This window comes from Bacillus sp. 17RED48 (assembly GCF_019837545.1).
Classification (GTDB): domain Bacteria; phylum Bacillota; class Bacilli; order Bacillales; family Bacillaceae_G; genus Bacillus_A; species Bacillus_A wiedmannii.
Genome location: NZ_JADAXG010000006.1, coordinates 1 through 57,671 on the forward strand (window position 1 = coordinate 1; position 57,671 = coordinate 57,671).

The following is a 57,671-nucleotide window of genomic DNA, read 5'->3' on the forward strand; positions in this document are numbered from 1 at the left end:
CATAATATATCACAGTATATTATTTTCGTCAACAAGTTTTTTAAGATAATTTGTATCTCTCATTTGCTGACTCTGCCTATTATATAGACTTTCCCATTGCTATGCAAGTATTATTATAAAAAAATAAGAGGAGGAAAAAATCCCCCCTCTTATTCTTCAGAAGAAACCTCTTCATTAGATTCCTCTTCTTCATCTTTCTGTGCTTTTGCTACCGTCGCTACCTCTTGCTCATCCTCTAATCGAATTAGACGAACACCTTGTGTATTACGTCCCATTTGAGAGATTTGATCAACTGGCATACGAATAATAACACCTGCTGCCGTAATTAACATGATATCTTCTTCACCTGTTACAGATTTAACAGCTACTAATTTACCGTTTTTATCTGTAATATTACAAGTCTTCAGACCTTTACCACCACGGCTTTGTAAACGGTATTCATCAATAGGTGTACGTTTTCCATAACCATTTTTCGTTACGATTAGAACATTTACATCCTCTTCGACAATTTCCATGCCTACAACTTGATCTTCATCACCTAATGTAATTGCTTTTACACCAGCCGCATTACGTCCCATAGAACGCACATCTTGCTCGTTAAAGCGAATTAACATACCATTGCTTGTTCCTACAATAATATCCTTATCACCAGATGTTAAACGTACAGATATTACTTCATCCTCTTCACGAAGAGAGATGGCGATTAAACCATTCGTACGTATATTTGCAAATGATGAAAGTGGCGTTCTCTTAGAAATACCTTGTTTTGTTGTGAAGAATAAGAATTCATCATCACCAAATTCACGAATTGGAATAATGGCGTTAATCCATTCACCCTTATCTACACCTAATAAGTTAATAATAGGTATACCTTTTGCTGTACGACTATACTCTGGGATTTCATATCCTTTCGTACGGTATACTTTCCCTTTATTAGTAAAGAATAAAATGTGATCATGCGTAGAAGTAGTTAATAAATGTTCTACGAAATCATCATCATTTGTTCCCATTCCTTGCACACCACGTCCACCACGGTTCTGTGTTTTGTACGTAGAAGCCGGTAACCTCTTAATATAACCATTATGAGTTAACGTAATAGCGATGTTTTGCTCTGGAATCAAATCTTCATCTTCAATAAATTCCATGCCACCAATTGTGATTTCCGTTCGTCTCTTATCATTGAAGCGTTCTTTTACTTCCGTTAATTCTTCACGAATAATTTCAAGAACTTTCTCTTCATCTGCTAAGATTGCTTGTAATTCAGCGATTAACTTCATTAAGTCTTGATATTCTTGCTCAATTTTTTCACGTTCTAATCCTGTTAAACGTTGCAGACGCATATCTAAAATTGCTTGTGCTTGTTTCTCACTTAAACCAAAACGTTCCATTAAGCCCTGTTTTGCAATATCTGCTGTTTTCGAACTACGAATTAACGTAATAACTTCATCTAGATGATCTAGAGCAATTCGTAATCCTTCTAAAATATGAGCACGCGCCTCTGCTTTTTCTAATTCATAAGCAGTACGTCGACGAATTACTACCTTCTGATGCTCCAAGTAATGATATAAATTTTGTTTTAAATTTAGTACTTGTGGCTCTCCATTTACAAGAGACAACATATTAATACCAAAACTCGTTTGAAGTGCTGTATGTTTATATAGATTATTTAATAGTACATTGGCATTGGCATCACGGCGTACTTCCATAACAATACGCATACCGTTTCGATCTGACTCATCACGTAAATCCGTAATACCTTCAATTTTCTTATCACGAACTAATTCTGCAATTTTTTCAATTAATCGCGCCTTATTAACTTGATAAGGTAGTTCAGTTACAAGAATAGATTGTTTACCATTTGACTTCTCTTCAATTTCAACTTTAGCTCGAAGCATAATAGAGCCTCTACCTGTTTCATACGCTCTTCGAATCCCACTTCGTCCCAAAATTAAACCTGCTGTTGGAAAATCTGGTCCTGGAATAAACTCCATTAATTCCGCAATCGTAATGTCGGGATTATGGCTTAGTGCCAATACACCATCAATTACTTCACCAAGTTGATGCGGTGGAATATTCGTTGCCATACCTACCGCAATACCCGTCGTACCATTCACTAATAAATTAGGGAAACGCGCTGGCAATACAATTGGCTCTCTTTCAGAACCATCATAGTTATCTTGATAATCAATCGTATTTTTTGAAATATCACGTATTAATTCCATAGAGATCTTAGACATTCTCGCTTCTGTATAACGCATCGCTGCTGCTGAATCACCATCAACAGAACCAAAGTTACCATGCCCATCAACAAGCATATAACGTTGACTAAAATCTTGCGCCATACGTACCATCGTCTCGTAAACAGCTGAATCACCGTGAGGGTGATACTTACCGATTACTTCACCGACAATACGCGCTGATTTCTTATATGCTTTATCAGCTGTAATTCCTAAATCATTCATCGCATATAAAACCCTACGATGCACAGGTTTTAATCCATCACGAACATCTGGTAATGCACGAGATACGATAACACTCATTGCGTAATCTAAAAACGAGGTACGCATTTCATGACTAATATTAATTTCTCGAATTCGTGCTTGTTGTTGATTGTCTGACATCAACCAGCACCTCCTCTTACATTTCCGTTACACATACATTGATTTATATGTAGAAGACAGGAATACTTAGATTCCTGTCATTACCCATTTAAATATCAAGGTTTTTCACGTATTTTGCATTTTCTTGGATAAAGTTACGACGTGGCTCTACTTTATCTCCCATCAAAATTTCAAATGTTTCATCCGCTTCAATTGCATCTTGAAGTGAAACTTGAAGTAATGAACGTACTTCTGGGTCCATTGTCGTCTCCCATAACTGAGTTGGATTCATTTCCCCTAGACCTTTATAACGCTGAATCCCCGGCTTAGGTTGGGCTGGTAATTCAGCTAAGATTTTTTCAAGTTCCTTATCGTTGTAAGCATATTGAATTTTCTTACCTTGTTGTACTTTAAACAAAGGTGGCTGTGCGATATATATATAACCGCACTCAATTATTTGACGCATATAGCGATAGAAGAACGTTAATAATAGGGTACGAATATGCGCACCATCAACATCGGCATCCGTCATAATAATAACTTTATGATAGCGTGCTTTTTCAATAGCGAAGTCTCCGCCGATATTTGTACCAATCGCCGTAATAATTGTACGAACTTCATCATTTGATAAAATTTTATCTAAGCGCGCCTTTTCAACATTAATAATTTTACCCTTCAGCGGTAAAATTGCTTGGAAATGACGATCGCGCCCTTGTTTTGCAGACCCACCCGCAGAGTCACCCTCTACGATATAGATTTCACTAATTGCTGGATCTTTAGAAGAACAGTCTGCCAATTTCCCTGGTAAACTTGAAACTTCTAAAGCACTCTTTCGGCGAGTTAACTCACGAGCCTTTTTAGCTGCTACACGCGCACGCGCTGCCATCGTCCCTTTATCTATAATTTTACGTGCAACATTGGGATTTTCCAGTAAGAACTTTTCAAATGCCTCTGAGAATACTGACTCTGTAATTGTTCTTGCTTCACTATTTCCAAGTTTTGTCTTCGTTTGTCCTTCGAATTGTGGATTTGGATGTTTAATTGACACAATCGCTGTTAAACCTTCACGAACATCTTCACCAGTTAAATTACTATCCGCATCTTTTAAAATATTATTTTTACGACCATAATCGTTGATCACACGAGTTAAGGCTGTTTTAAATCCTACCTCATGTGTACCACCTTCATACGTATGAATATTATTTGTAAATGAGTAAATATGATTTGTGTATCCTTCGTTATATTGAAGCGCAACTTCAACCTGAATACCATCTTTTGAACCTTCTACATATACAGGTTCTTCATGAATTGGCTGTTTTGAACGATTTAAATGTTCAACATATGATTTAATTCCACCTTCATAATGGAATTCTTTCTTCTGTTTATGTTCACGTTTATCTTCAATTGTTAATTTAATATTACGATTTAAAAATGCTAATTCACGCATACGAGTTGCTAACGTATCAAATTCGTATACTATTGTTTCCTGAAAAATTTCTGGATCTGGTTTAAATCGAGTTATCGTCCCTGTTTGATCTGTGTCACCAATGACTTTTAAATCCGCAACCGGAATACCTCTTTCGTATTTTTGATAATGGATTTTGCCTTCACGATGTACAAATACTTCTAGTTCTGTTGATAGAGCATTTACTACAGATGCCCCAACACCATGCAAACCACCAGAAACTTTATAACCGCCACCGCCAAACTTACCACCAGCATGAAGAACGGTCATTATAACTTCCACAGCAGGACGTCCCATTTTTTCTTGTATACCAACTGGAATACCACGTCCATTATCCGTTACAAGAATACTATTATCTTCTTCGATACTAACGTTAATTTCATCACAATACCCTGCAAGTGCTTCATCAATACTATTATCGACGATTTCCCACACAAGATGGTGAAGTCCTTTTCCACTTGTAGATCCAATATACATCCCAGGGCGTTTTCGAACCGCTTCTAATCCTTCAAGTACCTGTATCTGACTTTCATCATATGAGTTTTCTTCCATTTGCTTTTGTTCCATTGACACAAAGATCACCTACTTTTCCATTTAAATAGGGATTACGCCCTATCTATTTCACAATCTACCGTGCCGTTCGTTACATGAATTGTTTTCGCTTCTTTTAATGTTTCGTGTTCAATTCCGTCGACACTCGTCGTTGTCACAAATGTTTGCACTTTTCCTTGAATTGTATTTAACAGATGCGATTGACGATAATCATCTAATTCTGATAATACATCATCCAATAAAAGAATCGGATATTCCTTAACTTCTGAGTAAATCAATTCAATTTCAGCTAATTTTAGGGACAGTGCGGTCGTTCGTTGTTGTCCTTGCGAACCAAAGACTTGAACATTTTTACTATTAACGAAGAATTGTAAATCATCACGATGAGGACCAATTAAAGTCGTACCACGGAAAATCTCACGTTGTTTCACAGATTGAAAATTTTCATAGTATACTTCTTTTATTTTCGACAAATCCATTGATTCTGATACATCTACACTTGGTTTATAGACAATTTCTAATTCTTCTAATCCACGGCTTATACCGCGATGAATTGGAGCTGCCCATTCTTGTAGTAAATGCAAAAACTCAAACCGTTTTTGCAATATTTTTGCACCATGCTCAATAAGTTGAAGTGTAAATACATCCAACATCGTTTCCTCATTCTTACTATTCCCTTGCATCTTTTTCAGCAAGTGATTTCGTTGCGTGAGCACCTTTTGATATTGACTCAATTCATACAAATAGACTGGAGCTATTTGGCCTAATTCCATATCTAAAAAGCGTCTTCTTACTTGAGGGCTTCCTTTTACAAGATTTAAATCTTCTGGGGCAAACATGACAACATTCATCATGCCAATATATTGACTCAATTTTTGTTGTTCAAGTTGATTTAATTTTGCCTTTTTACCTTTTTTCGAAATATTTAATTCCAAAGACAAAGAACTATTTCTCTTTTGTAATTTCCCTTTAATTTGACCGAAGTCTTCATCCCAACGGATAAGCTCGCGATCATTAGAGGTTCTATGAGATTTCGCCATCGCTAAAACATAAATAGCTTCCATCAAATTCGTTTTCCCTTGTGCGTTTTCACCGATAATCACATTCACTTTATCTTCAAAGGAAAGCTCTAACTTTTCATAATTGCGATAGTTTTTTAATTGTATTTCTGAAATAAACAAAGGGCTCCCCCTTTATGACTGAACTTGGAAACTTCCGCTTCCTGGAATTTCAATAATATCGTTCGCATATAATTTGCGACCTCTTCTATTTTCAAGTTCTTGATTCACGTACACTTCATATTCTTGTAAAAACCATTTTACAGCGCCACCTGTATCAATTACATCAGCTAACTTCAAAAATTGTCCTAGTGTAATATACTCTGTTGAAATTTTAATACGTTTCATAAAATCGCTCACTTTCTGAAAGTGTTCATTCTTTCATTGTACTAAATAAACTAACATTAGGAAAGTAATACCCAAAAATCAAATAAGGGCTACTAGTATCTGAAAACTAGCAACCCTTACTTCTTACTTAGTAAGTACGAACCGGTAAAATTAATTGAATAATGGAATCATCATTTACTGTACGAATTAAGAATGGTCTCATCGCACCAGTAAAGCTAATTTTAATTTCAGTACTATCTAAAGCTTTTAATGCATCCATCATATATTTTGCACTAAAAGATATTTTTAACTCTTCCCCATCTACTTTTTCACATTGAACTTCTTCTACTACTTTCCCAATTTCTGGTGAATTCGAAGAAATTTCTAGCATTTCCTTTTCTAAAGTTGATAATTTTACAACATTATTACGACCATCCCTTGCTAATAGAGATGCACGATCAATTGCTTGTAAAAATTCTTTTGTATTTACAAAAATATCTGTTTTACTTTCGGCTGGAATTAAACGAGTTGTATCCGGATAATTACCTTCTAACAATCTTGAGAAGAATAATAAATGCTTTGTACGGAATAATACTTGATACTCCGTAATAACGATATCTACCATTTCTTCAGACTCATCTAGAATTTTGCTTAATTCATTTAAGCTTTTACCTGGAATAACAACATTCGCTTGAAATTCATCTGCGATTCCTTCGATTTTTGCTTTTCGAAGAGCTAACCTGTGACTATCTGTAGCAATGCAAGTTAATTCGCTGTTATATACTTTCCAGTTTACACCTGTCAAGATCGGTCTTGTTTCAGAAGTGGAAACTGCAAATACAGTTTGTCTGATCATATGTTTCAGTAAATCTGTTGGAATCTTAAAAACATGATGTTCTTCAATTTGTGGTAACAATGGATATTCAGCAGAATCTAAACCATTTAAATTAAACTCTGATTTTCCAGAAATTATTTTCGTCATAAAATGATTTTCCACAGAAATTTCGACAGTCTCTTTAGGTAATTTTTTTACAATCTCACTAAAATATTTTGCTTGTAAAATAATACTTCCTGATTGTGCTACTTCTACGATTTCTTTTCCATTGTCTTCAACTGGGATAAAGGATTCAATAGAAATATCAGCATCGCTTCCTGTTAACGTAACTCCTTCTTCCGTAGCGACAACTTTAATTCCTGTAAGGATCGGAATTGTTGTACGAGAAGAAACAGCCTTCATTACATCTTGTACACTTCTTACAAGATAGTCTTTTTGTATTGTAAAACGCATAAAGAAAAACCTCCGGTAAGTATAATATTTTATTTAATTAATAAAGATAAAAAATAGTAGTAATAGTAATAGGGCCTGTGGATATGTGGATAACCCCGTTAAAGGATGTAAAAACAGTCTATCTACATGTGGATAGACTGTGCGTAAAACAAGGTAAGTTATTCACACTATTCAGCTACTACTTTAAAATATCGTTAATTTCTTCAACTTGTTTTTGTAATTGCGTATCCGTTTTAAGTAGCTTAGAAATTTTTTCATGAGCATGGATAACTGTTGTATGATCACGTCCACCAAATTCTTCACCGATTTTAGGTAAGGAGTAATCTGTAAGTTCGCGTGATAAATACATTGCAATTTGGCGAGGGAAGGCAACTGATTTTGTTCGCTTTTTCGCCTTGAAATCTTCCAGTTTTATTTGATAAACATCCCCGACAGCCTTTTGAATATCATAAATGGAGATAATTTTTGGTTTAGAATTTGGAATAATATTTTTAAGTGCTTCAGCTGCTAAATCAGCATTAATATCTTTGTTAATTAAAGATGAATAAGCTACAACTCGGATAAGTGCACCTTCTAGTTCACGAATGTTTGAATCAATTTGATTTGCAATATAAAGCATAACCTCATTTGGTATATCGAGTCCTTCAGCCTTTGCTTTTTTACGTAAAATTGCAATTCGTGTTTCTAAATCTGGTGGCGTAATATCCGTAATGAGTCCCCATTCAAAGCGAGAACGAAGACGATCTTCTAAAGTTGGAATTTCTTTTGGTGGCCGATCACTTGAAATTACAATTTGTTTACTTTCTTCGTGTAATGCATTGAATGTATGGAAAAACTCTTCTTGAGTTTGTTCTTTTCCTGCTAGAAATTGAATATCATCTATTAATAAAACATCTACATTACGGTATTTATTACGAAAATCGACCGCTTTATTATCACGAATTGAATTAATGAATTCATTTGTAAATTTTTCTGATGATAAATATACAACCTTTGCGTTTGGGTTATGTTCAATTACATAATGACCAATTGCATGCATTAAATGGGTCTTCCCGAGTCCAACTCCCCCGTAAATAAAGAGGGGATTATATGCTTTAGCTGGCGCTTCGGCTACAGCCAATGAAGCAGCGTGAGCAAAACGGTTACCAGAGCCAATAACAAATGTATCAAACGTATATTTTGGATTTAGCATACTCTGTGGTAAATGATTAGAATCATCTTGTGCTGAATTTGGTTTAGAAGGAGGAAGATCAATCTCCTCTTCAGCTTGACTTTGGGGAATAATAAAGCGAATAGCTAATTTTGCCCCCGTTAAATCATAAAGTGTTTCCGAAATTAGCTCTGAATAATGAGATTCTAACCAATCACGAGCGAATTCATTTGGAGCTGTAATTGTTAATACGTCTTTCTTTAAATTATGTGCGGTTGTTGATTTTAACCATGTTTCATAACTTGGTTTACTGACCTTTTTTTCTAGTTCTTTTAAGGCGCTGTTCCATAAATCAGAGATGTTTTCCAAAGGTGTCCCTCCTTTACTAAGATGGTAAAAGAATAAGGTTGCGCAACAAATGTACAACCTAAATAAATATAAAATGTATATTTATACGAAACGTATTTTAAAACCTAAAAACGTCGTTTGTATATGAGATAGGGTTTTCGACAAAAAAAGCAAATGTGGATAAGCATTTACCCACATGTGATTAAAACTGTCCACATGTTATACACAAATTGTGGATAAGATAAAGGTGTGGAAAACTTATTCAAAGTGAAAACACAACTATAATATCAAAAAAAAGTAGCTATAGCAATGAATTTAAGAAAGTTATCCACAAAATCAATACCTTGTGGAATAAACTTGTCCACAACACGATATACTGTGTAAAAGTACGAAAAGGGTTTGTGGATATAAAAACCCAGAAAAAACATTTATCCACAAGGAAATATAGGGTCTGTGAAAAAGTATGTGAATAGGTTCAAAATGAATATTTGATGAAAATTTCGAGAACCATTGACATTTTCCTAGTTGATTAACTATAATTTATAGGACTGTCTTTAACAGATATTCCTCAGGGAGGTGTCATATAATGAAAAGAACTTACCAACCAAATAAACGTAAGCGCAGCAAAGTACATGGTTTCCGCAGCCGTATGAGCACAGCGAACGGACGTAAAGTGCTAGCAGCTCGTCGTCGTAAAGGAAGAAAAGTATTATCTGCGTAGACCACTGATCGTTCAGTGGTCTTTTTTTCTAATAATAGTGAATTTCCACTGATGAACTACAGGAGTGTCAATTGATATGAAGAAAAAATATCGTATAAAAAAGAATGATGAATTCCAGACGGTTTTTCAAAAAGGAAAATCGAATGCTAACCGTCAGCTTGTTGTCTATCAACTAGATAAGGGAGAGCAGCCAAACTTTCGTATTGGCCTTTCTGTCAGCAAGAAAATAGGAAATGCAGTAGTGCGTAATCGAATTAAACGTATGATTCGCCAGTCGATCACAGAATTAAAAGATGAGATAGATTCTGGAAAAGATTTTGTTATAATAGCAAGGAAGCCTTGTGCAGAGATGACATATGAAGAATTAAAGAAAAGCTTAATTCATGTCTTTAAACGCTCTGGTATGAAAAGAATAAAAAAGTAGCGTAAGGAAATGAATTACACTATATACATACCGAAACAAGGAGGAGCAGGCTTTGAAAAAGAAAATAGGTTTACTAGCCATGGTTATTGCATTAATGGCAATTGCTACTGGCTGTAGTGAAGTGAATCAGCCGATTACACCGAAAAGTACTGGAATTTGGAATGAATATTTCGTATATCCGCTTTCTCAGTTAATTACGTATTTTGCCAACTTATTTGGTAGTAATTACGGTTTAGCAATCGTTGTTACAACTCTTATCATTCGTTTTGCATTATTACCATTAATGATTAAACAAACGAAGAGTACGAAAGCAATGCAGGCGTTACAACCAGAAATGGTGAAGTTAAAAGAGAAATATAGTTCTAAAGATCAAGCAACACAGCAAAAACTACAACAAGAAATGATGCAGTTATATCAAAAAAATGGTGTAAACCCATTAGCAGGATGTTTACCGATATTTGTTCAGATGCCTATTTTATTCGCGTTTTACCATGCGATTATGAGAACAGCTGAAATTAGTAAGCATACATTTTTATGGTTCGATTTAGGGCAGGCAGATCCGTACTATATCTTACCGATTGTCGCGGCAATTACGACATTTATTCAGCAAAAGCTTGCAATGGCAGGAACAGCTGGTCAAAATCCGCAAATGGCAATGATGATTTGGCTTATGCCAATTATGATCTTAGTCTTTGCAATTAACTTCCCAGCTGCATTATCACTTTACTGGGTTGTTGGTAATATCTTTGGTATCGCTCAAATGTACTTGATCAAGGGGCCAGAAATTAAGGCTAGTAAGGCAGGAGGATCAAGCAAGTGAGTGTAGTTACTGCTAAAGGACAAACAGTCGAGCTGGCAGTACAAGATGCTTTAAGACAACTAAATGTTCCAAAAGACCGAGTAGATATAAATATTATTGATGAGGGTAAAAGAGGGTTCCTAGGTTTATTTGGGAATCGACCTGCAGTAGTAGAAGTTGTATTGAAGAAAGATCCAATTCAAGAATGTGAAGAATATTTAAAAAATGTTATTTACGATATGGGTGTGGAAGCTGAGATTAGTAAAATTGTAAAAGGACGCGAAGTTGAATTTACAATTTCTGGCGAAAATATAGGTGTTTTGATTGGTAAAAGAGGAAACACCTTGAATTCTTTACAGTATTTAACAAAACTTGTGGCGAATCGTAGTACGAAGCAGTATATTGGTATCACACTAGATGCTGAAAATTATCGTAGTAAAAGAAAAGGTACATTAGAAGCACTTTCTTATCGATTAGCAAAACAAGTAGTAAGTACGAAAAAAAGAGTTGTGTTGGAGCCTATGCCATCTTTTGAACGAAAGATTATCCACCAAGCATTATCTAATCATCAAAATATCATTACAACTTCTGAAGGAAAAGAACCACATCGACATGTTGTAATATCTTCCAAGTGACCGGTTACTCAATTGAGTGCCGGTTTTTTTGAGCGGAAAATAGGTGTGGATAACTAAAAAACACTAAACTTATCCACTGTGAATAAGTTTAGTGTTTTTTACATGAGGACATAATAAAATGAGTTATTATTCTTTTGTAGATAGGTTCGTTATGGTATTCTAATAATTTAGTGAAGAAAATAATCATGTTGAAATAGAGATAAATAAGCAAGTGAGGTGAAAGGACATGGAATTTGATACAATTGCCGCGATTTCCACAGCGCTTGGAGAGGGTGCAATTGCCATTGTTCGAGTAAGTGGGGATGATGCGGTTGAAAAAGTTAATCGTATTTTTAAAGGGAAGGATTTAACAGAAGTTCCTTCTCACACAATTCATTATGGTCATATTGTCGATTTAGATACAAATCAGGTTATTGAAGAAGTGATGGTATCTATTCTGCGTGCACCAAGGACTTTTACACGTGAAAATATAGTGGAAATTAACTGTCACGGCGGACTTGTTTCGGTAAATAAAGTATTGCAGCTTATTTTAGCACAAGGAGTACGATTAGCAGAGCCTGGTGAATTTACAAAACGTGCTTTTTTAAATGGCCGTATTGATTTATCACAAGCAGAAGCTGTTATGGACTTAATCCGTGCAAAAACAGATCGTGCAATGAACGTAGCGATTAACCAAATGGAAGGGCGATTATCTAAATTAATCGGCCGTCTGCGTCAGGACATATTAGAAACGTTGGCTCATGTTGAGGTAAACATAGATTACCCGGAATATGATGATGTGGAAGAAATGACACATAATATTTTAATTGAGAAAGCTACACATGTTCGTACGGAAATTGCAAAAATATTAGAAACATCGAAGCAAGGAAAGATTTTACGTGAAGGTATTGCTACTGCAATCATCGGTAGACCTAACGTTGGGAAGTCATCGCTATTAAATAGTCTTGTTCAGGAGAAAAAGGCAATTGTAACTGATATTGCAGGAACAACTCGTGATGTTATTGAAGAGTACGTTAATGTGCGTGGTGTACCACTTAAACTTATAGATACAGCCGGGATTCGTGAAACAGAAGATGTTGTTGAACGAATTGGTGTAGAGCGTTCAAAAGAAATGATGAGCCAAGCTGATTTAGTTTTAGTTGTCGTTAATTATAGCGAGGCTTTAACGCATGAGGATGAAGATCTATTCCGTGCCGTACAAGGAAAAGATTTCATTATTATTGTAAATAAGACAGATTTATCGCAAGTAATCGATATGGAACGTGTTACAGAATTGGCAGCGGGAAATCGTATTATTACAACATCGTTAATTGAGGAACAAGGAATAGATGAGCTTGAAAAGGCAATAGCTGATTTATTCTTTGAAGGAACAATTGATTCTGCAGATGTGACATATGTTTCTAACGCGAGACATATTGGATTATTAACACAAGCAGGAAAAACAATTGGAGATGCAATTGAGGCAATAGAAAATGGTGTTCCAATTGATATGGTGCAAATTGATTTAACAAGAACGTGGGAAATACTTGGTGAAATTACTGGTGATACCGTCCATGAAAGCCTAATTGACCAGTTGTTCTCTCAATTTTGTTTAGGAAAATAATATAGCGATGTTTTAGAAAGATAGAGATTATTAGGAGGAATAAACAATGGGATACAATGCCGGTTCATACGATGTCATAGTAATCGGTGCAGGTCATGCAGGATGTGAAGCTGGTCTTGCGGCAGCACGAATGGGCTCCAAAACATTAATGTTAACAATTAATTTAGATATGGTAGCGTTTATGCCATGTAACCCTTCTGTTGGTGGACCAGCAAAAGGGATTGTTGTTCGGGAAATTGATGCATTAGGCGGAGAAATGGGACGCAACATTGATAAAACGTATATTCAAATGCGTATGTTAAATACAGGTAAAGGACCAGCTGTACGCGCGCTTCGCGCACAAGCAGATAAGTTCTCTTACCAGCATGAATTAAAGAAAACAATTGAAGAAACACCAAATTTAACGTTGTTCCAAGGAATGGTTGAGCGTTTAATCGTCGAAGATGGCGAATGTAAAGGGGTAGTTACGCAAGCTGGTGCTGAATATACAGCCAAAACAGTTGTAATTACGACTGGAACATTTTTACGCGGTGAGATTATTATGGGAGGTTTAAAATATTCGAGCGGTCCGAATAATCAACAACCATCTATAACTTTATCCGAACATTTAGAGGAGCTTGGATTTGATCTTGTTAGATTTAAAACAGGTACACCTCCGCGTGTAAATAGTAATACGATTGATTACAGTAAAACAGAAATTCAGCCAGGTGATGATAAACCACGAGCTTTCTCTTTTGAAACGACAAAATTTATTATGGATCAAATTCCATGTTGGTTGACGTATACAAGTACGGAAACACATCGTTTAATAGATGAAAACCTACATCGCTCAGCTATGTATTCTGGTATGATTAAGGGAACAGGACCTAGATATTGTCCTTCAATTGAAGACAAAGTAGTAAGATTTAATGATAAACCACGTCATCAAATTTTCTTAGAGCCAGAAGGACGTAATACACAAGAGGTGTATGTACAAGGTTTATCCACAAGCTTACCAGAAGATGTGCAACGTGATATGCTTAGAACAATACCTGGCCTAGAAAACGTTGAAATGATGCGTACAGGTTATGCAATTGAATATGATGCAATTGTGCCAACACAACTATGGCCAACACTTGAAACGAAAAAAATTAAAAATTTATATACAGCAGGACAAATTAACGGAACTTCTGGTTACGAAGAGGCGGCAGGACAAGGGCTTATGGCTGGGATTAATGCAGCATGTCGTTCTTTAGGTAAAAAAGAAGTTATTTTAGGTCGCGCGGATGCTTATATTGGTGTCTTAATTGATGATCTTGTAACGAAAGGTACAAATGAACCATATCGCTTATTAACGTCTCGTGCAGAATATCGCCTATTATTACGCCACGATAATGCTGATCTTCGTTTAACTGAAGTTGGTCGTGAAATTGGATTAATTAAAGAAGAACGCTATGAGCGATTTACAAATAAAAAATTAAAAATTGAACAGGAAAAGGAACGTTTAAGCAGCATTATTATTAAACCACGTCCTGAAGTTCAAGAATTAATTCGTAGTATTGGCGGAAGTGAATTGAAAGATGGAATACGTGCAAGTGACTTATTACGTCGTCCAGAGATGACATATGAGCATATTCATCTTTTAGTACCAAGTGAAGTAGAATTAAGTGATGAAATTACAGAACAAGTTGAAATTCAGATTAAGTACGAAGGATATATCGAAAAATCTTTACAGCAAGTAGAGCGTATGAAGAAAATGGAAAACAAAAAAATCCCTGTGGATATTGATTATGATGCGATTTCTAGCCTTGCCTCAGAAGCGAGACAGAAATTGAAAGATGTTCGTCCACTTTCAATGGGGCAGGCTTCACGTATTTCTGGCGTGAATCCAGCGGATGTTTCTATTTTACTTGTGTATATTGAACAAGGAAAAATTGCGCGAGTATCGAACCAATAAATAGTAAGGAGATATTGTTAGATGAACATAGAACAATTTCAATCTATGCTAGAAGAGAAGGGTATCACCCTCTCTTCTAGACAGTTAGAGCAGTTCGAAATCTACTTTGAAACATTAGTAGATTGGAATGAAAAAATGAACTTAACAGCTATTACGGAGAAAGAGGAAGTATATTTAAAACACTTTTTTGATTCTATTACGGCTGCTTTTTATTATGATTTTTCAGAACCATTCTCAATTTGTGATGTTGGCGCAGGAGCTGGATTTCCAAGTATTCCTTTGAAAATCTGTTTCCCGCACTTAAAAGTAACAATTGTAGACTCATTGCAAAAACGTATTAACTTCTTAAATCATTTAGCACAAAAGTTGGAATTAGGTGACGTTGCGTTTTGTCACGATCGTGCTGAAACATTTGGGAAAAAAGAAGGTGTACGTGAATCGTACGATATTGTAATGGCACGTGCAGTTGCGCGTCTTTCGGTATTGAGTGAGCTATGTTTACCACTTGTAAAAGTTGGGGGAACGTTCATTGCAATGAAAGGTGCCGCAGCAAACGAAGAAATTGAAAATGGCAAGTATGCTTTAGAGGTGCTAGGCGGGAATTTAAAAGAAATGTCTACGTTCCAATTACCGTTTGAAGAAAGTGAACGTAATATTTTATTAATCGAGAAAAAGCGCAAGACACCAAAGAAATATCCACGCAAACCGGGAACACCCAATAAATTACCTATTGAAAAATAAATCTTATTAGACGTAAGATTGAATTATATAAATGAAAACGTAAATGTTTCATAGGAAACATTTTATGGAGAATAGTCAATAGGCCTAAAAGGTGGTGGAATATGTATGAAAAATACGTTTTCTCGTTTATTTGGCTTTGGAGATAAAGAGAGCGAATTCGAATTACAAGACGAAAGCCATGAAGAAATAGATAAAAAGGTATATGAAGAAATACAAGAAATTCCGATAGTAAATATTACCCCTAACCGTTATCAACCACGAACAGTTTTTGATGATGCACGAATTGAAGAGCTAGCACTAACGATTCGTACACATGGACTGATTCAGCCGATTGTTGTGAGGCAATATGAGGATGACAAGTACGAGATTATCGCTGGAGAAAGGCGTTTCCGTGCGGCAACAAAGTTAGGGTGGGAAAAGGTTCCTGCAATTATAAAGAACTTAAATGATACAGAGACAGCTTCTGTAGCTTTAATTGAAAACTTGCAACGTGAGGAACTAACAGCAATCGAGGAAGCTGTGGCATATCAAAAGCTAATTGAGTTACATAATTTAACACAAGAAGCATTGGCACAACGACTTGGAAAAGGACAATCCACAATCGCAAATAAGTTGCGATTGTTAAAGTTGCCTGAAGAAATAAAACGTGCGTTATTAGAAAAAAGTATTACAGAACGTCATGCCCGCGCGCTCATTCCTTTAAAGAATGAGGAATTACAACTGAAGGTTTTACAGGAAATTGTGGAGAAACAACTGAATGTAAAGCAAACAGAGGAACGAATTGCGAAATTACTAGAGGAAGCCAAACCGAAGCGTAAGGCAAAGCAAAAAGCAGTAAGTCGAGATACGAGAATTGCCATGAATACAATTAGGCAGTCATTACAAATGGTTGCTGACAGTGGTTTAAATGTTAATTCTGCGGAAGAAGAATTTGATGAGTACTATCAAATTACAATTAAAATTCCGAAGAAAAAATAATAATGGCGTGTTAGAGACCTTATCCTATTGGATAGGTCTCTTTTACTATATTTTCTTGTTAGATGAAGAAGGAGTTTAGAAATAAATTTTGAAGTTTAATAAGGACGTAAAAGAAAAACTTTTATTTCATGTTACAATAAACGTAATTATTACTAGAATAAGATAGAAAGGTTGAAAGTAGGTGACATCATGGGAAAAATCATTGCTATTGCCAATCAAAAAGGTGGCGTTGGAAAAACAACAACATCTGTTAATTTAGGGGCTGGATTGGCACAAGTAGGTAAAAAAGTCCTTCTTGTAGATATTGACGCTCAAGGAAATGCAACGACTGGTGTGGGAATTGAAAAATCCGAATTAGATCAATGTATTTACAATGTTCTTGTGGAAGATGCAGATGTTCAAGGGGTTATACGTAAAACCGCAACTGAAAACTTAGATGTTCTACCCGCTACAATTCAATTGGCAGGTGCTGAAATTGAATTGGTACCGACTATTTCCCGGGAAGTACGTTTACAAAGGGCATTACAGCCAGTTCGTGATGAATACGACTATATTATTATCGACTGTCCCCCGTCCTTAGGGTTATTAACGATTAATGCATTAACCGCAGCAAATTCTGTTATTATTCCTGTTCAATGCGAATATTACGCACTAGAAGGATTAAGTCAGCTATTAAATACAGTTCGACTTGTGCAAAAGCACTTAAATAAAAATCTAGCAATTCAAGGTGTATTGCTAACGATGTTGGATGCCCGCACGAATTTAGGGATCCAGGTTATAGATGAAGTGAAAAAATACTTTAGGGATAAAGTATACCGTTCGATTATTCCTCGTAATGTTCGTTTAAGTGAAGCACCAAGTCATGGGAAACCAATTATGCAGTATGACGCTAAATCAAGAGGGGCAGAAGTATATATAGATTTAGCAGAGGAAGTGATTGCAGGTGGCTAAAGGATTAGGAAGAGGAATTAATGTGTTTTTTCCTGATTTAGATGTGAAAGAAGAAGAGGCAATTCAGGAGATTGTGATAACTGAATTAAGACCGAATCCATATCAACCACGTAAACACTTTAATAAAGAGGCAATTCAAGAATTATCGGCCTCTATTAAAGAACACGGCATATTGCAACCGTTAATTGCTAGGAAGAGTATTAAAGGATATGAAATTGTTGCAGGTGAAAGAAGATATCGTGCTGCCAAAGAGGCAGGGCTCGAAAAGGTACCTGCTGTTGTAAGACAATTAAATGAGCAGCAAATGATGGAGTTTGCATTGCTTGAAAACTTACAACGAGAAGATTTAAACCCAATGGAAGAAGCAATGGCATATCAAATGTTAATGAATGAGCTAAATGTAACGCAAGAACAATTAGCAAAACGTCTTGGTAAGAGCAGACCTTACATTGCAAATTATACGCGGTTATTAAGCCTCCCTCCATTTGTGCAAGATATGATTGCAAATGGTCAACTTTCAATGGCCCATGGGAGAACTTTGCTTACGATAAAAGATGAAGAACAATTGAAATCTTTATTAAAACGAATCGAAAAAGAAGGATTAAACGTTCGTCAATTAGAGAAAATTGTTCAGGAGATTAATCAACGCGTTTCACGTGAAACAAAACAAGTGAAAAAAGAGAGAAACATATTTTTCGTAGAACGCGAAACGTTCTTAAGAGAAAAGTTTGGCACAGATGTGAAAATTAAAGAAACGAAAAAAGAAAAAGGTAAAATCGAAATTGAATTTTTTAATAAAGAAGATTTAAATCGTATTTTAGAATTATTAGCGCAGAAAAACTAAAAAGCAAACCATCTTATTATTTATAGATGGTTTGCTTTTTTTAATACAGATAATTTTTGGTCTGTTTCTTTTATACTTTGTGCAATTACATCAGCCATTTTCATGACTAAACTTAATCGTGTATTTTGCAGGACGAAAAACTCCATAAAACCATTTAGATTTACGATGCCATGAATATGTAAATCACCAACTGCAGGTAATTTCTTGTTCATCGCAGCTCCAGGTTTACTAGGCCCCATTCCGGTAGTAATGGAACCGATGCTTTGAGACTTTCCTAAACAGGCATCGACCGCAATTATAAATGAAGTAGGATTATCTTTCTGTATATTCCGAATTCTTTCTTCTAAATTTAGCGCATGCACTGGCTCATCTAGTGTGCCGAACACTTGGAAGTTTTTAATTCCTACTTGTTCTAGTTTCGTACCGACTAACGGACCGAGTGCATCGCCTGTAGAACGGTCTGTGCCGATACAAACGAGAATAATCGGTATATTCGTTTTAATAGGGATATGGGAAAGTAAGAAGTTACTAATTGTCTCGGAGGCTTCTACGTCTTGGTGCATAACATTTTGAGTTTCTTTTTCGAAAAAGGGTAAGCGAAAACTTCCAATATTCATGAAGCATCCATCCTTTTAATAAATTTTCAAAATATGTTATATGGTGAGTAAAATGGAAAACTATAAGTGCGTACTTCCTGTAAAATTTGAGTGAAAACGGAAATAATAGTACTAGTATATATATATTCGTTCCATTTTATACCTGCATGGAAGTTAACAAATGCAATTAAAGTCATAAAAATTTTTCAGAAATGAGGGTGACTTCTGATACAATGAGAAGGATAATTAAAAAGAAATTTTAGCTGGAGAGGTAGAGGTACATGGATTTAGCGTTGAAATGGTTTGAGTCCATTGATTGGACGAATATAGGTGTGAAATCACTAAAAATAGTCGTTATTTTAATACTTGGTGCAATTATTGTGCGAGTTGCGCGTGCAATTGTACGAAATGCGTTTCGTATGGGAAGCCGTTCGCCAATTCAAATTTCAGAACGTCGTACAGTTACAGTAGCGAAGTTACTTGAAAATATTGTGGCATACGTTGTTATGTTCATTATGTTAATTGCTATTTTGGGTGTGTTTAATATTAATGCATCTGGTTTATTAGCGGGTGCCGGGGTAATTGGTTTAGCAGTCGGATTTGGTGCTCAAAGTTTAGTGAAAGATGTTATTACGGGGTTATTTATTTTGCTAGAAGATCAATTTTCAGTAGGTGACTATGTAAAAATTGGTCAGTTTGAAGGTGTCGTTCTAGAAATTGGACTTCGTACAACAAAAGTAAAGAGTTGGACAGGCGAAATTCATACTTTACCAAATGGAAGTATCATTCAAGTTACGAACTATTCCGTTAGTAATAGTGTAGCATTTGTTGATGTATCCATTTCGTATGAGGCTGACATAGCGAAAGCGGAGCAAGTTATTGAAGAGTTATTAGAAGAATTACCTGCACAGTATACGCAAATGGTAGCAAAGCCTCAGTTATTAGGTGTGCAAACATTGGCTGCATCAGAAGTTATATTACGTGTTATTGCGGAAGTAGAGCCGATGCAACATGCGGTTGTTGCAAGAGCCCTTCGTAAAGAAATTAAAAATCGTCTAGATTTACATGGGATTGAAATTCCATATCCACGTATGGTTTTATATAATCGTGAAGAATTGGTGAGTGGAAAAGCAATTTAGTATGGAGAGGGGTTTGGAGAATGGAGCAAAAGCAGTATAACTTGTACGATGTTGTGGAAATGAAGAAAGCCCACCCATGTGGTGAGAATCGCTGGAAGATTATTCGTATGGGAATGGATATCCGCATTAAGTGCGAGGGATGTGACCATTCAGTAATGATTCCTCGAAGAGAATTTGATCGTAAGGTGAAAAAAATACTTGTGAAGCACGAAGAATAGAGAGAAAGTAACAGTTGCAATGGGCAGCTGTTACTTTTTTCGTTTGGAGGAAACTTGTCATTTTTTTCGTTACTATCTATAATGATGAAAGATTGAGACATAGGAGTGAAAAATATGGGATTAACGGCTGGGATTGTTGGATTACCTAACGTAGGGAAGTCAACTTTATTTAATGCAATTACACAAGCAGGAGCAGAATCTGCAAACTATCCATTCTGTACAATTGATCCAAACGTAGGGATTGTAGAAGTACCAGATGAGCGTTTAAATAAATTAACGGAATTAGTAGAACCGAAAAAAACTGTTCCGACTGTATTTGAGTTTACTGATATTGCAGGTATCGTAAAAGGTGCTAGTAAAGGTGAAGGTTTAGGAAATAAATTCTTATCTCACATTCGCCAAGTAGATGCAATTTGCCAAGTTGTTCGTTGTTTTGAAGACGAAAATATTACACACGTTTCAGGGAAAGTAGATCCAATCGATGATATTGAAACAATCAACTTAGAGCTAATCTTAGCGGATTTGGAATCTGTTGATAAACGTATCGAACGTGTTGCGAAGTTAGCAAGACAAAAAGATAAAGAAGCTGTATATGAGCATGAAATTTTAGTTCGTTTAAAAGAAGCTTTTGAAGAGGGAAAACCAGCTCGTACTGTTGAATTTGCAGAAGAGCAAATGAAAATTGTTAAAGGCCTTCATTTACTTACAACGAAAGAAATGCTATACGTAGCAAACGTAAGTGAAGATGATATTATGGATCCTTCTGAAAATAAATATGTAAAAATGGTAAAAGAATTTGCTGCAAATGAAAATTCTCAAGTAATCGTTGTATGTGCAAAAATCGAAGAAGAAATCGCTGAGCTAGATGAGGAAGAGAAAAAAGTATTCCTTGAAGAACTAGGCATTGAAGAATCTGGTTTAGATCAATTAATTCGTGCTGCATATGATTTATTAGGACTTGCTACTTACTTCACAGCTGGTGTGCAAGAAGTACGTGCATGGACGTTTAAACAAGGTATGAAAGCACCACAATGTGCTGGCGTAATTCATACAGACTTTGAGCGTGGATTTATTCGTGCGGAAACAGTTTCTTACGAAGACTTAATGACAAACGGTTCTATGACAGCTGCAAAAGAAGCTGGTAAAGTTCGTTTAGAAGGAAAAGAGTATATCGTAAAAGACGGAGACGTTATGCACTTCCGCTTCAACGTTTAATTCAATATTTCCTAGGAAAAATAAAGATATGAGCTTGGCAAATATATTATGTGTTTGCCAAGTTTTTTATGCATGGGTGAGTTGATTCATCTAACTTACTATGATATAATCTAAACTCGTGAGTAATTACTATAAATTAATTGCTCCTTGCTCATTATGGGCCGTTTAGACCAAAAGGAGGTGAAAGTGTAATGAGAAAGTACGAAATTATGTACATCATTCGTCCTGGCGTTGAAGAAGAAGCTCAAAAAGCTTTAGTTGAACGTTTCGCAGGTGTTTTAACAAACAATGGTGCAGAAATCATTAACACGAAAGAGTGGGGTAAGCGTCGTTTAGCTTACGAAATCAACGACTTACGTGAAGGTTTCTACATGATCTTAAACGTGAACTCTAACGCAGAAGCGATTAACGAATTCGACCGTTTAGCTAAGATCAACGAAGACATCCTTCGTCATATCGTTGTTAAAGAAGAAGAAAAATAATTGATATATAAGGGAGAGTGGTTCGATTGATGAATCGTGTTATCCTCGTTGGTCGTTTAACTAAGGACCCTGACTTACGTTACACGCCCAATGGTGTTGCAGTAGCTACTTTTACGTTAGCTGTGAATCGCGCATTTGCGAATCAACAAGGTGAGCGTGAAGCTGACTTTATTAATTGTGTAATATGGCGTAAACAAGCAGAAAACGTAGCAAATTATTTGAAAAAAGGTAGCTTAGCAGGCGTAGATGGACGTCTTCAAACTCGTAATTACGATGGACAAGATGGTAAACGTGTATATGTAACAGAAGTTCTTGCGGAAAGCGTACAATTTTTAGAGCCGCGTAATGGCGGTGGGGAGCAACGTGGTTCATTTAATCAGCAACCATCAGGAGCTGGTTTCGGTAACCAAAGCTCTAACCCATTTGGTCAATCTAGTAATCAAGGCAACCAAGGCAACCAAGGGAACTCTGGATTTACGAAGAATGACGATCCATTTTCAAATGTAGGTCAACCGATCGACATTTCCGACGACGATTTACCGTTCTAATACAGTAAATTAGTTAGTTTTAACAAAGAATGGAGGGAATAGACATGGCAGGACGCAAAGGTGGACGTGCGAAACGTCGTAAGGTGTGTTTCTTCACATCTAACGGCATCACTCGCATTGACTATAAAGATGTTGATTTATTAAAACGTTTCGTTTCTGAGCGTGGTAAAATTTTACCTCGTCGTGTAACAGGAACAAGCGCAAAATACCAACGCAAACTTACAGTTGCAATTAAACGTGCTCGTCAAATGGCACTTTTACCATATGTTGGTGAATAATAGCGTATGAAATGCACAGTAGAGTCGGACTCTACTGTGCATTTTGCTATGCTTTTCTTTTTTTGAAAGAGAGGTTAGATGATGAAGAATACGAAATTTATTACTGAGGGTGCAGCGCTGTTAGCTATATATGCAATGTTATTGCTTATATCTATGTATGTTCCAATTTTAGGTACAGTTGTAACGTTTGCGTTGCCATTGCCGTTTATATTGCTAACGATAAGATATAGATTATCTAACGCCTTTATAGTTTTTACTGCGGCGCTTTTTATTACTGTTATTGTCAGTCAGCCGATGAACCTAGTAAAGACAACTATGTTTGGATTGATAGGTATCGTTTTAGGATATATGTATAAAAAACGAAAAAAGCCGGTAGAAACTTTAATGGCGGGGACGCTTGCGTACTTAATTGGTATTATGCTCATTTATGTTGCGAGTATAAAGTTTTTTAACATAGATTTAATGAAGCAAATGCAAAATATGCTTAATGAAAGTATGGCGCAAAGTGAAAAAATAGTCACTACTGCTGGTATGTCTATTAGTAAAGAGCAAAAAGAATTATTTGCACAATTTAATGATGTGTTACAAACGTTATTCCCAAGTTTGCTTGTAATGGTCTCGGTATGTTTTTCTTGGATTACAGTTATGATATCAGGTAGTGTTTTGAGAAAACTAAAGCATGACGTTATACCTTGGCCTAAATTTAAAGATATACAATTACCAAAGAGTATTGTTTGGTATTACGTTATATTTATTTTGCTATCAACTTTTATAAAAGTAGAACCGACATCATATTTACATATGGTATTTTCTAACCTATATGTCATATTTGCTTTACTACTAGTACTGCAAGGTCTGACATTTATCGCTTTTATAGCGCATAGCAAAGGTTTTACGAAAGGAGTTCCTATTATTAGTTTTATTGTCTGCATGTTTATTCCGATGCTGTTTCCTCTTGTGACAATCTTAGGTATAATTGATTTAGGGATTTCATTGCGTTCTAAAATAGGAGGATAAAGTAATATTCCTTATACTATTTTAATCTGTTTAACTAACTGGAAGGAGAGTTAGTTTTACTTTATAGGAGTTGTATACATGCCTGAATTTTATAAGAAACAGTGGTTTTTATATCCTGTTTATGTATTGGCATTTTTCGTGTTTGTGCTCATTGCGATCCTCTGTTATTTTCATTTAATTATGGGGATATCCACCTTTTTTATCTTTTGCATTGTACTTTTTGTTGTTATACGCTTTGAACTGACCTTTCAAAGGAATTTCGAAAAGTATACGACAGATATGATTACAAGAGTAAAGAAAGTGAGTAATGAGGCGTTTAACCAAATGCCGATTGGTATTTTGTTATACAATAAGGATTATGGGATTGATTGGGCGAATCCTTATTTATCTTCATGTCTAGGACAGCATGCATTAGCTGGATGGCATCTTTATGATGTATCAGAAACGTTACTTCTTTTTATTAAGGGAGAAACTTCCGATGATATAGTCTCTTTAAATAACCGAAAGTTTCGCGTTTTTGTAAGGAAAGAAGAAAAGTTAATTTATTTCTTTGATGTAACGGAACAAACAGAGATTGAAAAGATGTACGAGGATCAACGCACTGTTTTGGCTGTCATTTATTTAGATAATTATGATGAGGTTACACAAGGGTTAGATGATCAATTACGTACGAATATAACAAGTCTTGTAACATCACGACTAAATGAATGGGCCGTTAAGTATGGGGCATATTTAAAACGTGCATCTTCAGAAAGATTCTTCGTTGTACTAAATGAGAGTATTTTAGCACAGATGGAGAAAGGGAAATTTAGCATTTTAGATCAGGTGCGTGAAGAAACATCCAAAAGGAATATACCACTCACCTTAAGTGTAGGTGTTGGATCAGGGGATTTACCTTTATCAGAGCTTGGGGCAATGGCTCAGTCCGGTTTAGACCTTGCGCTTGGCCGTGGTGGAGATCAAGTAGCTATTAAACAAGCGACAGGTAAAGTTAAGTTTTATGGTGGTAAGACAAATCCAGTTGAAAAACGTACTCGTGTACGTGCCAGAGTTATTTCGCATGCATTAAAGGATTTAGTATTAGAAAGTAGTAATGTCATTATAATGGGGCATAGGGCTCCTGATATGGACGCAATTGGTGCTGCGATTGGTATTTTAAAGGTAGCGCAATTAAATGAGCGTAAAGGATATATTGTGTTAGATGAAAATGATTCTGATAAGGGAATTAAGCGTTTGATGGATAAAGTGAAACAAAACGAAGAGTTATGGTCTCACTTTATTACCCCAGGACAAGCGATGGAATTTGCAAATGATGATTCATTACTTGTTGTTGTTGATACGCATAAACCTTCAATGGTGATGGAAGAAAAACTGTTACACAAAATTGAAAATGTAGTTGTTATTGACCATCATCGCCGGGGAGAAGATTTTATTGAAGATCCATTGCTTGTTTACATGGAGCCATACGCTTCCTCCACGGCAGAACTTGTTACAGAATTACTTGAGTACCAACCGAAAAATTTAAAAATGACAATGTTAGAAGCAACGGCATTGTTAGCAGGTATTATTGTTGATACGAAAAGCTTTACATTCCGGACGGGTGCTCGTACGTTTGATGCCGCTTCTTATTTACGCTCACATGGTGCAGATACTGTACTTGTACAAGAGCTTTTAAAAGAAGATATGGATCAGTATTTACGGGTTGCAAAAGCTATTAAAAATGCGTACATTTATACAAATGGAATTGCGATTGCAAAAGTTGATAGTGATGATTACTACGATCAAGTGCTTATTGCGCAATCAGCGGACACATTATTAACAATGACAGGAATTATTGCGTCATTTGTTATTGCAAAACGTGGCGAGAATTTCATTGGAATTAGCGGCAGGTCTTTAGGTGAAGTGAACGTGCAACTAATTATGGAAAATTTAGGCGGTGGTGGGCATTTAACGAATGCAGCCACACAAATGAAAAATGTTACAGTAGATGAAGCTGAGGAGAAGCTTCGATTTGTTATTGATGACTATTTACAGGGAGGCACACAATCATGAAAGTAATTTTTCTAAAAGACGTAAAAGGTAAAGGGAAAAAAGGAGAAATAAAAAACGTACCAGATGGCTATGCAAATAACTTCTTACTAAAACAAGGATTAGCTGCTGAAGCGACAAATAGCAGTATGAAAACTTTAGAAGCTCAAAAGCGAAAAGAAGAAAAAGATGCAGCAGCAGAGGTTGAAAATGCAAAAGAGTTGAAAGAAACGTTAGAGAAACTAACTGTAGAAGTAAAGGCGAAATCTGGAGAAGGTGGCCGTCTATTCGGTTCAATCACAAGTAAACAAATCGTAGATGCAATGCAAAAATCACATAAAATTAAACTTGATAAACGTAAATTTGAAATGGATGATGCGATTCGTGCATTAGGCTATACAAACGTTACTGTGAAGTTGCATCCGCAAGTAACTGCAACAGTAAAAGTTCATGTTAGTGAACAATAAAAATAAGTTAAGCAAGGAGGATTGCGTATGAGTGATGTAATGGCTGATCGTACCCCTCCACATAATATAGAGGCTGAGCAGGCGGTTTTAGGGGCCATATTAATTGATCAAGATGCGTTAACATCAGCATCGGAACTATTGGTACCTGACTCATTTTATCGAACGAAACATCAAAAGATTTTTGAAGTCATGCTTGGGTTATCTGATAAAGGAGAGCCGATTGACTTAGTAATAATGACGTCAGCAATGGCTGATCAAGGATTATTAGAAGAAGTTGGTGGGGTTTCTTACTTAGCAGAATTAGCAGAAGTTGTTCCAACCGCTGCTAACGTAGAATATTATGCACGAATCATCGCTGAAAAAGCGCTATTACGTCGTTTGATTCGAACAGCAACTCATATCGTGTCTGATGGGTATGAGAGAGAAGATGACGTGGATGGTCTTTTAAATGAGGCTGAGAAAAAAATATTAGAAGTATCTCACCAAACGAATGCAAAAGCATTCCAAAACATTAAAGATGTTCTTGTAGATGCTTACGATAAAATTGAACTTTTGCATAATCAAAAAGGTGAAGTTACTGGGATACCAACTGGATTTACAGAATTAGATAAGATGACCGCAGGTTTCCAGCGAAATGATTTAATTATCGTAGCGGCACGTCCATCAGTAGGGAAAACCGCATTTTCATTAAATATCGCACAAAACGTAGCGACGAAAACTGATGAAAATGTAGCGATTTTTAGTCTAGAGATGGGCTCTGATCAGCTTGTTATGCGTATGCTTTGTGCAGAAGGGAATATTGATGCGCAAAGACTGCGTACCGGTTCATTAACTTCTGATGATTGGGCAAAATTAACAATGGCGATGGGTAGCCTTTCTAATGCTGGTATCTATATTGATGATACACCAGGGATTAAAGTAAATGAGATTCGAGCGAAATGCCGTAGATTAAAGCAAGAACAAGGTCTTGGGATGGTTTTGATTGACTATTTACAGCTTATTCAAGGAAGCGGGAAATCAGGAGAAAACCGTCAGCAGGAAGTATCTGAGATTTCTCGTACATTAAAAGGGATTGCGCGTGAATTGCAAGTGCCTGTTATTGCCTTGTCACAGTTATCTCGTGGGGTAGAATCTCGTCAAGATAAACGTCCGATGATGTCTGACATTCGTGAATCAGGAAGTATCGAGCAGGATGCTGATATTGTAGCTTTCTTATATCGTGAAGATTACTATGACCGGGAAACGGAAAATAAAAATACGATTGAAATTATTATTGCAAAGCAGCGTAACGGTCCCGTAGGCTCAGTAGAGCTCGCATTCGTTAAAGAGTTCAATAAGTTCGTTAACTTAGAACGTCGCTTCGAGGATGGACATGCGCCGCCTGCATAAAGAGAGTATAAAAAAGAAACGCATTTCTTATAATAAGATGTGTTTCTTTTTTTTTATAGGAAAGATAAGGCTTTCATAATGTGAAAATATAATTCTTACGAACGAAAATGTTTTTTAATAAAAAAATGTTCGCTTTTTGGTTGACTTCTTTTTCGGTTTTGGTACAATTATATTGTTTGAATAGATCGTTTGAAAATCGCGGAGGTGCTTTAATAATGTCTTCAGTAGTAGTTGTAGGAACACAATGGGGCGACGAAGGAAAAGGTAAAATCACTGATTTTCTTTCTGAGCATGCGGAAGTAGTTGCAAGATATCAAGGTGGAAATAACGCGGGACATACAATTGTTTTCGGCGGAGTTAAATATAAATTACACTTAATTCCATCTGGTATTTTCTATAAAGAGAAAATTTGTGTAATCGGAAATGGCTTAGTAGTAGATCCGAAAGCATTACTTGAAGAGTTAAAATACTTACACGATCGTGGTGTAAGTACTGATAATTTACGTGTAAGTAACCGTGCGCACGTTATTTTACCTTATCACTTAAAACAAGATGAGTTAGAAGAAGCAAGTAAAGGTGATAACAAAATCGGTACAACGAAAAAAGGTATCGGTCCTGCATATATGGATAAAGCTGCTCGTATTGGTATTCGTATGGCTGATCTTTTAGACCGTGAAGCATTTAAAGAAAAGCTTGAGCGCAATTTAGTAGAAAAAAATCGTTTATTTGAAAAAATGTACGATACAGAAGGTTTCAGTGTAGAAGAAATCTTCGAAGAGTACTTCGAGTACGGACAACAAATCGCGCAATATGTATGTGATACATCTGTTGTACTAAATGATGCACTAGATAACAATCACCGTGTATTATTTGAAGGTGCACAAGGTGTTATGCTTGATATCGACCACGGTACGTATCCGTTCGTTACATCTTCTAACCCGATTGCTGGTGGTGTAACAGTTGGAACTGGAGTTGGCCCTGCGAAAGTTACTCGCGTTGTAGGTGTGTGTAAAGCATATACAAGCCGCGTAGGTGATGGTCCGTTCCCTACGGAGCTTCATGATGAAATTGGTCATCAAATTCGTGAAGTTGGTCGTGAGTACGGAACGACAACTGGTCGTCCACGCCGCGTAGGCTGGTTCGATAGCGTTGTTGTAAGACATGCACGTCGTGTTAGTGGTTTAACAGATTTATCATTAAATTCTATCGACGTTCTAACAGGTATTCCGACTCTTAAAATTTGCGTTGCTTACAAATACAATGGCGAAGTTATCGATGAAGTTCCAGCAAACTTAAACATTTTAGCGAAATGTGAGCCTGTATACGAAGAACTTCCAGGTTGGACAGAAGATATTACTGGTGTAAAATCATTAGACGAGCTTCCTGAAAATGCACGAAAATACGTAGAACGTGTTTCTGATTTAACAGGAATTCAATTATCTATGTTCTCAGTTGGACCAGATCGTAACCAAACAAATATCGTTCGTAACGTATACGAAGCTTAATTGATATTTTTGAGAAAAAACTCATGTCCGCATGAGTTTTTTCTTATCTTTTATAAAAAAATAAAAAAAGGTATTGCAAAAAACAAATAAAACATGTTATGATACATCTTGTCGTCACGAAAATATGACGTTGGTGAGTATGAGCCATTAGCTCAGTTGGTAGAGCATCTGACTTTTAATCAGAGGGTCGAAGGTTCGAATCCTTCATGGCTCACCATTTTATTTTTCGTGGCCCGTTGGTCAAGTGGTTAAGACACCGCCCTTTCACGGCGGTAACACGGGTTCGAATCCCGTACGGGTCATGTTTTTTTTATGTTCATTTTTGGTCCCGTGGTGTAGTGGTTAACATGCCTGCCTGTCACGCAGGAGATCGCCGGTTCGACCCCGGTCGGGACCGCCACTTTTGTTTATACCACCATTAGTGGTTTTATATATAGTTTTGGCTCGGTAGCTCAGTCGGTAGAGCAGAGGACTGAAAATCCTCGTGTCGGCGGTTCGATTCCGTCCCGAGCCACTCTCAGGATATTAAGTGGGCCCACTTAATATCCTTTTTATTTGTGTAATTTTACAAAAGTGAGTAGTTATTTTAAAATAGAATGAGAAGCCTCTAGCAGTTGAAGCTAGAGGTTTTTCTATAGATCGTATAGGATTCCGTGTAAAAGTGGATCATACATGAGTCTGTGAGAATAGAGGAGAAAGTACTTAAGCAAAAGATGCGGCCATATAGGGACATACTATGTAGACATCAATGTGTTTAGGGATATTGACCATATTTTTACCCCGCATTAACGGGCAGTAAGACCCACCCCAAAATTCAACGAAGGTAAAGAAGTTAGGTGCGAGATCAACTGCACGTAAATGCCCGATTAAAGTTTCACTTTATAAGGAGGAAATAGACGATGATGGGAAAGAAAATTTTAGTAGTTGATGATGAAAAGCCGATTGCGGATATTTTGAAGTTCAACCTAGAAAAAGAAGGTTTTGAAATTGTAATGGCGCATGATGGTGATGAAGCGATTGAAAAAGCGAATGAAGAGCAGCCAGATATGGTTTTATTAGATATTATGCTACCAGGTAAGGATGGCTTAGAGGTTTGCCGTGAAATACGTAAAAGCTCGGAAATGCCGATTATTATGCTTACAGCAAAGGACTCTGAAATTGATAAAGTATTAGGGCTTGAACTTGGAGCAGATGATTATGTAACGAAGCCATTTAGTACGAGGGAATTACTTGCTCGTGTGAAGGCGAATTTACGTCGCCATCAACAAGGTGGTGCTGCAGAAAAAGAAGAAAATACGGAAATGGTTATTGGACCAATCGTTATCAATTCAAATGCGTATAGTGTAACGAAACGTGAGGAAAATATTGAACTTACACATCGTGAATTTGAGCTACTACATTATTTAGCCAAACATTTAGGACAAGTTATGACTCGTGAGCATTTATTACAAACAGTTTGGGGTTATGACTATTTTGGAGATGTACGTACAGTGGATGTAACAGTGCGTCGTTTACGTGAAAAAATTGAAGATAATCCAAGTCATCCCACTTTAATTGTAACTAGACGTGGAGTAGGGTATTACTTGCGTGACCCAGAGCAGGAATAGTATATGAAGAAAGTTGGTTTTTTTCAATCTATTCATTTAAAATTTGTACTCATATATATGCTATTAATATTAATAGCAATGCAAGTTATTGGAGTATATTTCGTAAGGGAGTTAGAAAAGAGTCTTGTACAAGGCTTTAGAGATTCTTTAACGCAGCAAACGAACTTATTAGCATATAACTTGAAACAAGAGTTTAAAAAAAGTCATACAAAAGCAGAAACAGAATCAACAGATGAAACGATTAAAACTTCAATTCGAAAATTTGCCTCTGATCGAAAGAAAGATATCCAAGAGGTAAGTGTATTTGATTCGAATAGAAAGTTGCTTGCTATTTCAGATGAGTCAAAGCAAAACAAGGTAAATAGAACATCAACTGATATAGCTGTTCAGCGGGTATTGGTACAAAAAAAGCCAGAAATAAAAATTGAGAAGGATGGTCGTACAGGCCATCGTGTACAAGTTATGCTTACTCCTATTCTAGATGACAACGGAAAAGATGCACTTGGTGCTATTTACATTGTTGCATCTATGGAAGATGTTTATAAACAGATGAAGGATATTAATCAAATTTTTGCGACTGGAACCGTTATTGCATTACTCGTAACGGCTGTACTTGGAATTTTGTTAGCTCAAACGATTACGAGGCCAATCTCAGATATGCGAAGACAAGCGATTGAAATGGCAAAAGGAAACTATTCGAGAAAAGTAAAAGTGCATAGCCATGATGAAATTGGACAATTAGCATTATCTTTCAATAATTTATCCAAAAAATTACAACAAGCTCGTTCTTCAACGGAGAGTGAAAGACGTAAATTGTCATCCGTTCTATCACATATGACAGATGGAGTCATTGCTACTGACCGAAAAGGGGACATTATTTTATTAAATGACCCTGCGGAAAAGATGCTAAATGTTTCGCGTGAAACGGCGCTCGATCAATCTGTTTTAGAAGTATTAGGGATACAAGAAGAATTTACGCTCGATCATTTATACGAAGAGCCTGATTCTGTTTTATTAGATTTTAGTACGAGAAATGAGCCATATATTTTACGTGCTAGCTTCTCTGTTATTCAAAAAGAGACAGGGAAAGCAAATGGCTTGATTGCCGTATTATATGATGTAACTGAGCAGGAGCGTATAGAAAGGGAACGCCGCGAGTTTGTGGCAAACGTTTCTCATGAATTAAGAACGCCATTAACAACGATGCGCAGTTACTTAGAGGCACTTACGGACGGTGCGTGGCAAGATCCGAATATTGCACCGCAATTTTTAACCGTTACACAAGAAGAAACAGAAAGAATGATTAGACTTGTAAATGCGTTATTACAACTATCTAAACTTGATAGTACAGAACATCGTTTAATGAAAGAATGGGTCGACTTTACTGACTTCTTTAATAACATTATTGATCGTTTTGAAATGTCTAAAGAGCAAAACGTAAGTTTCAAACGATCTTTCTCTAAAAAATCTCGATTTATTGATATGGATACGGATAAAATTACGCAAGTATTGTATAACATTATTTCGAATGCATTAAAGTATTCACCAGAAGGTGGAACAGTAACATATCGCTTACGTGATCGCGGTGAATTATTAGAGATTAGTGTAAGTGACCAAGGAATGGGTATTCCGAAAGAGAACGTCGATAAAATCTTTGAACGTTTTTATCGCGTAGATAAAGCACGTTCAAGACAAATGGGTGGTACAGGACTTGGATTAGCAATTGCGAAGGAAATGATTGAGGCACATGGTGGCTCAATTTGGGCGAAGAGTGAGGAAGGAAAAGGGACAACTATTTATTTCACATTGCCAATGGCAGCGGATGAAGAGGACGATTGGGAATGAGCATGGAAAATGTTAAAACGATAGTTTTAATTAATTTAGTTGTAATTAGCCTATTTCTTACTTTTAACTTATGGACGTATGTGCCAGATTCCACGTCTATGCAAAACGCAAAATTTGTACAGGGGAATGAAGGAACTACTCAAACTAAAATTGCTGATGTTGTACGCCCTACTTCTATCATCGCGCATAAAGATAAAAATCATTACGGGAGTGAAAGAGAGGGAGATATAGAATCAATCTATAAAACTTTGGAAGCAGGGGAATTACATGGTTTCAAAGAGATATCGATTGCTAAAGCTGATTTCCTTTCTTATGTGCATGGTGAAGGGAAAATTGAACTTGTTTTTCCTACCAATATCCCATTTGATGCCGTTAAATCTATGTTTAATATGAAAGAAAAAAGTATAGATAAGCCTAAACATTTTAATCGAATTATTCTTGACCCTTCTAGAAGTAGGGATCAAGAAATTAAAGTTAATTTTGTTTCTGATGGTGATAACTCTAGAATATATGAAGCAAAATTAAGTGGTGTGTATTTAAAAGATATTGTAAACGCACAAAATCAATTTATAGTATCAGCGAAACCTTATTTTGATTATCAAATTAATGATACGAAAAAGATATTTTTATCAGATGGAACGACGGAATTAAGTAATATAACATATATTTCATCTAATTTAGCGGTTGATACATTTAAGAATGCTCTATTTAGTGACCCGCGTTATTTAAGCCCTATTACCGAGAAATCGAAAGAAACATTTACAGATGGTATTAGGTCTATGGAGATTGAAAATGATCATCATATGCTAAAGTATAAAAACTCTTCTGTTTCAAATGAGAAAACGCCAGATAATTTAATGCTTTTACAAAAAAGCTTTGATTTTGTAAATGGCCACAGCGGGAGTTTGGATTCATATCGTTTGGACTATATGAATAAAGGACAGACCGTATTTCGTTTACATGAAGATGGATATTCCGTATTTAATACAGATGGATTAGCTGAATTGAGACAAGTATGGGGATCAGAAGAAGTAATGGAATATGAAAGACCATTGTTGTCTTTAAATACGAAAGGTATAGAACAGAAGGTTACTCTTCCATCAGGTCACGTTGTAATAGCATCTTTAGAAAATAATGCCGCGGTAGATAAAAGATTTATTAAAGACATTGGTATTGGATACAAATTATCACTAGATGGGCAAGTAGCTCGACTACAGCCAATTTGGTATGTAAAGTTTGTTGAAGATGAAGCTGGTAAACAAAAAATATATGAGTGGAGTGAGGGAGGACTAAATGGATTGGGATCGGATTAAAACCATATTTATTGTGACCTTTTTTGTTTTGGACCTCTTTCTCATTTTTCAATTCATTCAAAAGCAAGATAGTAATCAATTGGAGCTTATTGCAGAAACAAAGATAGATCAAGAATTAAAAGCAAACAAAATTACTATGGGTAATTTCCCTAAAGAACCGAAAAAAGAGGCATTTATTAGGGCGGAAAATAAGGCATTTAAAGAAGAAGATGTACAGTCTTTAAAGAGTCAAACGGCGCATATACAAAATATGTACAAGATAGAAAGTAAGCTAAAAGAGCCCTTTTTAAATACAAAATCATTATCCAAAGATAAGTATAGTGATTTTTTAAAGAACTATGTATTGGATGGACAAAAGTATGAGTTTGGAGCGATGAAAGACTCTAAAATTTACTTCTTCCAAAAATATAAAGATAAGCCTATTTTCTATAACGATCAGGCAATGATTGTTGTGGAATTAAATGAAAAAAATGAACTGGTGTCGTACACGCAGACGATGCTAACTGATTTAAAAGAAATGGGCGAAAGTGAAAAAACGAAACAGCAAGAAATTATTACTGCCCAAACGGCTTTAGAAAATCTGTATTTAAAAAATAAAGTTCATGGGAATACACATGTAAAAGAAGCACAAATTGGTTATGCCAACCTTACCGCATCTACTTCTAATAACCAAGTACTTGCTCCAACATGGAACTTAAAAACGGAGCAGAAGCAGGACTTCTTTGTAAATGCAATTGAAGGACAAGTTATGGAATTAGGGGAAAGGGAAAATCAAGTGGTTGATGAACATACTGGAGTGAGAAAGAATGGGGTTGCATTTTAGCGTACTTGCAAGTGGAAGTACAGGGAATATGCTATATGTAGGAACAGATGAGAAGAAATTACTCGTCGATGCAGGTTTAAGTGGTAAAGCAACAGAGGCTTTATTTAAACAGGCAGAACTAAATATAAATGATGTATCGGGTATTCTTGTAACACATGAACATAGTGATCATATTAAAGGATTAGGTGTATTGGCACGTAAATATGATTTGCCTGTTTATGCAAATGAGAAAACATGGAATGCAATGGAACACTTAATAGGAAATATCCCAACTGAGCAAAAGTTCATTTTCTCAGTTGGGGATGTGAAAACATTCGGTGATATTGAGGTCGAGTCATTTGGGGTTTCTCATGATGCGGCAGAGCCGATGTTCTATGCTTTTCACAACAATAATAGAAAGTTAGCCCTTATTACAGATACGGGATACGTGAGTGACCGTATGAAAGGTGTTATTAAGGGGGCTAATGCTTTCGTGTTTGAAAGTAATCATGACGTGGAAATGCTTCGTATGGGACGTTATCCATGGAGTATTAAGCGACGTATTTTAAGTGATGTAGGGCACGTTTGTAATGAGGACGCTGCATTAGCAATGGCGGATGTAATTACAGATGAGACAAAACATATTTATTTAGCCCATTTAAGTTTAGATAATAACATGAAAGAACTAGCACGTATGTCAGTATCACAAGTACTAGAGGAAAAAGGATTTGGAGTGGGAGAAGCTTTTGAAATTCACGACACAGATCCGAAAATGCCTACAAAAATTCAATACGTATAATTCTTCATTTTAGTAAACAATAAAGGTGAATATAGTTGTTTTCAGGAAGATAGGTGAACAAATATGTCCTTTATTGATGAAGAAAATTACCGTATGAAACGTGCAAGAAAAAAGAAGCATAAAGGTATTGTTATTTCTAGTATAGCAGGAACAATTGTAGGAGCTTCGTTATTTGCATTTGGAGCTCCTTTATTTGCGAATGATGCGGGCGCGCTTCCACAAGCTGAAGCAAGTGGAAGTAATATGGCCGAAGCTCAAGGAATTAAACAGATTAGCTTCGTTGATGCTGTTGATCGTGCGTCTGAAGCTGTTGTTGGTGTTATTAATATTCAACGAGATAATTTTTCAGAGGCAGATTCAGAAGCTGGTACAGGATCGGGTGTAATTTATAAAAAGACAGATGGCCAAGCTTATATCGTAACGAATAATCATGTTGTTGCTGGAGCAAATCGTATTGAAGTAAGTTTAAGTGACGGTAAGAAGGTTCCTGGGAAAGTATTAGGAACCGATGTAGTCACAGATTTAGCTGTACTAGAAATAGATGCAAAGCATGTGAAAAAAATAATTGAGATTGGCGACTCTAATACTGTTCGTAGAGGAGAACCGGTCATTGCGATTGGAAACCCACTCGGGCTGCAATTTTCTGGAACTGTTACACAAGGCATTATTTCGGCTAAGGAACGTATTGTTCCTGTAGATTTGGATCAAGATGGACATTACGATTGGCAAGTAGAAGTATTGCAAACAGACGCAGCAATTAATCCAGGTAATAGTGGTGGTGCGCTTGTAAATGCCGCAGGCCAATTAATTGGCATTAACTCAATGAAAATTGCAGCAAAAGAAGTAGAAGGAATTGGACTAGCTATTCCAGTTACTAGAGCTGTTCCAATTATGAATGAATTAGAGAAGTATGGAAAAGTAAGGAGACCGTATGTTGGAATTGAACTTAGATCGTTAAATGAGATTCCAAACTATCATTGGTCAAAAACATTGCATTTACCAGGTAATGTAACAGAGGGAGTTTGCATTTTAGATGTGAAAAGTCCTTCGCCAGGTATAGATGCTGGTTTACGAGAACACGATGTGATTGTAGCAGTAGATGGAAAACCGGTTCGCGATATTATCGGATTCCGTACGGCCTTATATGATAAAAAAATTAATGATAAAATGACTCTTACGTTTTATCGTGGTACAAAACGAGCAACAACAACGGTTAAACTAGGCATTCAAAAGTATTAAAAACAGGAGGGCCTACCTCCTGTTTTCTATTGTAGAAAAGTGAGGTGAAGAATATGAATTTACCTTGTTGTTTAGAACATGTTGAATTGGCTTTAGATATTATTGTGGATGAGTGTGAAGTTGCACCAGTTATCAACAATGTGGATAACTCGGAAAAAGAGAAAAAAACATGTGAATTTTGTCAAAACGAGGCGACATATGTTGTATCGAACACAGATTCTCACACAATATGTGGGTAATAATTGTGGATATGTGGATAAGTTATGTGGATAACATGTTTGTAAGGTGGGGAATGAGTGTGAATATCTCGATTATTTCAATTGGGAAATTAAAAGAAAAATATTTAAAACAAGGTATAGCAGAATACTTAAAACGATTATCTGCATACGCAAAAGTAGAAGTAATTGAATTGCCAGATGAAAAGGCGCCAGAAAATTTAAGTGAAGCAGAAATGTTAATTGTAAAAGAAAAAGAAGGTATACGTATACTGGATAAAATTTCTGACGATACGCATGTCATTGCGTTAGCAATAGAAGGAAAACAAAAATCATCAGAAGAATTTGCAGTAAGCTTAGATCGTCTTGCTACATATGGAAAGAGTAAAGTTGCTTTTGTAATTGGAGGATCACTTGGACTAAGTTCAGAAGTAATGAAGCGTTCAAATGAATCTCTTTCTTTTTCAAAGATGACATTACCACACCAATTAATGCGATTAGTATTGCTTGAGCAAGTGTATAGAGCATTTCGTATTAATCGTGGGGAACCGTATCATAAATAAAATTACTTTTTGTATTTAAAAAGAGTAAAAAAGACCATTGGACAAAAACCACCGATGGTCTTTTAAACATTAATAGGTAGTACGAAGGTTTCCTAAAATAAGTATGTTTCTATTTCTAAAAAAGTGTGATGTAATATGAAGAGGAAAAAAGTATAAGTAGTCATAGAAGTGAGGAATTAAAGGTGAAGAAGTTTAAAAAGTTTTACTTGGAGATTACGAGTGTATGTAATCTTGCGTGCAGCTTTTGTCCGCCGACGGAAAGGCAGAAGCAGTTCATTTCTGTGGAGGATTTTGCGAAAAGATTAGACCAAATTAAACCTCACACAGACTACATTTATTTGCACGTGAAGGGTGAGCCATTGCTCCATCCAAAAATAGATCAATTGTTAGATTTAAGCCATGAAAAAGGGTTTAAAGTTAATATTACAACGAACGGAACGTTAATTAATAAGAGAAGGCATAGACTGTTAAATAAACCTGCGTTAAGACAAATGAATTTTTCATTGCACAGTTTTGATGGACATCCAGGTTCGCAAGATAAAGAAGGTTATGTAAGAAGTATACTTTCCTTTATTAGAGAGGCGACAAGTCAATCGGATTTAATTGTTTCACTTAGATTATGGAATTTAACTCAGGATAATAAAACGAATGCTGAAATCCAGAAAAATAGAGATTTATTATCTATCATTGAAAATGAGTTTGGTCTATCTTATCAAATCGAAGAGAAGCTTACACCAGGAAAAGGTATAAAAATTGCGGAACGTGTCTTTATTAATCAAGACTATGAATTCCAGTGGCCGGCATTACATGAAGAAGAGGATGACGGAAAAGGATTCTGTCATGGTCTTCGAAATCAAGCAGGTATTTTAGCGAACGGAACGGTTATTCCTTGTTGTTTAGATGGTGAAGGGATTATTAACCTTGGGAATATTAATAATGACTCATTTTCTAACATTATAGAAGGTGAAAGAGCAACAAACATTGTCGATGGATTTTCTAAAAGAGTTGCAGTCGAAGAGCTATGTAGGAAATGTGGATACCGTAAAAGATTTGGAAAATAAATATGAAACAAGCCCTCATAAAGCGAGGGCTTATTTTTTATTCTTGATAAGAACGTTCCAATTCATCAATTAAGGAACCGACGTAAGAAACAGCTTTACGTATTGCATCTGGTTTTGACATATCGACTCCGGCATGTTTCATTAATTCAAGTGGTTTCATCGTACCACCAGCGCGAAGTACATCTAACCAGCGATCAACGGCAGGTTGTCCTTCCTCTTTAATCATTTGAGCTACCGCAGTAGATGCAGTGAGGCCTGCGGAATAGGTGTAAGAATATAAGCCCATATAGTAATGAGGTTGACGCATCCAAGTTAAGCCAGCATCTTCGTCAATTTCTACCGAATTTCCCCAGAATGTCGAAAGTACATCTGTTTTTATTTCAGTTAAAGTTGTAGCTGTAAGTGCTTCTCCTTCTTCTGCTAGCGTATATACTCTTCTTTGATATTCTCCCTCAAGTAAGTGAGTAACAAAGTTATGATAATATGTGCCAAGTAGTTGCAGAACCACCCATCTGCGCATTCTCTTATCGTCAGTAGTCGCTAATAAATGCTGGGCTAATAGTAATTCATTCATGGTAGATGGCGCTTCAACAAAGTACATAGATGGACGTACATTCATAATACGCTGGTTTTTATTTGCTAAATAAAAATGACCAGCATGCCCAAATTCATGGGCTAATGTGAAGCATCCACGCATCGTATTTTGCCATGTAATTAAAATGTATGGATGAGAACCATAGGGGCTTGAACAAAATGCTCCGGTTGATTTTCCTACGTTATCTGCAAGATCAACCCATCTTTCTTGGAATCCTTTTTGGATAATGGAACTATATTCATCGCCTAATACCTTTAAAGAATATTGGATTAATTTACCAGCCTCCTTGTATGTGATGGTTGGATTAAATTCGGGATCTAAAGGTGCATGTAAGTCGCAGAACAGCATTTGATCGAGTCCTAATACTTTCTTTTTTAAACCTGCAAAACGGCGCATATGAGGCGCTAATTCTTTATAAATAATATCAAGTTGATTGTTATACATTTCAAGTGGAACTTGTTGAGGTTCTAAAAGCATATGAGTAACAGATTCAAATTTGCGTAAACGAGAGAGTGTTACTTGTTTTTTTACTTCAGTAGCATATGTTGTTGCCATTGTATTTTTATATCGCTTTAAGGTGGAAACAAATGATGAGTATGCTTTTCTGCGTATGTCTACGCTTGGAGAGAACTCATATTTGCTTTCAAATAATGAAAATGATACAGGGAGTTCGTTTCCTTTTTCGTCTTGTATGGAGGTAAAATCCATATCGGCTAATTTAGTCATACCGTAAATTTTGTATGGGGAACTATGTACTTCGCCAAGTGCAGCAAGAGCTTCTTCTGTTTCAGGAGAGAGCGTGTGCGGCCTTTTTTGTAGTATGTCTAGTAATGATTTACGGAAAGGTTCGAGTTTTGTTTCTTCAGCTAAATATTTTTCAATTGTTCCTTCGTCGAATGAGAGGATTTCATTATGGATAAAGGACAGTGCGGTATGTACTTTCGTCCATAAAGCAGCAATTTTGGAAGAGTTCGCTTGAATAATTGGATTTGTACGATCAGTGGATTCTTTTAAATTTGCATAGGAGTATAGTTTTGTTAACGCCATTAAAAGCTCTTCTTCTAAAAGTAGGCAATGTAAGAAGGTAGTGGCGCTAGTATGTAATTGTCCTTTAAACGCATCCAGTTTTTTTATATCGTTTGTTAATACACGTGATGCAGTTTCCCAATCTTTATCAGATTCGAATAAATCAGAGAGGTCCCATGTTAGTTCAGTAGGGACTTCTGCGCGAATATGGCGTTTCTCAATTACGTGTTTCATTTGTTATATCCCCCTTATTATAAGTATCTAAAAACATGATACTAGAAAATTCAGTAAAATGAAAATATTTTACATTTTTATACATGAAAAAGAAGGACAAGCATAAAAACGCTTGTCCTTCGAGTTAAATTTAAAAATTAATATACTTTATCACCGTTGAAAATAGAGTTTTTCACGACTACATAATCTACAGTACGAATTGAGTCTAATTTTGTTCCACCAGCGTAAGAGATAGAAGATTGAAGATCTTGTTCCATTTCGATTAAAGTGTCTTCTAAAGAACCTTTATGCTCAACGAACATTTTCTTACCTTCAACGTTTTTCTTCTCGCCTTTTTGGAATTCAGAAGCTGAACCGAAGTACTCTTTATAAAGTTTGCCGTCTTTTTCGATTGTTTCCCCTGGAGACTCTTCATGACCAGCAAATAGAGAACCGATCATAACCATAGTCGCTCCAAATCGAATAGATTTAGCTACGTCGCCGTGTGTACGAATACCACCGTCAGCGATAATTGGCTTACTTGCAGCTTTTGCACACCAGCGAAGTGCAGCTAGTTGCCAACCGCCAGTTCCAAAGCCTGTTTTAATTTTAGTAATACAAACTTTACCAGGTCCAATACCGACTTTTGTTGCGTCAGCACCAGCGTTTTCTAATTCTCTTACCGCTTCTGGAGTTCCAACGTTTCCAGCGATAACGAAGCTTTCTGGTAAATGCTTTTTAATATGTTGAATCATGTTGATTACAGCATTAGAATGTCCGTGTGCAATATCAATCGTGATGTATTCAGGTGTAAGTTGCTCAGCAGCTAATTGTTGTACGAATTCATACTCGTCCTCTTTTACACCAACGCTAATAGAAGCGATTAATCCACGTGATTGCATATCTCTAATGAATGAGATACGTTTCTCTGGTTGGAAGCGATGCATGATATAGAAGTAATTGTTTTCAGCTAAATAAGTTGCAATTCTTTCATCAATAATCGTTTGCATATTCGCAGGTACGACAGGTAATTTAAATTTATGTTTACCTAAAGTGACAGTTGTATCACATTCAGAGCGGCTGTTTACAATACATTTTGCAGGAATTAATTGAATATCTTCATAGTCGAATACGTTTTCCATCATTTACACCCCTAAAATACGAATATTTTATTCGTTTTGTTTAAAAATGTTCGTCCAAAAGATAATTTACATTATTTTCACTCATAAGTCAAAGGTTTTCATGTTTATATTTAAAAATTAAGGTTTAACTACGTATGTTGTAAGTTCATGTAATTAAAATGTGTTTAAACATAGTATTATTTGATGTAAAATTATGTTTGGGAAATAAAAGTTAAAGAGGTAAATTTAGGAGGGGTGCTAATGAAGCGCTTAGTATATATGGATTGGTTGCGTGTATTAGCAACAATCGCAGTGGTTACAATTCACGTTTCTGCTGGTTATGTTTCTATGTTAGATGCAAATAACGTATCACGCTGGATGGCTGGTAACTTGTTTGAATCGATTTCACGTGCGAGTGTTCCGATTTTTGTAATGATTAGTGGAGCGTTATTGTTAAAGGGGACAAAAGATATTTCAGTCGGGGAATTTTTACAGAAGCGTGCAAGTAAAGTAATTATACCTTTTGTAGCTTGGAGCGCTATATTTTATGCATATGGAGCATATGCAGGATATTTCCCGGCATCTTTAAAGCAAGGAATAAAGCACTTTTTAACGGATACTATTGGGGGACATTTATGGTTCTTATACATGATTGTAGGGATATATTTAATTACCCCGCTACTGAAAATCTTTGTGAAGAATGCTAAAAAAAGAGAGATAGAATACTTTTTAATTTTATGGATATATGCATCTGTAGTAGTCAATTTAGCGAAATATTATTATCCTATCAACTTTAATATTGAATTATTTTACGTTACAAACTATGTAGGGTATTTCTTACTTGGTTATTATTTATCCAATTACGATATTTCGAAAAAATGGAGAAATATCTCTTATATTGGAGGACTTGTAGGATTTATTAGCACATTCTTTATTACATATTACTATACAGTAAAAGCAAATGGACAGTTAGACCAGTTTTGGTACGGATATTTTGCGCCAGGTGTTGTATTGATGGCGATTGGATTATTTATATTTTTCAAATATGCTTTCCAAAAATCAGAACGAGAATTACCATTGTTATTCCGTTTTATAAATCAAGCAAGCCTTGGAATCTATATTCTTCACTTCTTCTTATTAAATAACTTGTTGTACATGGTTTTCCCAAAAGTAAATGAACGTGTACATGCAATATTGGCAATACCTATTAATGTAACGATTGCAATTGTTCTTAGTCTGGTAATTACGTTAGTATTACAAAGAATACCAGTCGTGAAAAAATTGGTTCCGTAAAAATGAATATAGTATAGATAGGGCAGACTTATTATTAAGGCTGCCCTTTCCTATTTTAAAATTATACTTAGATAAATTTAGGTTGAAACGAATTGAAAACAGTGGATTAATATAGTATCTTACTATAGTCTAAAGTGAGGTATGAAGAACATAATAGTTTAAATATAAAATCAAATGAGGTTAATATATGAGTGAAAAAAGCTTTAGTAATTATGCATTAAGTAAAGAAGTAAGACGAGCACTTACTGGTTTAGGATATGAGCATCCGACAGAAGTGCAAGGAGAGGTTATTCCAGTTGCATTGCAAAAGAAGGATCTTGTTGTAAAGTCGCAAACGGGAAGTGGAAAAACGGCTTCGTTCGGAATACCACTTTGTGAAATGGTAGAGTGGGAAGAGAATAAACCACAAGCATTAGTTTTAACACCAACGAGGGAACTTGCTGTTCAAGTGAAAGAAGATATTACGAATATAGGGCGATTCAAAAGAATTAAAGCTGCTGCAATTTATGGTAAATCTCCATTTGCACGTCAAAAATTAGAGTTAAAGCAAAAGACGCATATTGTAGTGGGGACCCCAGGACGTGTGTTGGATCATATTGAAAAAGGGACCCTTTCTTTAGATCGATTGAAATATTTAGTGATTGATGAAGCAGATGAAATGCTAAATATGGGCTTTATCGATCAAGTAGAGGCCATTATTGATGAATTACCTACAAAAAGAATGACAATGCTATTTTCAGCAACCCTACCGGAAGATGTTGAAAAGTTATCCCGTACATATATGAATGCACCAACTCATATTGAAATTAAAGCAGCTGGGATTACAACAGATAAAATTGAACATACCCTTTTTGAAGTAAGGGAAGAAGAGAAGCTTTCACTTCTTAAGGATGTAACTATGATTGAAAATCCAGACAGTTGCATTATTTTTTGTCGTACACAAGAAAACGTAGACCATGTATATAGACAGCTAAAACGAGTTAATTATCCTTGTGACAAAATACACGGTGGTATGGTGCAGGAAGATCGTTTTGAAGTTATGGATGATTTTAGAAAAGGAAAGTTCCGTTATTTAGTAGCAACTGATGTAGCTGCGAGAGGAATTGATATTGATAATATTACACATGTTATTAATTACGATATTCCATTAGAAAAAGAAAGCTATGTACACCGTACTGGAAGGACGGGACGAGCTGGTAATAATGGAAAAGCTATTACATTTATAACGCCTTATGAAAATAGATTTTTAGAAGAGATTGAGGAATATATCGGATTTGAAATCCCAAAGGAACTGGCACCTTCAAAAGAAGAAGTTATAAAAGTGAAAGCAGTATTTGAAGAAAAAATATATGCTAAACCAATTATAAAGAAAGATAAAAATGCAGACCTAAACAAAGGAATTATGAAATTGTACTTTAATGGCGGAAAGAAAAAGAAAATTAGGGCGGTAGATTTCGTTGGTACAATTGCTAAAATTCAAGGTGTTTCTGCTGATGATATAGGTATTATTACAATACAAGATAATGTTTCGTATGTTGAAATATTAAACGGAAAAGGACCACTTGTTTTAAAGGTTATGAGAAATACAACGATAAAAGGTAAACAATTAAAAGTTCATGAGGCAATTAAGTAAACAAAAAAACTATCCACTTTAACAGGTGGATAGTTTTTTTATTTAAGATTCTTTTAAATCATCAATCAACTTCTCAGCTAAGCGTCTATACATATTACTCATTGACACAAATGATGTTAGTAATAAAAATTTCTCTAGATTCGGATCTTCTAAGGAAGAAATTTCACTTACTTCTGAAACACGGTTATTTACGTCTTGTGTAAAGCTTTCGACGTTGTTTTCGGTAAGAGAAAGATAATCTTTATATAGTATATTTAATTCGAATGAATCATCGTTTAATAAGGATTCATTTATATTTTCTAAGGAGCTTTTTATGTCATTAATGGAAAGGGCTCCTTTTAATTGATAAATTAAGCTGATTAAAATCATATGTTCTTTTGAGTATTTTTTATTTTTGATTGGAATAAACAGTTTTCCTTTTGCGTAATTGTTAATCATTGTTTTTGTTAATACTTTTTCATCATCGGTTCTTGTTGTATCCGCATAAGTATTTTCAAATAATTGGACAACCTGGTCTACATACAAATCGACATTTGGAATATCCTCAAGCGTAATGTTTTTTTCTAAATGTAATGTTTCAAGCAATTTATTTATATTTTCCACGTAGAACCCCTCACTTTTATAACTTAGTGGAGCATAATGTTTAGTTTATCTCTAAATATGGTATTACGAAACAAATGAATTGTAAATGTTGACCTCTAATAATAATGCGTATATAATTACATGTAGTTATAAAAACTACATGTAATTATATGAGGGGTGTATATATGAATGCTTATGTAAGAGAACCGGTTAATGCTTTTACCCACTTGGGAGGAGCTGTATTATCATTTATTGCATTATTAGCTATGCTTGTAAAAGTTTCTATTAAGATGCCATCTTTTGCGGCAATTACAGCTGTTATTTTGTTTGGCATCGGAATGATGGTTCTGTATACAGCATCAGCTGTATATCATAGTGTTGTAGCCAGTGAACGTGTTATTTATTTCTTTCGGAAGCTTGATCACTCTATGATTTTTATATTGATTGCAGGTACATATGCACCATTTTGTTTAATTACATTACATTCCGCAAACGGTTTATTATTATTTTGTTTAGTTTATGCAACTGCCATTTGTGGTATTGTTTTTAAAATGTTTTGGTTTAGTTGCCCGAGATGGTTATCAACAGCAATTTATATTACAATGGGCTGGTTAATTGTTCTGTTCTTTGCACCGTTAGCTGCTAACTTAAGTGCAGGAGGTATCGTGCTTCTAGTGCTTGGAGGCATTCTTTATACAATCGGTGGATTTATTTATGGAACAAAGCCAAAGTGGTTAGAGTTTAAACATATGGGGCATCATGAAATTTTTCACGTTTTCGTGTTATTGGGAAGCCTTGCCCATTTTTTAAGTGTATATTGCTACGTAATTTAACAATATGAAATTTTCGAGTGATTATTATTTTTCTTGATTAATAAAAAAGATATAAACACATACGTATGTTGAAGAGCTGCATAACTTAAAAGTTATGTGGCTCTTTTTTATATAAATAATAATTTAAAATAAATATTCTAAATTATCAGTCTTTTGTGGTAGGATAGATGTGTATTTAGGTTATAAAATTTTATAATTAATAATAAGTGGGGGACTATATATATGGCGATACTTATAACAGGTGGAGCAGGATATATTGGTAGTCATACGTGTATAGAATTATTAAATAATAATTATAAAATTATAGTCGTAGATAATCTTTCAAATAGTTCAATCGAGTCCTTAAATCGAGTAAAAGAAATAACAGGAAAACAATTTGAATTTTATAAAGAAAGTGTTTTAAATCGTGAAAAAATGAATGAGATTTTTTTGGAAAATAACATTGAAGCGGTTATACATTTTGCTGGATTTAAAGCAGTGGGGGAATCTACTACAATTCCACTTACGTATTATTATAATAATATAATAAGTACAATCATACTATGTGATGTGATGCAGAAACATAATGTTAAAAAATTTATTTTTAGTTCATCTGCAACTGTATATGGAATTCCAAAAACATCACCGATTACAGAAGAATTTCCGCTGAGTGTGACAAACCCGTATGGGCAAACAAAACTAATGATTGAGCAGATTATGCGTGATGTAGCAAAAGCTGATGATGAATGGAGTATTGCGTTACTCCGTTATTTCAATCCCTTCGGAGCACATAAAAGTGGTCGTATTGGAGAAGATCCAAATGGGATTCCGAATAATTTAATGCCATATGTAACGCAGGTGGCGGTAGGTAAGTTAAAGGAACTAAATATATTCGGAAACGATTATCCAACAAAAGACGGGACAGGTGTCCGTGATTATATTCACGTTGTTGACCTTGCAAAAGGACATGTAAAGGCACTTGAGAAAGTACTTGAGACGAAAGGAATAGAGGCATATAATCTTGGCACAGGTAAAGGGTATAGTGTGTTGGAGATGATAAAGGCTTTTGAGGAGGTTTCAGGTAAAAAAATACCTTATAAAGTGATAGGGCGTCGTCCTGGTGATGTAGCAGTATGTTTTGCTGATGTATCTAAAGCGAAACGAGAATTAGGATGGGAAGCGGAATATGGGTTAGAAGAGATGTGTGTAGATTCTTGGAGATGGCAGGTAAATAATAAAAATGGCTATCAAATGATTTAAGGTAGTTAGTAAAGCATTCTCTTATTATTTTGTAGGATATGTTATGTATATAATAAATTGTATTCTTTATTATGTTGCTTGAGGTCAGTAATATGTTCAATTTAGGAAAGCGAATGTAATAAAATATTACTGACCATAGCATTTGAATAGCAACTGGTTCTATAGAGGAAAGAACTCTTAATGAATGCGAACAAGTTGTTTATGATATACAGTATTACCTTCTTGGCTTGTATAAGGCGGCAAGCTTCTTCCGAAACAATTTGCAATAATATTGGAGTGAGGGGGGTAAGAAATACGAATTTCATACAAATTAATAGCTTCATCTAAATTAGCATAAAATACTGCTAGGTTGTTACCTTGTAAAAGGTATGGGAATTCTACCACTGTATCTTCACCAATGAGCACAGGTAATTTTACAGGATTAGAATAGTTAGACCAATCCCACACTTCTATATTTACATAGTGTGCGTAATATGCATCTAAATTTACAATATTTATTACTGCTGAAACTGTTGCAGGCTCTCTTGTTAATACACCTGTTGAATGAATAACAGATTGGTTTGGATAATGAAGAGGCATAAATATCAGACCTTTCTAATTTAATATGATTGTACAATATTCTATGCAGATCATTGATAGAAGGAGATAGGGAAAATGCATTATTATATCAACTTTTCATAGAAATAAAAAATGTAATATGGAAGAGTATTCTAATACTTGTATCATTGTTAAAGTGCGTTTATAATCAAATAATCCTATTAGCTTTTAATTAAGTTGTGTATTATTGAAAGCGTTTTTATTATATGATACATTTCGATTGACATCATTACTGTATGACATGTATGAAAAGGTTTTTTTTATTGTTTTTTAAGGTAGGAAGTCTGACTTGTTTTCAAAAAAACTTTGTATGTAGTTGTAAGTAAGAAGGAGAATAAGGAATAATATAATTTTTACAAGACGGGGAGGGTACAGTGTGAAAATGTAAGGTTTTCACATGAGGATATATGGGGTACGTAGGATTATTACTTTCGGGTGCAGCTTTATTTTTAAATAGTCTTGTTATATTAGGGAAAGCAGAGATGAAAAGTGCGGGTGTTTTTAATTTATTTGTGGGTGCACTACAAATTATTATTCCGTTCTATTTGATCATGATTTCTGACCAAAGCAATTGGACAGTGTATTCATATGCAGCTACTTTCTTATTTGGATTAACCTATTTATATGTAGGTGTTACCTTTATAAAAGGAATGGATAGTAGCGGTTTAGGTTGGTTTTGTATTTGGGTAGCAATTATAGCTTTATTCTATATGGTTGTTTCATTTGTTCAATTTCACGATGTTGTTAATGCATTAACGTGGTTTATGTGGGCATTACTTTGGTATTTATTCTTTGTATTAAATACACAAAAGAAGAATATCAATCAATATCTTGGAAGAATTGCCTTCGTACAATCATGGGTAACATTGACGTTGCCTTCACTCTTTTACTTTATGGGAGTATGGGGAGAGGGATTCGTATATGAACTATGGGTTTATGTATCCGTAATTTCTATTTTATACTTCTGTTATTGTATTTATAAATATCGAGTACGTTAATATATTTTCTGTAGAAAGGCATGGAATCGTTAAACGAATTCCATGCTTTTTCTATATTAGCATTTATAATAGAGAGGTAGTATTTTACAATTTATCAAAGTGGGGATGATGAAGTTGAAAAAAGTATTGGTGCTAGGGGGAACAAGATTTTTTGGTAAACATTTAGTAGAAGCACTTTTGCAAGATGGACACGATGTAACAATTGCGACGAGAGGGGTTACCGAAGATCCTTTCGGTAGTGCAGTGAAAAGGCTGATTGTAGATAGAGAAGATGAAAAACAATTAGCAGAGCGTCTAGAAGATAAAAGTTATGATATCGTATACGATAATTTATGCTATAGCTCGAATGCAGCGAAGATAATATGTGAAGTGTTACAAGGAAAAACGAAGAAATACGTTATGACATCTTCAATGGCTGTTTACGAACCAGCAATAGGCTTGTTAGAAGAGAACTTTAATCCGTACGAGTATGCCATTACATATGGTAGTAGGAAGGACTTTACTTATAGTGAAGGCAAGCGATTAGCCGAAGCTGTTTTACTTCAACAAGCAATATTCCCAGTTGTTGCAGTACGTTTTCCAGTTGTTATTGGAGAAAACGATTATACGAAAAGGTTACAATTTTACGTTGAACATATTGTGAGGCAAGAACCTGTCGCCGTGAATGATCTAGATGGTGAGTTGTCATTTATACATGAAAAAGAAGCAGGAGAATTTTTAGCTTGGTGCGGGATGACGGATATAGAAGGGCCAATTAATGCTTGTAGCAATGGGGTAGTTTCTACTCGAGAAGTTATTCATTTCATAGAAGAAAATATAGGAATAAAAGCACTCGTTCAAGAAGTAGGAGATAATGTAGCGCCTTATAATGGAGTGAGTAATTGTACATTACATAATGGAAAAGCTAGTGAATTAGGATTCCGGTTCCGGGAGTTGAAAATAGAAATAGAAAAAGTATTACGGTATTACATACATGCAATGAAATAATCATAAATCCCCCGGTGGCAATCCGGGGGATTCTGGAGGATTTCGACAATACTAATTTTACATTACCAAATTTACCTTATGCGCACGACTAATGTGTTTGTGATTGAATTGCTTGTAAATACTTTTCATTTACCCGGTCCCAGTTCACCGTATGCCACCAGTTGGTAACAAATTCTGGACGCCGATTTTGATACTTTAAATAATAGGCGTGTTCCCATACATCGATGACGAGTAATGGAATTTTACCTTCTTGCAAAGGTGTATCTTGATTGGGTGTACTCATAACGGAAAGTTCCTCACCGTCCAGAACAAGCCATCCATAGCCACTTCCAAAACGACTAATAGCTGCTTTGGAAAGTTGATCTTTTAAGTTGTCAAAGGTATTGAAATAATAATCAATTACTTTTGCAACGTCTCCATTAGGCTCACCGCCACCTCGCGGGCTCATTAATTCCCAAAAAAGACTATGACAATAATGTCCACCACCGTTATTTCTGACAGCTGTAACAATTTCTTTTGGTAAAGTTTCTAAATTACATAGTAACTCTTCTAAAGATTTATTATGTAATTCCGTATAGTTTTCTAAAGTGGCATTCAAGTTATTTACGTATGTTGCATGGTGCTTTCCATGATGAATAGAAAGCGTGTTGCTATCGATATATGGCTCTAGTTCATCATAGTCATATGAAAGCTTTGGCAATTGAAATGAAGACATAACATTCCCTCCTTTCTTATTAAAAAGTTGGTCTAGGTAAAAACAATTTACCTGAGTCAAAAATACACCTATTTTTTATACAAGTCAATAGTAATCTCTTTAATTTTCTGAAAAATATTACAATAAAAGTAACACTTCGACTTTCATTTGTGACTCTTATTCTTTTTGCTTATACTGTAAAGTAGTAACGTTTTGTTGAAATAGAAGGAGATCGTTTATGAGTAAAACGAAACAATTAATAGAGGAAGCGAGTCATTTTATTACGGTTTGCTATAAAGAGCTTAATAAAGAACAATTCATAGAAGAGAGAATAAAAGAAATTCAAGTTGAGATAGAGAAGACGGGGACGTATGAGCATACATTTGAAGAACTTGTTCATGGATCACGAATGGCATGGCGCAATAGTAATCGATGTATCGGAAGACTATTTTGGAGTAAGATGCACATATTAGATGCACGTGAAGTAAATGATGAGGAAGGTGTATACAATGCATTAATTCATCATATTAAATATGCAACGAACGATGGGAAAGTTAAACCGACAATTACAATTTTTAAGCAATATCAAGGTGAAGAAAATAATATACGAATTTATAATCACCAATTGATTCGGTATGCAGGATATAAAACAGAAATGGGAGTGATTGGTGACTCTCATTCCACTGCGTTTACGGATTTTTGCCAGGAACTTGGATGGCAGGGAGAAGGTACGAATTTCGATGTATTGCCACTTGTTTTTTCTATAAACGGGAAGGCACCTATATATAAAGAAATTCCGAGAGAAGAAGTAAAAGAAGTGCCAATTGAACATCCAGAATACCCGATTTCGTCACTTGGAGCAAAATGGTATGGGGTTCCAATGATTTCAGATATGCGCTTAGAAATTGGCGGTATTTCTTATAAGGCAGCTCCGTTCAATGGATGGTATATGGGAACGGAGATTGGGGCTCGTAACTTAGCGGATCATGATCGCTATAATTTACTTCCGGCTGTTGCGGAGATGATGAAGCTCGATACATCGAGAAACGGTACGTTATGGAAAGACAAGGCACTAATTGAGTTGAATATTGCTGTATTACATTCCTTCAAAAAACAAGGAGTTAGTATTGTGGATCACCATACTGCTGCACAACAATTTCAACAATTTGAGAAGCAAGAAGCAGCATGTGGACGGGTTGTAACAGGCAATTGGGTGTGGCTCATTCCACCGTTATCTCCAGCTACTACTCATATTTATCATAAACCGTATCCGAATGAAATTTTGAAGCCGAATTTCTTTCATAAATAAAATTTAGTATAGTTTTTTTATGCAAATTATAATTTTTTTAATTACTGTTACGTAGCAAATGGAAGCCTTTACTCTCGGTTATTTTTGGAAGGAGCTTTTTGAACCAAGGAGTTCCTTATGTTATAATCAAATTTCTGTTTCGAAGACCTTATAGAAATATAAGGTCTTTTGTTTTGCTTTTTTATGTAATAGGAATAGAAATTTCTTTTAAATAAGGGATTTAGCATATTTTTAGGGACAACATAAGTGTGTAGAAAATTGATGAATTATTATGCTTATATAATCATTGTGTTTTGGGTGTAAACAATAAAACATAATAAAGTTGTTTTTTTAGATTGCTGAGGAAGGAGGAAGTGTAAATGAGGATGAAGAGTCGAAAAACGGATTGGCCTGTATTTCTTATTAGTGGTGGCTCACTTTTATTATTTGTAATTGCAGTTATTTTAAATAAAAGTTACGTAGAGGGAGCCATTAATAGAAGTTTTGCAGCTTCAATTAAATATTTTGGTGCCTTTTGGCAGGTTTTATTAATTGGTACATTTGTTGTTGCAATGTGTATGGCGTTTTCAAAATATGGGAGAGTTAAACTTGGGGGGCTAGAAAAACCTGAGATTAGTACGACAAAATGGCTCGCTATTATTATGTCTACATTACTTGCTGGAGGTGGCGTTTTTTGGGCAGCCGCAGAGCCGATGTACCATTTGATGACGGTGCCACCAATACATGAAGGTATAACTGCTGGAACGAAAGAAGCGGTAATGCCTGCTTTAGCACAAAGTTATATGCACTGGGGTTTCCTGGCTTGGACGATTTTAGGTACAATTAGTGCGGTAGTTATGATGTACGGACATTATCATAAAGGTATGCCGTTAAAACCTCGAACGCTTTTATATCCTATTTTTGGAGAGAAATTGCGAAAGAGTTGGCTTGGAACAATGATTGATGTGTTTGCCATTATTGCGGTAGCTGCAGGGACAATTGGTCCAATTGGATTTTTAGGACTACAAGCAAGTTATGGGTTACAAGCATTGTTTGACATTCCTGATGTGTTTACTACTCAATTAGCCATTATTGTTTGTGTAGTAGCTGTTTCTACTATATCTGCGGTAACAGGAATTGATAAAGGGATTCAAATTATAAGTAATTTAAATGTTAGATTAGCAGTTCTATTAATGGTATTTGTATTACTATTTGGACCAGGTGGATTTATTATCGATTCATTTGTTTCTTCGTTTGGATTTTATATAAATGAATTTATTCCAATGAGCACATATCGTGGTGATACAGCTTGGTTAGGATCGTGGACAATCTTTTTCTGGGGATGGTTTATTGGATATGGACCGATGATGGCAATTTTAGTGAGCCGAATTTCAAGAGGAAGAACAATCCGAGAAATCATCGTTGCAATTGGAGTTATTGCACCTATTATTACAACGTTTTGGTTTACTATACTAGGGGGATCAGGTGTGTTTTATGAGTTAATGAATCCTGGTTCTATCTCGACCGCATTAAGTGAATCTGGTATGCCAGCGGCTATGATTGCAATTACAAAGCAACTGCCACTATCTAATATTATTGGACCTGCATTTCTTTTATTAACAATTTTATTTGTAGTGACAACAGGAGATTCAATGGCTTATTCGATTTCAATGGCAGTGACTGGAGATGGAGATCCTAGAATTAGCTTACGAGTTTTTTGGTCGCTTATTATGGGTGCAGTTGCAGCGATTCTTTTATACATGGGTGAGGGAAGTATTAACGCCTTACAATCCTTCATTGTAGTGACGGCTGTTCCGGTATCTATTCTGTTATTCCCAATGCTATGGTTAGCGCCTAAAGTTGCAGGGGAATTAGCCTTAAAACAAGGTATTGTAAAAGAAGAAGAGAAAACTTCCTTCTTGTTCCAAAAAGCTAGTAAATCAAAATAAATAATTGTATTTATATAAGAAGAGGAAGCATTTCATTTGAGATGCTTCCTCTTTACTATTTATTTAACTACTTTTCTCGAAGGGGATAGTACCCTGTACAGTTTCAATCTATTCTAATACTTTATCTTTCGTCTCTGGGACACATAATAGCATTGTAACTAAACCGATTGGATAGATAATGAAGATGAGAGATAATGCTCCCATTAAATTACCACCTGCAGCAAGTAAGCCGATAATAACAGGTCCAAATCCAGCTAACCCACGTCCTGTACCGAAAATAAAGTTCTCTGCTGTCGAGCGAGCTTCAGCAGGATAGTTTTCAGCTAAAACTGCTCCAAATCCCCCCATCATGCCATTGGCAAAGAATCCAAGTAGTGCACTTCCCCATAACAATGATGTTGAGTTTGTGAATAAGAAGAAGTAAATGAGACAGTATATAGTACCACCGACATAATAGATTGTAAAAGTTTTACGGCGGCCAATTTTATCGGCTAGAATACCAAAAGTTGCAATTCCAATTAACATGCCGATTGTAGAGATGAACATCCAACCGCTCGCTTTTGCTAGCGTGTAATTATATTTATTTGCTAAAATAGTTGGCATCCAAGTAAAAATCCCATAATATCCGAAGTTCTGGATGAATGACATAATAATAAGACCAATGGTTGTTATCGTTACTTTTTTATTGGCAAATAACTTTCGAAGTGGGAACTTTTTTATTTGCTTTAGCTGTTCTGCCTCAGCGGTTGTTAAATGACCTTCAGCTTCTTTTTGTAACAATTCTTTTTTGTATCGTTGTTTTTGTTCCCATATTTTCGGTTCACTTAAACTTTTGCGAACATAGACAGCTAGTAGAGCGGGAATGAGTCCAAATAAGAAAACCGCTCTCCATCCGAAATGTGGGACGATAAATGCTGGAAGGAGTGAAGCGACTAGTACGCCAAATTGCCATCCAAGTGCAACTACGGATGTCGCCTTAGCGCGCATTTCTTTAGACCATGTTTCAGTTACGATGGCCATTCCAATCCCAAATTCACCACCAACTCCCATTCCAACTAAAAAGCGAAGAATTAATAATTGCCAATAATCTGTTGCGAAATAAATAAGTGCTGTTGCTAGTGAGAATAGTAAGATTGTAAAGGCCATCGTACGGATACGCCCAAATAAATCAGCAATAAATCCAAATAAATAAGACCCGATTAACATTCCTATTGTGGTAGCTAATGTTAAGTTTCCACCTTCCACAGGGCTTAAATGAAATTCTTTTAAAATGTAGACGAGTACGAAAGATAAGAGCAACATATCTAAGCCTTCTGCTGCATATCCTAGCGCAGAACCAAACAATGTTTTATATCTTTTTTCCTTCGTTTCCTCTGTTGTTGATTGTACATCAGTAGTGACGTTCATCATTACTCCTCCTTATTTTCTTCTACAGTCGCTATGGAAGAATAACAAAAGGCCTTCTCACCTGATATGATGAGAAGGCCAAAAAAGCATACGTATCCCTAAAAAAGACCATACGTATAGTATATTCCGACTTCCTTCTCAACCTCACGGGGTTGGGTTAAAGGACTGTATTATATTACTTTATTTTTAGCACTCTTCTATTAGATTGTCAAATAAAGAGTGAATTGTTATGTGTAAAATATTTCAAAAGATACTTCATTCTCCTTGACGCCCACTTCATTATTTTCCCATAATAAAACTAACTCATATAAAAAGGAATGAATCACAGATGCTAAATTTAGTACTTATGATGATTGAACGTGTCGGACTTATTGTTATTTTAGGATTTTTACTTTCTCATATTAAAACGTTCAGGCGCCTTCTTCATAGACAAGATGGGTATGCAGATAAGCTTAAGCTTATTTGTATTTTTTCAGTGTTTACAATTGTCAGCAATTACACGGGAATTGAAATTGCAGGGAATACAATTATGAATGAAAATTGGCTACAAGGTGTTTCTTCATCGAGTACAATCGCGAATACACGTATTATGGGTGTTGGAATTAGTGGGTTACTTGGTGGGCCTATCGTTGGAATTGGAGTAGGATCGATTGCGGGTATTCATCGTTATATGCTTGGCGGGACGACAGCGCTAAGTTGTGCAATTTCATCAATTTTAGCAGGTGTTATAACGGGGTATATTGGATACATTTTCAAAAAATATAATCGTGCAACTACGCCTAAATTTTCAGCAGTTTTAAGTGTGTTTATCGTTTCTTTAGAGATGATTATGATTTTATTAATTGTAGAGGATGGGATTAGTATCGTGAAAACAATTGCGATACCAATGATTCTTGTGAATAGTTTCGGGAGTTTTATTTTACTTTCTATGATACAAGCTATTTTGCGCCAGGAAGAAAATGCGAAAGCTTTGCAAACACATAAGGTATTACGAATTGCTGATAAGACATTACCATATTTTCGCCAAGGATTAACAGAAGAGTCTTGTAAACATGTGGCACAAATTATTCACCGTTTTACGGGAACGGATGCGGTATCCTTAACAGATACAGAGAAAATATTAGCTCACGTTGGATTAGCATCAGATCATCATATTCCTTCACACAGTTTAATAACAGGTTTATCGAAAGAGGTTTTACATACAGGGAAAATAATGAAAGCGAAATCACGTGAGGTTATTAATTGCCAACATGAAGGCTGTCCTCTGCAAGCAGCTATTGTTATTCCATTAACTTCACATGAAAATACGATAGGGACATTAAAACTGTATTTCAAGAACCCTAACCAGTTAAGTCGTGTTGAAGAGGAACTAGCAGAAGGGTTAGCAAAAATATTTTCCACGCAGCTTGAATTAGGTGAAGCTGAGTTGCAAAGCAAATTATTACAAGATGCAGAGATAAAGGCATTACAAGCACAAATTAACCCGCACTTTTTATTTAATGCGATTAATACAGTATCAGCTTTATGCCGAACAGATGTAGAAAAAGCAAGGAAGTTATTATTACAGCTTAGCGTGTATTTTCGTTGTAATTTGCAAGGGGCACGTCAGTTATTGATTCCGCTAGAACAAGAATTAAACCATGTACATGCATATTTATCATTAGAACAAGCACGGTTCCCAAATAAGTATGAAGTGAAGATGTACATGGAGGAAGGGTTAAAGACGACTTTAGTTCCACCATTTGTACTTCAGCTATTAGTTGAAAATGCATTGCGCCATGCTTTTCCGAAGAAACAGCCAGTATGCGAAGTGGAAGTGCATGTTTTTGAAAAAGAGGGCATGGTTCACTTTGAAGTAAAAGACAATGGACAAGGAATTGAGGAAAAACGTTTAGAACAATTAGGAAAGATGGTAGTTTCGTCAAAGAAAGGGACTGGAACGGCTTTATATAATATTAATGAACGTCTAATTGGGTTATTTGGGAAAGAAACGATGCTTCATATTGAAAGTGAATTAAATGAGGGGACAGAGATTACTTTTGTTATTCCCAAAAAAGCAGGGGAGGAAGAGCGGATTGTTAAAGGTATTAGTAGTTGACGACGAAATGTTAGCACGTGACGAACTAAAGTATTTATTAGAGAGAACGAAAGAAGTTGAGATAATTGGTGAGGCGGATTGTGTAGAGGAGGCATTAGAAGAGCTAATGAAAAACAAACCAGATATTGTTTTTCTAGACATTCAATTATCTGATGATAACGGATTTGAAATCGCAAATATATTAAAGAAGATGAAAAATCCCCCTGCAATTGTTTTTGCTACTGCCTATGATCAATATGCATTGCAAGCATTTGAAGTAGATGCGTTAGACTATATTTTAAAGCCATTTGATGAAGAACGTATCGTACAGACATTAAAGAAATATAAAAAGCAAAAACAAATAAAATTAGAAACGAAACAAGAAGTAAAGAG

Annotated in this window: 53 protein-coding genes and 4 tRNA genes (1 of these 57 running past the window's edge); 44 read left to right on the top strand and 13 right to left on the bottom strand. The window is 35.6% G+C overall.

All coding sequences use genetic code 11. The annotated features are described in order from the left end of the window. Positions 1 to 149: 149 nt before the first annotated feature. The 6 genes from gyrA to dnaA form a co-directional block, all read right to left on the bottom strand. Complete coding sequence (gene gyrA, locus ILT06_RS21485; protein ID WP_064475170.1) at positions 150 to 2,621, bottom strand: DNA gyrase subunit A; 2,472 nt, start codon at positions 2,619 to 2,621, stop codon at positions 150 to 152. 88 nt (positions 2,622 to 2,709) lie between these two features. After that, a complete protein-coding gene (gene gyrB, locus ILT06_RS21490; RefSeq protein ID WP_000435974.1) occupies positions 2,710 to 4,632 on the bottom strand; it encodes a DNA topoisomerase (ATP-hydrolyzing) subunit B in 1,923 nt (640 codons plus the stop codon). Positions 4,633 to 4,670: 38 nt separating this feature from the next. Continuing rightward, positions 4,671 to 5,798 carry a DNA replication/repair protein RecF gene (gene recF / locus ILT06_RS21495; RefSeq protein ID WP_000470743.1) on the bottom strand — a complete coding sequence of 376 codons (1,128 nt, stop codon included), beginning with the start codon at positions 5,796 to 5,798 and terminating at the stop codon, positions 4,671 to 4,673. A 12-nt stretch (positions 5,799 to 5,810) separates the two neighbouring features. After that, on the bottom strand, positions 5,811 to 6,023 hold the full coding sequence (gene yaaA / locus ILT06_RS21500) for a S4 domain-containing protein YaaA (RefSeq protein WP_000821367.1): 213 nt from the start codon (positions 6,021 to 6,023) through the stop codon (positions 5,811 to 5,813). Positions 6,024 to 6,150: 127 nt separating this feature from the next. Next, positions 6,151 to 7,290: a DNA polymerase III subunit beta gene (gene dnaN / locus ILT06_RS21505; RefSeq protein WP_064475172.1), complete on the bottom strand. Its 1,140-nt coding sequence runs from the start codon at positions 7,288 to 7,290 to the stop codon at positions 6,151 to 6,153. A gap of 178 nt (positions 7,291 to 7,468) precedes the next feature. Next, positions 7,469 to 8,809: a chromosomal replication initiator protein DnaA gene (gene dnaA / locus ILT06_RS21510; protein WP_000428027.1), complete on the bottom strand. Its 1,341-nt coding sequence runs from the start codon at positions 8,807 to 8,809 to the stop codon at positions 7,469 to 7,471. A gap of 565 nt (positions 8,810 to 9,374) precedes the next feature. Between dnaA and rpmH the strand changes: the two genes are divergently transcribed. From rpmH to spo0J, 10 genes are all read left to right on the top strand, one after another. Continuing rightward, positions 9,375 to 9,509, top strand: coding sequence for a 50S ribosomal protein L34 (gene rpmH, locus ILT06_RS21515; RefSeq protein WP_000831901.1), 135 nt, complete (start codon positions 9,375 to 9,377; stop codon positions 9,507 to 9,509). Between the two features lie 76 nt (positions 9,510 to 9,585). Further along, entirely contained in the window at positions 9,586 to 9,933 is a 348-nt protein-coding gene (rnpA, locus tag ILT06_RS21520; protein ID WP_000731505.1) for a ribonuclease P protein component, read from the top strand. 52 nt (positions 9,934 to 9,985) lie between these two features. After that, a complete protein-coding gene (gene spoIIIJ / locus ILT06_RS21525) occupies positions 9,986 to 10,753 on the top strand; it encodes a YidC family membrane integrase SpoIIIJ (protein ID WP_000726759.1) in 768 nt (255 codons plus the stop codon). Next, complete coding sequence (gene jag / locus ILT06_RS21530) at positions 10,750 to 11,367, top strand: RNA-binding cell elongation regulator Jag/EloR (RefSeq protein WP_222655546.1); 618 nt, start codon at positions 10,750 to 10,752, stop codon at positions 11,365 to 11,367. The genes spoIIIJ and jag overlap by 4 nt, the downstream gene beginning before the upstream one ends. 226 nt (positions 11,368 to 11,593) lie before the next feature. Continuing rightward, on the top strand, positions 11,594 to 12,970 hold the full coding sequence (gene mnmE, locus ILT06_RS21535; protein ID WP_000393766.1) for a tRNA uridine-5-carboxymethylaminomethyl(34) synthesis GTPase MnmE: 1,377 nt from the start codon (positions 11,594 to 11,596) through the stop codon (positions 12,968 to 12,970). A 46-nt stretch (positions 12,971 to 13,016) separates the two neighbouring features. Continuing rightward, positions 13,017 to 14,906 (top strand): tRNA uridine-5-carboxymethylaminomethyl(34) synthesis enzyme MnmG, encoded by a 1,890-nt coding sequence (mnmG, locus tag ILT06_RS21540; RefSeq protein ID WP_000541060.1) that lies wholly within the window; start codon positions 13,017 to 13,019, stop codon positions 14,904 to 14,906. A gap of 21 nt (positions 14,907 to 14,927) precedes the next feature. Next, complete coding sequence (gene rsmG, locus ILT06_RS21545) at positions 14,928 to 15,647, top strand: 16S rRNA (guanine(527)-N(7))-methyltransferase RsmG (protein WP_222655547.1); 720 nt, start codon at positions 14,928 to 14,930, stop codon at positions 15,645 to 15,647. A gap of 105 nt (positions 15,648 to 15,752) precedes the next feature. Next, positions 15,753 to 16,625 carry a nucleoid occlusion protein gene (gene noc, locus ILT06_RS21550; protein WP_000799025.1) on the top strand — a complete coding sequence of 291 codons (873 nt, stop codon included), beginning with the start codon at positions 15,753 to 15,755 and terminating at the stop codon, positions 16,623 to 16,625. A gap of 189 nt (positions 16,626 to 16,814) precedes the next feature. Continuing rightward, positions 16,815 to 17,576: a sporulation initiation inhibitor protein Soj gene (soj, locus tag ILT06_RS21555; protein ID WP_222655548.1), complete on the top strand. Its 762-nt coding sequence runs from the start codon at positions 16,815 to 16,817 to the stop codon at positions 17,574 to 17,576. After that, entirely contained in the window at positions 17,569 to 18,420 is an 852-nt protein-coding gene (gene spo0J, locus ILT06_RS21560; protein WP_001051813.1) for a stage 0 sporulation protein Spo0J, read from the top strand. The genes soj and spo0J overlap by 8 nt, the downstream gene beginning before the upstream one ends. A 20-nt stretch (positions 18,421 to 18,440) precedes the next feature. On the opposite strand, the gene yyaC is transcribed toward spo0J, so the two are convergent. Beyond that, positions 18,441 to 19,037 (bottom strand): spore protease YyaC, encoded by a 597-nt coding sequence (gene yyaC / locus ILT06_RS21565; RefSeq protein WP_088047701.1) that lies wholly within the window; start codon positions 19,035 to 19,037, stop codon positions 18,441 to 18,443. Positions 19,038 to 19,297: 260 nt separating this feature from the next. Here yyaC and ILT06_RS21570 point away from each other — a divergent pair, with 260 nt between their 5' ends. The 24 genes from ILT06_RS21570 to ILT06_RS21685 all read left to right on the top strand — a co-directional run bounded on the left by ILT06_RS21570 (position 19,298) and on the right by ILT06_RS21685 (position 38,746). After that, entirely contained in the window at positions 19,298 to 20,155 is an 858-nt protein-coding gene (locus ILT06_RS21570; protein WP_000362298.1) for a mechanosensitive ion channel family protein, read from the top strand. Positions 20,156 to 20,175: 20 nt separating this feature from the next. Then, positions 20,176 to 20,373 (top strand): DUF951 domain-containing protein, encoded by a 198-nt coding sequence (locus ILT06_RS21575; RefSeq protein ID WP_000436051.1) that lies wholly within the window; start codon positions 20,176 to 20,178, stop codon positions 20,371 to 20,373. Positions 20,374 to 20,487: 114 nt separating this feature from the next. Continuing rightward, positions 20,488 to 21,588 carry a redox-regulated ATPase YchF gene (ychF, locus tag ILT06_RS21580; RefSeq protein WP_088047702.1) on the top strand — a complete coding sequence of 367 codons (1,101 nt, stop codon included), beginning with the start codon at positions 20,488 to 20,490 and terminating at the stop codon, positions 21,586 to 21,588. 191 nt (positions 21,589 to 21,779) lie between these two features. Next, positions 21,780 to 22,070 carry a 30S ribosomal protein S6 gene (gene rpsF / locus ILT06_RS21585; RefSeq protein ID WP_001233781.1) on the top strand — a complete coding sequence of 97 codons (291 nt, stop codon included), beginning with the start codon at positions 21,780 to 21,782 and terminating at the stop codon, positions 22,068 to 22,070. Positions 22,071 to 22,096: 26 nt separating this feature from the next. Continuing rightward, the gene (gene ssb, locus ILT06_RS21590; RefSeq protein WP_064460038.1) at positions 22,097 to 22,618 is read left to right on the top strand and encodes a single-stranded DNA-binding protein; all 522 of its coding nucleotides are present in this window, start codon (positions 22,097 to 22,099) and stop codon (positions 22,616 to 22,618) included. A gap of 44 nt (positions 22,619 to 22,662) precedes the next feature. Continuing rightward, a complete protein-coding gene (rpsR, locus tag ILT06_RS21595; protein WP_000918874.1) occupies positions 22,663 to 22,896 on the top strand; it encodes a 30S ribosomal protein S18 in 234 nt (77 codons plus the stop codon). An 81-nt stretch (positions 22,897 to 22,977) separates the two neighbouring features. Beyond that, positions 22,978 to 23,913 carry a YybS family protein gene (locus tag ILT06_RS21600; protein WP_064475176.1) on the top strand — a complete coding sequence of 312 codons (936 nt, stop codon included), beginning with the start codon at positions 22,978 to 22,980 and terminating at the stop codon, positions 23,911 to 23,913. A 78-nt stretch (positions 23,914 to 23,991) separates the two neighbouring features. Then, complete coding sequence (locus ILT06_RS21605; RefSeq protein WP_001113891.1) at positions 23,992 to 25,965, top strand: DHH family phosphoesterase; 1,974 nt, start codon at positions 23,992 to 23,994, stop codon at positions 25,963 to 25,965. After that, entirely contained in the window at positions 25,962 to 26,408 is a 447-nt protein-coding gene (rplI, locus tag ILT06_RS21610) for a 50S ribosomal protein L9 (RefSeq protein WP_000864225.1), read from the top strand. The genes ILT06_RS21605 and rplI overlap by 4 nt, the downstream gene beginning before the upstream one ends. A 27-nt stretch (positions 26,409 to 26,435) precedes the next feature. Continuing rightward, the gene (gene dnaB, locus ILT06_RS21615; protein WP_001286242.1) at positions 26,436 to 27,797 is read left to right on the top strand and encodes a replicative DNA helicase; all 1,362 of its coding nucleotides are present in this window, start codon (positions 26,436 to 26,438) and stop codon (positions 27,795 to 27,797) included. A 215-nt stretch (positions 27,798 to 28,012) separates the two neighbouring features. Further along, the gene (locus tag ILT06_RS21620; protein WP_064475178.1) at positions 28,013 to 29,302 is read left to right on the top strand and encodes an adenylosuccinate synthase; all 1,290 of its coding nucleotides are present in this window, start codon (positions 28,013 to 28,015) and stop codon (positions 29,300 to 29,302) included. A gap of 141 nt (positions 29,303 to 29,443) precedes the next feature. Further along, positions 29,444 to 29,519: transfer RNA gene (locus ILT06_RS21625), tRNA-Lys, on the top strand. 13 nt (positions 29,520 to 29,532) lie between these two features. Further along, positions 29,533 to 29,604: transfer RNA gene (locus tag ILT06_RS21630), tRNA-Glu, on the top strand. A gap of 22 nt (positions 29,605 to 29,626) precedes the next feature. Next, positions 29,627 to 29,702 (top strand) — tRNA-Asp (locus ILT06_RS21635). A 41-nt stretch (positions 29,703 to 29,743) separates the two neighbouring features. Next, positions 29,744 to 29,816, top strand: a tRNA-Phe gene (locus ILT06_RS21640). A 385-nt stretch (positions 29,817 to 30,201) separates the two neighbouring features. Then, positions 30,202 to 30,909: a cell wall metabolism DNA-binding response regulator WalR gene (gene walR / locus ILT06_RS21645; RefSeq protein ID WP_000971866.1), complete on the top strand. Its 708-nt coding sequence runs from the start codon at positions 30,202 to 30,204 to the stop codon at positions 30,907 to 30,909. Between the two features lie 3 nt (positions 30,910 to 30,912). Beyond that, positions 30,913 to 32,754, top strand: a complete 1,842-nt coding sequence (gene walK / locus ILT06_RS21650) for a cell wall metabolism sensor histidine kinase WalK (protein ID WP_064475998.1) — start codon at positions 30,913 to 30,915, stop codon at positions 32,752 to 32,754. Further along, complete coding sequence (locus ILT06_RS21655) at positions 32,751 to 34,067, top strand: YycH family regulatory protein (RefSeq protein WP_064475999.1); 1,317 nt, start codon at positions 32,751 to 32,753, stop codon at positions 34,065 to 34,067. Before walK ends, ILT06_RS21655 begins: the two co-directional genes overlap by 4 nt. Next, positions 34,048 to 34,890: a two-component system regulatory protein YycI gene (locus ILT06_RS21660; RefSeq protein WP_098103042.1), complete on the top strand. Its 843-nt coding sequence runs from the start codon at positions 34,048 to 34,050 to the stop codon at positions 34,888 to 34,890. The genes ILT06_RS21655 and ILT06_RS21660 overlap by 20 nt, the downstream gene beginning before the upstream one ends. Continuing rightward, positions 34,874 to 35,668: an MBL fold metallo-hydrolase gene (locus ILT06_RS21665; protein WP_000522836.1), complete on the top strand. Its 795-nt coding sequence runs from the start codon at positions 34,874 to 34,876 to the stop codon at positions 35,666 to 35,668. The genes ILT06_RS21660 and ILT06_RS21665 overlap by 17 nt, the downstream gene beginning before the upstream one ends. Positions 35,669 to 35,731: 63 nt before the next feature. Further along, positions 35,732 to 36,907, top strand: coding sequence for a S1C family serine protease (locus tag ILT06_RS21670; protein ID WP_098103043.1), 1,176 nt, complete (start codon positions 35,732 to 35,734; stop codon positions 36,905 to 36,907). A gap of 53 nt (positions 36,908 to 36,960) precedes the next feature. Further along, positions 36,961 to 37,146: a CxxH/CxxC protein gene (locus tag ILT06_RS21675; protein WP_001052827.1), complete on the top strand. Its 186-nt coding sequence runs from the start codon at positions 36,961 to 36,963 to the stop codon at positions 37,144 to 37,146. A gap of 59 nt (positions 37,147 to 37,205) precedes the next feature. Further along, positions 37,206 to 37,685 carry a 23S rRNA (pseudouridine(1915)-N(3))-methyltransferase RlmH gene (gene rlmH / locus ILT06_RS21680; protein WP_001027003.1) on the top strand — a complete coding sequence of 160 codons (480 nt, stop codon included), beginning with the start codon at positions 37,206 to 37,208 and terminating at the stop codon, positions 37,683 to 37,685. Between the two features lie 182 nt (positions 37,686 to 37,867). Continuing rightward, positions 37,868 to 38,746 (top strand): radical SAM/SPASM domain-containing protein, encoded by an 879-nt coding sequence (locus ILT06_RS21685; RefSeq protein WP_000713629.1) that lies wholly within the window; start codon positions 37,868 to 37,870, stop codon positions 38,744 to 38,746. Between the two features lie 37 nt (positions 38,747 to 38,783). Here the strand turns inward: ILT06_RS21685 and pepF are convergent, their stop codons facing one another. Both pepF and guaC read right to left on the bottom strand, forming a co-directional pair. Further along, a complete protein-coding gene (gene pepF / locus ILT06_RS21690; RefSeq protein WP_222655549.1) occupies positions 38,784 to 40,601 on the bottom strand; it encodes an oligoendopeptidase F in 1,818 nt (605 codons plus the stop codon). A gap of 137 nt (positions 40,602 to 40,738) precedes the next feature. Further along, a complete protein-coding gene (gene guaC / locus ILT06_RS21695) occupies positions 40,739 to 41,722 on the bottom strand; it encodes a GMP reductase (protein ID WP_000432444.1) in 984 nt (327 codons plus the stop codon). A 240-nt stretch (positions 41,723 to 41,962) separates the two neighbouring features. Here guaC and ILT06_RS21700 point away from each other — a divergent pair, with 240 nt between their 5' ends. Both ILT06_RS21700 and dbpA read left to right on the top strand, forming a co-directional pair. Beyond that, a complete protein-coding gene (locus ILT06_RS21700) occupies positions 41,963 to 42,994 on the top strand; it encodes an acyltransferase (RefSeq protein ID WP_064476018.1) in 1,032 nt (343 codons plus the stop codon). 187 nt (positions 42,995 to 43,181) lie between these two features. Then, positions 43,182 to 44,627, top strand: a complete 1,446-nt coding sequence (gene dbpA / locus ILT06_RS21705) for an ATP-dependent RNA helicase DbpA (protein ID WP_064476019.1) — start codon at positions 43,182 to 43,184, stop codon at positions 44,625 to 44,627. A gap of 42 nt (positions 44,628 to 44,669) precedes the next feature. On the opposite strand, the gene ILT06_RS21710 is transcribed toward dbpA, so the two are convergent. After that, positions 44,670 to 45,230 carry a DUF1836 domain-containing protein gene (locus tag ILT06_RS21710; RefSeq protein WP_064476020.1) on the bottom strand — a complete coding sequence of 187 codons (561 nt, stop codon included), beginning with the start codon at positions 45,228 to 45,230 and terminating at the stop codon, positions 44,670 to 44,672. Between the two features lie 164 nt (positions 45,231 to 45,394). Here ILT06_RS21710 and trhA point away from each other — a divergent pair, with 164 nt between their 5' ends. Then, positions 45,395 to 46,042 carry a PAQR family membrane homeostasis protein TrhA gene (gene trhA / locus ILT06_RS21715; RefSeq protein ID WP_000995376.1) on the top strand — a complete coding sequence of 216 codons (648 nt, stop codon included), beginning with the start codon at positions 45,395 to 45,397 and terminating at the stop codon, positions 46,040 to 46,042. 222 nt (positions 46,043 to 46,264) lie between these two features. Further along, positions 46,265 to 47,281, top strand: a complete 1,017-nt coding sequence (galE, locus tag ILT06_RS21720; protein WP_064476021.1) for a UDP-glucose 4-epimerase GalE — start codon at positions 46,265 to 46,267, stop codon at positions 47,279 to 47,281. Between the two features lie 177 nt (positions 47,282 to 47,458). Here galE and ILT06_RS21725 read toward each other — a convergent pair whose 3' ends face one another. Continuing rightward, positions 47,459 to 47,860, bottom strand: coding sequence for a hypothetical protein (locus tag ILT06_RS21725; protein WP_064476022.1), 402 nt, complete (start codon positions 47,858 to 47,860; stop codon positions 47,459 to 47,461). Positions 47,861 to 48,285: 425 nt separating this feature from the next. Between ILT06_RS21725 and ILT06_RS21730 the strand changes: the two genes are divergently transcribed. Both ILT06_RS21730 and ILT06_RS21735 read left to right on the top strand, forming a co-directional pair. After that, the gene (locus ILT06_RS21730; protein WP_000542569.1) at positions 48,286 to 48,876 is read left to right on the top strand and encodes an AmiS/UreI family transporter; all 591 of its coding nucleotides are present in this window, start codon (positions 48,286 to 48,288) and stop codon (positions 48,874 to 48,876) included. Between the two features lie 105 nt (positions 48,877 to 48,981). Continuing rightward, positions 48,982 to 49,863, top strand: coding sequence for an NAD-dependent epimerase/dehydratase family protein (locus tag ILT06_RS21735; protein WP_222655550.1), 882 nt, complete (start codon positions 48,982 to 48,984; stop codon positions 49,861 to 49,863). A gap of 88 nt (positions 49,864 to 49,951) precedes the next feature. Here the strand turns inward: ILT06_RS21735 and sodA are convergent, their stop codons facing one another. After that, on the bottom strand, positions 49,952 to 50,578 hold the full coding sequence (gene sodA, locus ILT06_RS21740) for a superoxide dismutase [Mn] (RefSeq protein WP_064476023.1): 627 nt from the start codon (positions 50,576 to 50,578) through the stop codon (positions 49,952 to 49,954). 217 nt (positions 50,579 to 50,795) lie between these two features. On the opposite strand from sodA, the gene ILT06_RS21745 reads away from it, so the two are divergent. Continuing rightward, a complete protein-coding gene (locus tag ILT06_RS21745; protein WP_064476024.1) occupies positions 50,796 to 51,866 on the top strand; it encodes a nitric oxide synthase oxygenase in 1,071 nt (356 codons plus the stop codon). A 359-nt stretch (positions 51,867 to 52,225) separates the two neighbouring features. Continuing rightward, the gene (locus tag ILT06_RS21750; protein ID WP_064476025.1) at positions 52,226 to 53,794 is read left to right on the top strand and encodes a BCCT family transporter; all 1,569 of its coding nucleotides are present in this window, start codon (positions 52,226 to 52,228) and stop codon (positions 53,792 to 53,794) included. Positions 53,795 to 53,902: 108 nt separating this feature from the next. On the opposite strand, the gene ILT06_RS21755 is transcribed toward ILT06_RS21750, so the two are convergent. Then, positions 53,903 to 55,201, bottom strand: coding sequence for an MFS transporter (locus ILT06_RS21755; RefSeq protein ID WP_088047706.1), 1,299 nt, complete (start codon positions 55,199 to 55,201; stop codon positions 53,903 to 53,905). A 328-nt stretch (positions 55,202 to 55,529) separates the two neighbouring features. On the opposite strand from ILT06_RS21755, the gene lytS reads away from it, so the two are divergent. Both lytS and ILT06_RS21765 read left to right on the top strand, forming a co-directional pair. Next, positions 55,530 to 57,299, top strand: a complete 1,770-nt coding sequence (gene lytS, locus ILT06_RS21760; RefSeq protein ID WP_064476027.1) for a two-component system sensor histidine kinase LytS — start codon at positions 55,530 to 55,532, stop codon at positions 57,297 to 57,299. Beyond that, positions 57,277 to 57,671, top strand: partial view of a LytR/AlgR family response regulator transcription factor gene (locus ILT06_RS21765; protein WP_064476028.1) — the 5' portion only. 346 nt of this gene lie beyond the right edge of the window; 395 of the gene's 741 nt are visible here — the first part of the coding sequence; its start codon is at positions 57,277 to 57,279; the stop codon falls past the right edge of the window. Before lytS ends, ILT06_RS21765 begins: the two co-directional genes overlap by 23 nt.

Bases quoted from the DNA above. Each gene is read 5' to 3' on its own strand.
- gyrA (WP_064475170.1), bottom strand. From the start codon at position 2,621: ATGTCAGACAATCAACAACAAGCACGAATTCGAGAAATTAATATTAGT.
- gyrB (WP_000435974.1), bottom strand. From the start codon at position 4,632: ATGGAACAAAAGCAAATGGAAGAAAACTCATATGATGAAAGTCAGATA.
- yaaA (WP_000821367.1), bottom strand. From the start codon at position 6,023: ATGAAACGTATTAAAATTTCAACAGAGTATATTACACTAGGACAATTT.
- dnaN (WP_064475172.1), bottom strand. From the start codon at position 7,290: ATGCGTTTTACAATACAAAAAGACTATCTTGTAAGAAGTGTACAAGAT.
- rpmH (WP_000831901.1), top strand. From the start codon at position 9,375: ATGAAAAGAACTTACCAACCAAATAAACGTAAGCGCAGCAAAGTACAT.
- rnpA (WP_000731505.1), top strand. From the start codon at position 9,586: ATGAAGAAAAAATATCGTATAAAAAAGAATGATGAATTCCAGACGGTT.
- mnmE (WP_000393766.1), top strand. From the start codon at position 11,594: ATGGAATTTGATACAATTGCCGCGATTTCCACAGCGCTTGGAGAGGGT.
- mnmG (WP_000541060.1), top strand. From the start codon at position 13,017: ATGGGATACAATGCCGGTTCATACGATGTCATAGTAATCGGTGCAGGT.
- rsmG (WP_222655547.1), top strand. From the start codon at position 14,928: ATGAACATAGAACAATTTCAATCTATGCTAGAAGAGAAGGGTATCACC.
- noc (WP_000799025.1), top strand. From the start codon at position 15,753: ATGAAAAATACGTTTTCTCGTTTATTTGGCTTTGGAGATAAAGAGAGC.
- soj (WP_222655548.1), top strand. From the start codon at position 16,815: ATGGGAAAAATCATTGCTATTGCCAATCAAAAAGGTGGCGTTGGAAAA.
- yyaC (WP_088047701.1), bottom strand. From the start codon at position 19,037: ATGAATATTGGAAGTTTTCGCTTACCCTTTTTCGAAAAAGAAACTCAA.
- ILT06_RS21570 (WP_000362298.1), top strand. From the start codon at position 19,298: ATGGATTTAGCGTTGAAATGGTTTGAGTCCATTGATTGGACGAATATA.
- ILT06_RS21575 (WP_000436051.1), top strand. From the start codon at position 20,176: ATGGAGCAAAAGCAGTATAACTTGTACGATGTTGTGGAAATGAAGAAA.
- ychF (WP_088047702.1), top strand. From the start codon at position 20,488: ATGGGATTAACGGCTGGGATTGTTGGATTACCTAACGTAGGGAAGTCA.
- rpsF (WP_001233781.1), top strand. From the start codon at position 21,780: ATGAGAAAGTACGAAATTATGTACATCATTCGTCCTGGCGTTGAAGAA.
- rpsR (WP_000918874.1), top strand. From the start codon at position 22,663: ATGGCAGGACGCAAAGGTGGACGTGCGAAACGTCGTAAGGTGTGTTTC.
- ILT06_RS21600 (WP_064475176.1), top strand. From the start codon at position 22,978: ATGAAGAATACGAAATTTATTACTGAGGGTGCAGCGCTGTTAGCTATA.
- ILT06_RS21605 (WP_001113891.1), top strand. From the start codon at position 23,992: ATGCCTGAATTTTATAAGAAACAGTGGTTTTTATATCCTGTTTATGTA.
- rplI (WP_000864225.1), top strand. From the start codon at position 25,962: ATGAAAGTAATTTTTCTAAAAGACGTAAAAGGTAAAGGGAAAAAAGGA.
- dnaB (WP_001286242.1), top strand. From the start codon at position 26,436: ATGAGTGATGTAATGGCTGATCGTACCCCTCCACATAATATAGAGGCT.
- ILT06_RS21620 (WP_064475178.1), top strand. From the start codon at position 28,013: ATGTCTTCAGTAGTAGTTGTAGGAACACAATGGGGCGACGAAGGAAAA.
- walR (WP_000971866.1), top strand. From the start codon at position 30,202: ATGATGGGAAAGAAAATTTTAGTAGTTGATGATGAAAAGCCGATTGCG.
- walK (WP_064475998.1), top strand. From the start codon at position 30,913: ATGAAGAAAGTTGGTTTTTTTCAATCTATTCATTTAAAATTTGTACTC.
- ILT06_RS21655 (WP_064475999.1), top strand. From the start codon at position 32,751: ATGAGCATGGAAAATGTTAAAACGATAGTTTTAATTAATTTAGTTGTA.
- ILT06_RS21660 (WP_098103042.1), top strand. From the start codon at position 34,048: ATGGATTGGGATCGGATTAAAACCATATTTATTGTGACCTTTTTTGTT.
- ILT06_RS21665 (WP_000522836.1), top strand. From the start codon at position 34,874: ATGGGGTTGCATTTTAGCGTACTTGCAAGTGGAAGTACAGGGAATATG.
- ILT06_RS21670 (WP_098103043.1), top strand. From the start codon at position 35,732: ATGTCCTTTATTGATGAAGAAAATTACCGTATGAAACGTGCAAGAAAA.
- ILT06_RS21675 (WP_001052827.1), top strand. From the start codon at position 36,961: ATGAATTTACCTTGTTGTTTAGAACATGTTGAATTGGCTTTAGATATT.
- pepF (WP_222655549.1), bottom strand. From the start codon at position 40,601: ATGAAACACGTAATTGAGAAACGCCATATTCGCGCAGAAGTCCCTACT.
- guaC (WP_000432444.1), bottom strand. From the start codon at position 41,722: ATGGAAAACGTATTCGACTATGAAGATATTCAATTAATTCCTGCAAAA.
- ILT06_RS21700 (WP_064476018.1), top strand. From the start codon at position 41,963: ATGAAGCGCTTAGTATATATGGATTGGTTGCGTGTATTAGCAACAATC.
- dbpA (WP_064476019.1), top strand. From the start codon at position 43,182: ATGAGTGAAAAAAGCTTTAGTAATTATGCATTAAGTAAAGAAGTAAGA.
- trhA (WP_000995376.1), top strand. From the start codon at position 45,395: ATGAATGCTTATGTAAGAGAACCGGTTAATGCTTTTACCCACTTGGGA.
- galE (WP_064476021.1), top strand. From the start codon at position 46,265: ATGGCGATACTTATAACAGGTGGAGCAGGATATATTGGTAGTCATACG.
- ILT06_RS21725 (WP_064476022.1), bottom strand. From the start codon at position 47,860: ATGCCTCTTCATTATCCAAACCAATCTGTTATTCATTCAACAGGTGTA.
- ILT06_RS21730 (WP_000542569.1), top strand. From the start codon at position 48,286: ATGGGGTACGTAGGATTATTACTTTCGGGTGCAGCTTTATTTTTAAAT.
- ILT06_RS21735 (WP_222655550.1), top strand. From the start codon at position 48,982: ATGATGAAGTTGAAAAAAGTATTGGTGCTAGGGGGAACAAGATTTTTT.
- sodA (WP_064476023.1), bottom strand. From the start codon at position 50,578: ATGTCTTCATTTCAATTGCCAAAGCTTTCATATGACTATGATGAACTA.
- ILT06_RS21745 (WP_064476024.1), top strand. From the start codon at position 50,796: ATGAGTAAAACGAAACAATTAATAGAGGAAGCGAGTCATTTTATTACG.
- ILT06_RS21750 (WP_064476025.1), top strand. From the start codon at position 52,226: ATGAGGATGAAGAGTCGAAAAACGGATTGGCCTGTATTTCTTATTAGT.
- ILT06_RS21755 (WP_088047706.1), bottom strand. From the start codon at position 55,201: ATGAACGTCACTACTGATGTACAATCAACAACAGAGGAAACGAAGGAA.
- lytS (WP_064476027.1), top strand. From the start codon at position 55,530: ATGCTAAATTTAGTACTTATGATGATTGAACGTGTCGGACTTATTGTT.